This is a genomic window from Sphingopyxis sp., from assembly GCF_016704835.1.
Taxonomy (GTDB): domain Bacteria; phylum Pseudomonadota; class Alphaproteobacteria; order Sphingomonadales; family Sphingomonadaceae; genus Sphingopyxis.
Window position 1 is genome coordinate 605,001 of the sequence record NZ_JADIZJ010000001.1, and the last position, 57,671, is coordinate 662,671.

The following is a 57,671-nucleotide window of genomic DNA, read 5'->3' on the forward strand; positions in this document are numbered from 1 at the left end:
GCGGCCATGTTCGCTATATCGACGCGGTTTTGGGCGACTATCGCGTCCGCCCGCGATCGGCGTCGGCGAGCCTGCTGCGGAACATCCGTGGTAACATTCGGGTCTATGACAAGGTCATCGCCGCGATGCCGGGGAGCCACGAAGCCGCAGTTGCCGACGCCGTGCGGCACGGTGAGTTGGAGCGGCTCGACGTCGAAGAAGCCTTCGCGGCTGTCATTGCCGGCAATGTACGGCCCGGACTGATGAAATTGCGCGCCCGGCGCCAGTATCTGAACAACCCATTGTGGTCCGCTGCCTTCGCTCTATGGAGTGTCTTTCCCTGGCTCGCGCCGCCGATGCTGGCCTGGCGCCAGCGGCGCCATCAGGGATCGAGCCGCCGCCGCCCGGTGCGCGCAGCGGCACAGGGACAGGTACAGCGCGCTTGAGCAATTTTGACGGTCAGGATGGAATCGTCGACCGGGCGAAGTTCGGCGATCGCGTCCGCTCGGCGGTGATCTGGCGCTCGGGTAGCCAGATTCTCGCGCAGATCATCACCTGGTCGGCGACGCTGATGGTGATTCGCCTGCTCGACCCGGCCGACTACGGGCTGTTTGCGATGACGCAGGTCGTCATTGCCTTCCTCGCCTTCCTCAACGGCTGGGGATTCGCGAGCGCGCTGGTCCAGTCCGATACGGTCGATCCGTTCCGGCTCCGACAGGCGTTCGGGCTACTGTTGCTGCTCAATGGGCTGCTCGCCGCCATCCAGTTCTTTGGCGCGCCGATCGCAGCGGCCTATTATGGCCAGCCGATCGTCGCCGACCTGCTCCGCGTCCAGGCCCTGATATTCCTTGCCACCCCCTTTATTGCGTTGCCCGAGGTGATAATGAGCCGCGCGCTCGATTTTCGGCGGCAGGCGCTGGTCAATCTGCTCGCGGCGCTGGCGGGGGCGAGCACCGCGCTGGCGTGTGCGCTCGCCGGCTATGGGGTATGGACGCTCGTTTACGCACCGATCGCCCTGTTCTGGACGCGCGCAATCGGGCTGACGGTCGTCGCGAGGCTGCTGGTGTGGCCCAGTTTCAACTTCAAAGGCTGCGGCCAGATCATTGGCTTCGGGTCGGCGGTGTTGTTCAGCCAGCTGTTCTGGCTGATGCAAAGCCAGTCCGACATCTTCATCGCTGGTGGGCGCTTCGAACCGCATGCGCTCGGGCTGTATGCCGAGGCGCTGTTCCTGGCGCAGATCTTTATGGCAAAGTTCGTACCGCCGCTGAACGAGGTTGCCTTTCCCGCTTATGCGAGAATCAAGCACGACAGGAACGCGGTGCGGTGGAGCTTTCTGAAGACGGTGCGCTTGTTAATGCTCGTCGCAGCACCCTTTTATTGCGGGCTAGCGGTGACCGCGGCGCCGATGGTCGAGACAGTGTTCGGGGCAAAATGGCTGGGCATGGTCCCCTATATTCAGATCATCGCGCTCGGGCTGATGCTGATGACGGTACAGATCCTTTTTGCGCCGCTGACCAATGCGCTCGGCAAACCCTCGCTGTCGATGTTCACGGCGCTCAGCGGCGCGATCCTGTTTCCGGTCGCCTTTCTGATCGGCGCCCAATGGGGGCTGATCGGCATGGCGTGGGCGTGGCTGATCGCCGCACCGCTATTGCTGCTCGTCACCGCACGATTCTCGGCGCCGCTGATCGGGGTGTCGCTGTGGGAAATTGGGCGCGCGATGTTACCAGGGCTCGCGCCGGCGCTCGTGATGGCGGTGGCCGTCGGCCTGACCGGGGAAGCGATCGAACCGCTAAGGCTGGCCGCGCCGATACGGCTCGCCGTGCTCGCTGCGCTGGGTGTCGCACTTTATGGCGCGCTGCTCTGGCTGCTCGAACGCGAGGCGATCGCCGAAGTCTTGCGGCTGATTCTCCGCCGCCAGCCACCCGTCGCCGATGCCGCCGATCAGGACGCGATATAGTCGCGCATCGCCGCGGCCTCGGCCTCGATGCGGTCGATGCGATATTTGACGAGGTCACCGATCGACACAAAGCCGACGAGTCGCCCGCCGTCGACGACGGGCAAGTGGCGGATCCGGCGCTGGGTCATTTGCGACAGTGCCCCCATCACCGCCGTCCCCGGATCGCAGGTGACGGGCGATTTCGTCATCACTTCGTCGAGCTTGCGATCGAGCGCCTCGGGGCCATAGGACGACATCAACCGGACCAGATCGCGTTCGGAAAAAATGCCGACGATCGCCTCCCCCTCCATCACCGGCACCGCGCCGATGCGGTGCTGGGCGAGCAGGTCGAGCACCGCGCGCACCGTGTCTTCCTTGCGCGCCGAAATTACGGGGCTCGTGTGCCCGTGGAGGATCGCTCCGATCGTCATGCCTTGCCGCTCCCCATGTCGATTCTTTGGATACCAAGTCTATCATGATTCGCGGCAAAGCTGAAACATCTGACCGTATTCCATTCGCGCTTGGCCTTGGTCCCGGCTTGGTTCATGGAGGCGCCATGGTCAAACCCTCCCCGCTCGACAAGGACGCGACGTCGGAAATCGCCTGGGCACGCTATCGCCGCCTGATGCGCGGCATGGCGCTGGTGTCGCTGCTCGCCGTAGTCGGCGCGCTCGGCTGGCTGCGTTTCAGCATGGGCGAGGCGCTGACCATCCATATGATTATCGCGACCGCCGCCGGAGTCGGCCTGTCGGTCCTGCTTGGCACCGCGCTGATGGGGCTCGTCTTTCTGTCGAGCGGCAGCGGGCATGACGAGGCCATCGAAGATCCTTTCGAAAACGATCCGGATATGAATCATGACCGATAATATTCCGTCCGATTCGCTGCGCGACCCGATTCTGCGCATCGTCCCCGCCCCCGCCGACATCAACAGCAATGGCCATATCTTTGGCGGCTGGGTCTTGAGCCAGATGGATATCGCCGGCGGCATCGTCGCCGCGCGCGTCGCGCAGGGGCCAACCGCGACGGTGGCGATCGAGGCGATGGAGTTCATCGCGCCGATCCTGCTGCGCGACATCATCTCGGTCTATGCTCATCTCGAACGGCGCGGGCGCACCTCGATGGGCATCCGCATCGAAGTCATCGCGACGCGCGGGCGCGAGCAGGAAGAGGTCAAGGTCACCGGCGGACTGTTCACCTTTGTTGCGCTCGACGAAAATCACCGACCGCGGGCATTGCCGCCGGGCTGATCTTTACCGCCGGCGCCGCGAATCAGTCGTCCTTCAGTTTCTGACGAAAGCTCTGCGCCAGGCTGTCGTTGGCGGGCACGCGCACTCGCCAGACCCAGCTGCTGCCGCGCCGTTCCCAATCTTCGGGCGCCGGGTCGATGGCAAAGGGAATCAGCATCTCGACCTCGGCGTCGAACGGCCGCGCGTTGGTCAGCGTGACCTGCCAAGTTTGATAGGCATCCTTGGCGCCGCGCTCTTGGACCACGGCGCGAAATTGCACCGCCGGGCTTTGGCCAATGTCGTAATCGACCCGCTCATCCTTCGCCTTGTCACCGATCGCTGCCTCGCCGACGAGCAAGCGCTGGCCGCCGATCGTTTCGAACACCGCCGCCGTCCCGGCGGGCAGCGCGAGCCCCAGCCCGTCGGCTTCGCGGTTCTGGACGCGCAGCCGCATCATCAGCGGTTGCGGTTGGTTGTTCTGGTAAAGCGTGGCCGCATAAAGCTGTTCGACCGCGACCTTGTCCTTCGCGAGCAAGGCGACCTGTTTCTGCCCCTTCGCCGACACATCGACGCGAAACGGGACGCGGTAGAATTTGAGGTCGCCCAGATCCTCGGCGGGCGGCGGCGGTGGCGGCGCGATCGCCGGCGCGGGGGCAGGCAAATACATCAGCCCTTCGCGTCGATCGATACGACTGCCGGTCACCACCACATCCTCTGCGGCGTCCATGCGAAATTCCTCTTCGAACTCGATGATCGGCGGCAATTCCCACAACGGATGGGAGCTGGTGATATCCATTGGCCAGCAGCGCAATATCAGCGGCCCCGGGGTGCTGCGCGGCAGCGGCGGGCTGTGAACCTTGTTCAGCCGCCCCGCGATGACATTGAGCTGGGCGCCGGGAAAGCTGGTGACGCCGCCATTGGCGACGGTGATCCAGCCGGTCAGTCCCAGCGTCTTGCCGTCCGATCCGCGGTCGGCGACATAATTGGCGGCCCAGTCGAAGCCTTCGGCGAGATATAGCAGCTGCAACGTCAGCGTCCGCGCCGCCTTGCTATCAACCAAGATCGACAGCGTCGGCTTTGCAGACAGATCCTTGGGCACGCGCGGGTAGAGCATCCGTTCGGGAAGGCCCGAGCACGCCAGCGCCTCGAAGCCTCCTGCGGCATTTTGCAGGATCACGCCGCCGTTCGGGCCAGCCTGGATCACCGCCTGCTGCTCGACAACCTTGCCAGTCGCGCGGTTGGTGCGGCGCAGCGTCACGCTGCGTTTCAGATATGCATCCACGAGTCCCGCGGGTGTCAGCAGCCGTGCGTCGCGGTTCTTTTCTGTCACCCCGTCGGGCAGGCCGCTGACCACTGCGGTTTCGGGCAGCAATCCTTCGGCGACGCCTTCGAACCGCAACACCGATGTGCCGGCGGGCAGCGCGACGGTGCGCGTTTCGGTAATGAAGGCGAAACCCTGAGGCCAATTCGGATTGATCGCTCCGCCACCGCGATTCGGGGCACGATAGACAGTGACCGCGGCTTCGTCGATGTTTGCCGACACGACGATCGCTGGTTCGGCCTGCGCACGCGCCGACACCGGCGCCAGCAGCGCCGCGATCCATGCTAGCAGGAACGCACCCCGCATCGTGTGCGCCTTAGTAGCGCGTATCGAAGGCGATAGTAACGTCGGTCTTGCCATTGGCGGGCACCGGAACCCGCCATTCGACGCGGTCGGCGGAAATGCGCTCGCCCTTCAGGCTCTCCTCGCTGATCCGCACGTCGCCATACAGCCCGTCCTGCGCCAGCAACACCGTCACCGGCCCCGGCCGCGCGTTGGTGACGGTATATTTCATTTTGGTCATCCAGCGCGAATCGCCCTTGCGAGTGCGCGACACCACGGTCGGCTGGACCTTGACGTCAAAAGCGTCGCCGGTGCGCAGCGACATCGCCGATCCCATCGGGGTGTGGCCGATGCTGTTTTCGCCGATGAACTGCGGGTCGCCGCGCGCATCGCGCATATAGACGCGGATCGTCCCGGCGGGCAGCTGGTCGCCCAGCCCGCCCTGCCGCGAGGTTGAAAATCGCAGCACGCTGGCGGTGCTCACTGCTTCGGTGCTGCTCCCCAGCCAGCGATTGACATATTCATAGGTCGATTGTGCGGGCGCGCGCTTCACGTCGAGGAAGCTCACCTGCTTTTGCTGCGCGTTGGCGATCGTCGTGCGCTCGGCCAGCGGATAGAGATAATAGTCACCGAGCCGTTCGCGATCGTTGCTTTCGGTCCCCGCGCTGTCCATCGCGCCGGTCATCTGGCGAAAGCCGCCGCCCCCGCCCGGATTGCCCGCAACGAGCAACGTGCGCGCATTGGCAAAGGTCGTCCCGGTGCTGTTGGTCAGCGTCACCCACCCCTGAATGTCCATCGACCCCTTTGCCGCATCGAACAGCGCGACATAATCGGCAGTCCAGCCCAGATTGGGGGTGAGGTACGACAGGCGCGTCGGGACCATCCCGGCGCTGGCGGCATCGACCGTCACCGACAACGTCGGTCGCGCGCGCAAATTGGGCGGCAAGCGATCGAACACCGCGCGCACCGGCAGGCCGTCGTCGCGCAGCACCTCGATCCGTTCACCGATCTGCAGCACGATACCGCCGTTCGCGGCGAGCACTTTGGCGCGCTCGGTGCGTTCGGCGCCGGTCGCGGGATTGGTGCGCACCAGCGTGATCGACTGGCCGACCGCCTTGTCCATCAACTTGTCGGGGGTGAGCAGGTCGAAATCGAAATTCTGCTCGACGATGGCGATGCCGGGACCCGACAGCGTCACCGTTTCGGGACGGATGCGCGCCGACACGTCGGGAAATTCGATGCGATTGCGCCCGGCGACGACGCTGAGCTGGCGCTCGTCCTGCACCAGCGACTGGCCATTGTTATAAATGGTGACGGCGACATCGCCTTGCGCGTTGCCTGGCATCCCATCCTGCGCCGCCGCCGGGAGGCCCGCCAATGCGCCAGCGACGACCACTGCACCGCAAGTCCTTGCCAAAGCGCGCATTAAAAAGCCTCCCCGCAGATGTGACTACGAGGAGGCTATGTCATGCGCCGGTCAATGACCAGCGCGAAGATGTACTGTTACTCGGCGGCTTCGACCCCGGGGCTGCGCGTCGCCAGGGTGCGGCGAGTACGGCGCGGCTTGGCGGCGGGGGCAGCCTCGCCGCCATCGGCCTCCGCGTCGGTTTCGACGCTGCGTTCGGGGCGACCGATGGCCGGGGGTAGCACCGCGGTGTCGATGCCGGCGTTGCCGCCATCGTCGTTGCTGTCGGCCTCTGCCGCGCGCGGGCGGCGCGGGCTGCGGCGGTTGGCGCGCGGTGCGGGCACTTCTTCTGCGACGGTTTCGACGCTGTCAGTTTCGGTGTCGACGCCATCGCCATTGCGAACATCGCTGCGTCCCTCGTCGCGATCACGGCGCGGGCGGTCCTGCGACTGGCGATTGCCACGATTATCGTCGCCTTGGTCGCTGCGCGTGTCGCGGTTGCCGCGCGCTTCGCGCTGGCTGCGCTCGGGACGGTCGTTGCGATCACTGCGCTCGTTGCGGTCGCCACGATCACTACGTTCGCCACGATCACTCCGCTCGCCGCGGTTGTCGTCGCCATTGTCGTCGCGGTCGGCGTCCATATCCAAATCGCTATCGTCATGGCCGTCGAAATCTTCGACGCCGCGAATTTCGCGCTGGCGATCCTGCCCGCGATCCTGGCCGTTCTGTGCGTTCTTTTCTTCCTGGCGGATGCGGAAATCGCTCACGACGCGGAAATAATGATCGGCGAACTGGAGGTAATATTCGGTCTGCACCCGGTCACCGGCCAACTGCGCATCGCGCGCCAGGTTGCGGTATTTCTCGATCATCTGGGCGCCGTTGCCGCGCGCCCGGCTGTCGATGCGGTTCGCCTGATCGACGCCACCGCGGCCGCCCGATTGCGGACGATTGTTATTGCTGTTGTTGTTATTGTTGCGGCCGCGACGGCGACCGCTTTGCCGGTTGTTCATGTTCAACTGAGACATCCTGTCGAAAAGCTAATAAGCTATGCCAACCCCTTTTGGCCGACCGCGCATCTTGCGCGTCGTGCCCGCGCTCCTTGCGCGGTTCTTGCCCTTTACCGCTCGTATGGACCGAAGCCCGGTACGAACATCGTAAGTGGGAAGCAGATCCTCCGGACCAGTATCGATGCTGGTGCATCGCCAAAGGTACCCCAGTCGGGTCTGTGACTGGCCCCTAACCCGCTTTGCGGCGAAAACCAAGCTAAATTTGCGGGGCGGGTCGGAGGCGCGTCAGTAAAAGCGCTCGGTCGCGCCCACCGAGATCCTGGCGACAAGTGACGCGGAAACCCGCCGTTTCGGCGAGTTGCCGCGCCGAGGTATGTTGGGTCGCGCCGATTTCAAGGATCGCGACGCCGCCGGGGGTGAGCAGGCGCGGCAGATTGGGGATGATGCGACGATAGTCGTCGAGCCCATCGGGACCGGCGAACAACGCGCCAGCGGGTTCGTGGTCGGCTACATCGGGCATCAGCGGCTCTTCGTCACCGATATAGGGCGGATTGCACAGGATGATGTCGAACAGACCGTCGATGCCGTCGGCCCAGTCGCCCAACTGGAAAGCAGCGCGACCCGCCATGCCCAGTTCCTCGGCGTTATCGCGCGCATAGGCCAGCGCCTGTTCGGACACATCGACACCCAGCCCCGTCGCCGCCGGAAACTCGCTGAGCACCGCGAGCAACAAGGTTCCCGGCCCGGTGCCAAGGTCCAACACGCGCGACGGCCACCCCGCTCCCCGCTCCCGCGCGAAGTCGAGGGATGCCTCAACGAGCGTTTCACTGTCGGGACGCGGGATCAGCACCCCCGGCCCGACCGAGACCCGCAGCGTCCAGAAATCGCGATAGCCGACGATATAGGCGATCGGTTCGTGCGCCATGCGGCGGGCGATCAAATGGGTGTAGAGTTCGGGAATCGCGAAGCGCCCCGGATCGAGCAGCACCGCCTGCCGCTCCACCCCAAGGGCATGCGCCATCAGCAGCTCGGCGTCGAGCCGCGGCGTGTCGCTGACGCCCGTCAGCAGGTTCGTGGCGGTGCGGAGCGATTCGGCTACCCCCGAAAACGTCACAGGCTCAGTCACCCAGGCCCGCCAGTCGCTGCGCCTGATCCTCGGCGATCAGCGCGTCGATCAGCTCGTCCATCTGCCCCTCGATGATTTCGGGCAGGCGGTGGAGGGTCAGATTGATGCGGTGGTCGGTGACGCGCCCTTGCGGGAAATTATAGGTGCGGATGCGTTCAGAGCGGTCCCCCGACCCGACCATCGATTTGCGCGCCGACGCCTCTGCATCGTGGATCTTCGCGCGCTCCAGATCATAGAGCCGCGCGCGCAGCACCTGCATCGCCTTCGCGCGGTTCTTGTGCTGGCTGCGCTGGTCCTGCTGGATGACGACGAGGCCGCTGGGGATATGAGTGATGCGGATCGCGCTGTCGGTGGTATTGACGTGCTGGCCGCCCGCGCCGGACGCGCGGTAGATGTCGATCTTGAGGTCGCTGTCGTTGATCGCGACGTCGACCTCCTCAGCCTCGGGCAGCACGGCGACGGTTGCGGCGCTGGTGTGGATGCGCCCCTGGCTTTCGGTCGCGGGGACGCGCTGGACGCGGTGCACGCCGCTTTCGAACTTGAGGCGCGCGAACACCCCCTGCCCCGACACCGACGCGACAACTTCCTTATAGCCGCCCATTTCGGCCTCGTTCGCCGAGATGATCTCGACCTTCCACCCCTGCCCATCGGCGAAGCGGCTATACATGCGCAGCAGGTCGCCCGCGAACAGCGCCGCTTCGTCGCCGCCGGTCCCGGCGCGAATTTCGAGCATCGCGGCGCGCGCATCGGCGACATCCTTGGGTAGCAGCTGGAGTGCCAAGTCATGTTCAGCGGCGGGCAGCGCATTCTCGACCGCCGCGATTTCCTCGGCCGCCATCGCCTTCATCTCGGGGTCGGCGAGCATTTCGTTCAGCGCGGTCAGTTCGCCGCGCAACCGCACGACTTCGCGCGCCGCGGTGGCGACGGGTTCGAGTTCGGAAAACTCCTTCGACGCCGCAACAAAGTCGGCGGGCGCCATATCGCCGGTCGCCATGCGTGCCTGAAGCGCAGCATGGCGTTCGATGATGGCGTCGATCTGACGTTCGGATACGTTGGTCATCTATTCTATCGTTTCAATTCTTCGTCATCCCAGGCATGATCCGGGATCCAAGGCCGCCGGTGCCGCATGGACCCCGGATCAAGTCCGGGATGACGATCGTTGTCCAGTCAGGCGTTGTGATAGCCCAAGCCATCTAGAATTTTCTGAGCCTGCATAAGGACGTCGTTTTGCGTTGCCGACTGCGTGCGAATAACGGGCTGGTCGTCGACCCACCGCAGTGACATCAAAACGTGGGCGTTGATCTTTGTCGCTTTGTCATAGCGTTTTCGGGCCGAGCCCGTCGCCACCATGTCAGCAGAAAGGCCGTTCAGACGGAACGCGGCAATAATATTCTGCGCGGCTGGAATAGCGAGATCATCTTCGACGGCCATGATGACGTTCAAAAGATCGGCTTTCGGCTCATCCAACAACATCGCCAGCCGCTCGATCCCCGCGGCCCAGCCGACCGCCGCGGTCGGCGGGCCGCCGAGCGCTTCGATCAGCCCGTCGTAGCGGCCGCCGCCGAGCACAGTACCCTGCGCTCCCAGCCGATCGGTGACGAATTCGAACGCCGTGTGGCGGTAATAGTCAAGCCCTCGCACCAGCCGCGCATTGCGTTCCCACGCGACGCCTGCGGCGTCCAAACCCGACGTGACCGCGCCGAAGAAATTCTGCGCTTCGCCGGTCAGATACGCATCGATGTCGGGCGCGCTGTCGGCGATCGGGCGGTCGTTCGGATCCTTGCTGTCCAATATCCGCAGCGGATTCTTGTCGAGCCGCGCGAGGCTGTCTTCAGACAGATCGCTACGGTGCGCCTCGAAATGATCGACCAGCGCCGCGCGCCAGGCATCGCGGCTGGCCGCATCGCCGAGCGTGTTGAGCGTCAGGGTCACGCCTTCCGATATGCCCAATTCCTTGAGGAGCTGGTCAGCAAACACCAGCAGCTCAGCATCGGCGAGCGGGCTGTCGCTGCCCAGCACTTCGGCGTCGAGCTGGTGAAACTGGCGATAGCGCCCCTTTTGCGGGCGTTCGTAGCGGAACAACGGTCCATGCGTCGCGACCTTCAGCGGCGCGAACTGCTGCCAGCCGTTGGTGATATAGGCGCGCGCGATGCCTGCGGTGAATTCGGGGCGCAGCGTGATCGATTCGCCACCACGGTCCTCGAACGAATACATTTCCTTCGACACCACATCGGTCGTCTCACCCAGCGAGCGCGCGAACACCGCGGTCGGCTCGATCACCGGCACCTCGATGCGCTTGTAGCCATAGAGCCGGCGCACCCGTTCAAAGGCATCGACGACATGCGCAAAGCGGTCGGCGAAATCGCCGAGCATGTCCTGGGTGCCGCGCACAGCCTGCGGGGTCGGGATTTTGGCGGATTTGTCCTTGCTCATGGGCGCGGCGTCTAGTCGATTTTTGCGGAGGCGCAAAGGGAGACAAACCCCTCCCCTTCAGGGGCGGCGCAGCGAGACTTGGTTCGGCGACAGCCGGACCTTTGGTCGGGCTGGTTGGGGGCCATCGGCCTTGGCCCCACCTCACCGGCTCCCACCCCAAGCTCCCCCCTGAAGGGGAGGGGCTAAGTCTGGACCTCGCGCCCATTTCGCGGCAGAACTCACCGATGAAAAAACAAATGCTCGTCGCCGCCGCCCTGATCGCTATCAACCCTGCCGCTTTTGCCCAGACCGGCAACAGCCGCCCACAGCCGGTCGTCCAGCCACTGACCATCGCGCTGCCCGCCGACAAACCCTATCCGGGCACGATGCAGTTGAAGGTCGATGCGACCGACGTCGCGCGCGGCATCTTTCATGTCCATCAGACAGTCCCGGTCACCAAGCCTGGTAAGCTGACGTTGCTCTATCCCGAATGGCTGCCCGGCAAGCACGCGCCACGCGGCGCGATCGCCGAGCTGGCGGGGTTCAAGGCGAGCGCAGGGGGCAAGTTACTCAGCTGGACGCGCCAGCCGACCGATGTCTATGCGTTCGACATCGATGTTCCCGCAGGCGTCAAAAGCATCGACATCGTCTTTGATTTCCTGTCACCGACGCGCACGACAGAGGGTCGCGTCGTCGTCACCCCGGCAATGATGAACCTGCAATGGGAACAGGTCAGCCTGTACCCGGCGGGATATTTCACGCGGCAGATCCCGGTCCAATTGGAGGTCATGCTGCCAGACGGGTGGACCGGCGCCGCGGCGCTCGACGGGCTGAAGGTGTCGGGCAACCGCTACAGCTATGCCCCGACCAATTACGAGGTGCTGGTCGACAGCCCGATGTTTGCCGGCAAATATTTCCGCAAATGGGACCTGGGGCAGAATGTCACGCTGAACGTCGTCGCCGACGAGGCGAAGTATCTGGAGGCCAGTCCCGACCAGATAGCGCGTCACGCGGCGCTGGTGTCCGAAACGGTGGCGCTGTTCGGGGTCCGTCATTTCGACCGCTATGAATTTCTGCTCGCGCTGACCGACGAACTCGGCGGGATCGGGCTGGAGCATCATCGCAGCAGCGAAAACAGCCGCAATCGCGACTATTTCACCGAGTGGGACGAGAATGACAGCGAACGCGGGTTGCTTCCGCACGAGCTGGTCCACAGCTGGAACGGCAAATATCGCCGCCCCGACAAATTATGGACCGCCGATTACCGCACCCCGATGCAGGGCAATCTGCTGTGGGTTTACGAAGGCCAGACGAGCTATTGGGATCTGGTCCTTGCGGGTCGATCGGGGATGCAGTCGAAGGAGATGATCCTCGCCGAATGGGCGACCAACGCCGGTTTCTACAGCGCGCAGCCGGGGCGCGAATGGCGTGCGGTGGAGGATACGACGCTGGATCCGGTGATTGCGGCGCGCAAGCCGAAGTCCTTTGCGAGCTGGTCGCGGGGCGAAGATTATTACAATGAGGGTTCGCTGACCTGGCTCGAGGCCGACCTGCTGATCCGGCAAGCGACGAACGATGCCAAAAGCCTAGACGATTTCGCGCGTATCTTTTTCGGCGGCCGCGATGGCGATTGGGGGCAGGATACCTATGATTTCGACGATGTCGCCCAAGCGCTGAACGCGGTGCATCCGCATGACTGGGCGGGGTTCCTGCGCCAGCGGTTGCAAACGCCCGGACAGGGCGCCCCGGTGGCGGGCATCGAGCGCGCGGGATACCGGTTGGTGTGGCGCGACGCGCCGAACGTGTACGACCGCGATCGCATGGCGCAGGCCAAGAATTATGACCTGACTCATTCGCTTGGGATGACGATCGACAAGGATGGCGTCGCCAGCGCGATTCTATGGGATGGCCCGGCGTTCAAAGCCGATATCGTCAACGGCACCAAAATCGTCGCGGTGGATGGCGTAAGTTACAGCAAGGAACGGCTGGAGGCCGCGGTGCGCGCCGCGACCGATGGGAAGACCCCGGTGCGGCTGCTGGTCGAGCGCGGCGGACGGTATCGCCAGGCCGACCTTGCCTATCACGGCGGGCTGCGTTGGCCGCACGTCGAGAAAAGCGGCAGCGGGCCGGATTGGTTCGATCGTTTGTTGGCACCGAAACGGGTACTTTAACCCCCCTCCCGCAAGCGGGACGGGCAGCGAGACTTGCGGACCTGTCTGCTAGTCACAGCCGGGTGGGTCATGCAACCGTCGCTCGTTCGCTTCGCTCACGCCCACCCCTAGCCCCTCCCGCTTGCGGGAGGAGGCAGAAGCTCGCCCTCGACTTTTCGCGCCATCGGGCGCTAAAGGCGCCCGCGATTCTAAAAACAAAGGACTCCACTCTCCCATGCGCATCGACCTGATCCCCGCCGGCGACAGCCCACCCGACAGCCTGAATGTCCTGATCGAAGTTCCGATCGGCGGCGAGCCGGTGAAATATGAATTCGACAAGGCATCGGGCGCGCTGTTCGTCGACCGTTTCCTGCACACCCCGATGCGCTACCCCGCCAATTACGGCTTCGTGCCGCACACGCTTGGCGAAGACGGCGATCCGCTTGACGCACTGGTCGTCGCACGCTCGCCGATCGTCGCGGGCGCGGTGGTCAAGTGTCGCCCGATTGGCGTACTGTTGATGGAGGATGACGCCGGCGGCGACGAGAAATTGCTCTGCGTGCCCGTCAACAAGACCTTCCCTTATTATTCGGACGTCGCGAGCTACAAGGACATGCCGCCGATCGTGCTGCAGCAGATCGAGCATTTCTTCACCCATTACAAAGACCTTGAGCCCGGAAAATGGGCAAAGCTCAACGGTTGGGGCGATGTCGATGAAGCCAAGCGCATCATCGTCGAATGCATCGAGCGCGCAAAGAAGGTCGGGTACTGAACGAAATCGTCGCCCCCACGAACGCGGGGGCGACGCGTTTCATTTTCAAGCCGAGCCGGTAGCCTTCGGGGTTGCGGGGTCGGCGCCCCATTCGGTCCAGCTGCCGTCATAGACCGCCACGTCGTCCTTGCCGAGCAGATGCGCGCCAAAAGCTACAACGGTCGCGGTCATGCCGCTGCCGCAGGTGGTGACGAGCGGCTTGTCGAGGTCGACGCCGGCGGCGTCGAACGCGGCCTTCAGATCCTCGCCCTGTTTCCAGGTGCCGTCGGCGTTGAACAGCGCGCTGTGCGGCAGGCTGCGTGAATTCGGGATGTGCCCGGGGGCGAGGCCGGGGCGCGGGTCGCGTTCCTCGCCGGTGAAGCGCGCCGCAGGACGCGCATCGACGACCTGTTCGGCGCCGCTGTCGACGTTCGCCAGCATCTGATCCTTGGTCCGCACCGCTTTGGCATCGCGCCACACGGTGAAGTGGCGGTGGCGCAGCGTCTGCCTGCCCATTTCGAGCGCGCGGCCTTCGGCCTTCCATTTCGCAAGGCCGCCGTCGAGCAGCGCCACATCATGCGCGCCGAACAGTTTCAGGAGCCACCATGCACGCGCTGCGCTTTTCAGCGGGCTGTCGTCGTAGAGCACGATACGGCTGCCATCGCCAAGGCCCAGCGATTGCATGCGGCTGGCGAATTTTTCAGCCTGCGGCGCCATATTGTCGACGGCGCTCGACGGATCGGTCAACTCGGCGAGATCCATGAACACCGCGCCGGGGATATGGCCCGCCTCATATTCGGCGCGCGCGTCGCGCCCGGAGTCGCCCAAGAATTTCGTCGCGTCGACGACCCGCAGGTCTGACGCCCCCAGTTCGCGTTCCAGCCAGTCGGTTGAGACCAAGGCGTCCATGTCATGCTCCTGTTGCGACCGATCGGAACCTTTGATCCCTTTGCCGGCCATCCTGCGCTGCTCTTTCCGGGGAGGACAAGCCTATGCCCCGCCGTGTCCTTTTTCAAGCACGGTGGCGCTGTGCCTCAGCCAATGCTGCGCCGCAACAAAAATTCGGCGATTCGGATGCACGTGCGCGAAACTACTGAGCGCGTTTCACCGCCGTAGCCCGCACCCCCGGGCGATCGACCAGATAGGATGGACGGTCTAGCGGCAGCGGCGCGAGCTTGTCACTGCCGCCGCCGTCTTGCTCGCGGCCGAGCACGAAACTGCTGGCATTCTGGCCAAAGGCATCGCCCTCGCCGTCCCAATGATAGGTCACGTCAAATGCGATCACCGGGACCAGCATGGGCTTGCCGCCGATCAGCAGCGGCTCGATCGTCGCGCGCGGCAACATGACTTCGGTCGACAATTCTTCTCCCGCGCCGACGCCAAGCATCATGTCGTCGCGCAGCACGCTGCCGCCGGCGCCGTCGAAAAAGCGACCTAGCACCGACTCGGGCATCGCCGATCCCTGATTGAGCGCGATCCGGACCATCAGCCCGGTCGCAGGGAGCGTCCCCTGATTGACCAGATGGAGCGCAAAGCCGACCGCGACATGATCGGACGCAAAGCGGATGCTGCGGATATCGAGCGTCATGGCGACCAGCGCGCGCTGTTCCCCCGCAACGCGAGTGACGAGCGGCGATGCGCCGCGCGGTTCGGCCGGTGAGCGGGCGGGCACAGGGCGAGCGGGCGTAGGGCGCGGAGCGGGCGCCGGCGCAGCGCGCGGCGCCGACGGTGGGACGGTGGGACGCGGTGCCTCAGCCCCTGCATCGCCGGCCGGGCCCGCCAGCGCCGGACGGCGACGCCAATACCACAGTCCGGCGCCGAGCGCGGCAAGCACCGTTAAAATCCAGGCCCAGAGCGGCGTTCCCGAGGGCGCCTCACGGGGCGTCGCGGCGATCGGCGGGTCATCGCGTTCGGGTGCAGCGGCCCCGGTCGGCGGCGCAACCTGGGAAGTGGCCGTTTGCGGCGGTGGCAGCGCGATATCGGCCTGCCCCGCCGAATCGGGCGCGGCATCAGGGGTTGCGGGCGCCGTACGCGGCGAATCCGGTGCCGCAGTGTCGCGGCGGGTCAGGGTCGATGGGGGTGGCGCGGTTGTGGTTGTCGGCTGGGTCGGCGTCACGCGCGGCGGTACAGGCGACGGCGTCGGCGCGGATTGCTGCGCGCCGCGTCGTTCGTTCGGCGCGACCGGCGGCAGGCCATTATCGGCCGGACCCTGCACGCCGGGCGCGCGACCGTCGTCGGCGGGGGGAAGGCGGAAGATTGACGACGGCGCCGGGGTTGGCGTGTCCGCATCCTGCGCGCGCGCGGGCGCAGCACTCGCCAGCGCGAGCACCAGCGCAACCAGCGCCAATCGCGCTGTCCTGCTGCTTTGCCCCAAATTCTTGTCCGTCATTTCGATTTTGCGATCCCGAATTGTTCATTTTTGGCCGGCGCCGCTGAATTGGCGCTGAACCCGGCCAATTTCCCTCCAATTGGGAACATCCCATCGGTGACAATGGCCGCGCTGCGCCCTAGACGGTTTCCATGAGTGATTCCAGCCATCCGCCGCTCGCACCCAAACATCTTGGCCAATCGAGCAACCTACCTGCCGCGCCCGAAGCTGCACTCCTTGACTATGTTCCCAATCCGCGCGCCGGCGAGCTTTACCTTGTGCGCTTTGCGGCGCCCGAATTCACCTCGCTCTGTCCGGTCACCGGCCAGCCCGATTTTGCGCATCTCGTTATCGATTATGCCCCCAGCGATACGATCGTCGAATCGAAGAGTCTGAAACTGTTCCTCGGATCGTTCCGCAACCACGCAGGCTTTCACGAGGATTGCACCGTCGGCATCGGCCGCCGCCTGTTCGACGAAATGCAGCCCCAATGGCTACGCATCGGCGGCTATTGGTATCCGCGCGGCGGCATCCCGATCGATGTGTTCTGGCAATCGGGTCCGCCGCCCGCAAACCTGTGGCTACCCGATCAGGGCGTTGCGCCCTATCGCGGGCGGGGTTGAGATTTCATCTTTCCGTCACATATTGTTGACACTAGTGTCAACGATATGACCGCCGCTTCACTCCCGCACGACCATCCGATCGCCGTCGGTTCCGACCAGATCGATTTCATGGGGCACGTCAACAACGCCCATTATCTGAGCTGGGTGCAGGAAGCAGTGCTGTCGCACTGGCGCCATATCGCGCCGCCCGACGCGGTCGCGGCGCACCTGTGGGTCGCGCTGAAGCACGAGATCACCTATCGCCGCCCGGCCTTCCTCGACGATCAGGTCATCGCGACGGTGATCCTGGAAAAGGTCCAGGGCGCCCGCGCCTTTTACGAGACGATCATCAAGCGCGGCGAAGATGTGCTGGCCGAGGTCAAGTCGAGCTGGTGCTGCATCGACGCCGAAACATTGCGCCCCGCGCGGCTGGCGAGCGAAGTCGTCGCGCGTTTTTTCCCGGCTGAGAAAGTCTAAGCCGCTAATCTCAACGAGATCCGCGCAATTTAAGGGCTGACAGGCTTATCGTCGTTGCCGTCGATCACCAGCCAGATACCACCGGCGATGATCGCGAGTCCGAGCAGTATCGGAAGCCAGCTAGCGCCTTCGAGTTTATTCTCGCGTTCGACAGCGGATAACGCTCGGGCACCGTCGATGGCGGGCGCCGCCGAAGCCGCCACCGGCGAAAGGATCATCGACGTTGCGGCGATCGAGATCGCAGCCTTTTTCCAGAGGATCATGGCAAACTCCTAGTTGCAGACGATCTGAAACGCAGCTGAAAGGCAGTTTGTTCCGTTATCACTGAGAGTTGCGCTGACTCAGCGTCGGATAGAGTCAGGCTGCCGTGAAGCGGATCGGCAGGCGTTTCAGTCCGCCCACGAACACCGATTCGACCCGTGCCGGTTCGCCCGCAAGCTCGATACTCTTCAGCCGCGGAAGCAGTTCCTCCATCAAAATCCGCATTTCCATCCGCGCCAGATGCTGACCGAGGCAGACATGCGCGCCGAAACCGAATGCGATCTGCTGGTTCTTTTCGCGGTCGGGATTGAACGCAAAGGGATCGCCGAACACTTCCTCGTCGCGGTTGCCCGATACATAGTTGAGCATCAGCCAGTCGCCCGCGCGGATCGTCTGACCGCTGATCTCGACATCTTCCTTCGCGCTGCGCATGAAATGCTGGACCGGGGTGGTCCAGCGGATCGCCTCCTCAATCAGCCCCGCCTTGTCGGTTGCGGCGTCGCGGAAACGGTCGAACAGCGCAGCGTTTTTTGCGAGCTCCATCATCGCCCCCGCGGTCGAGGCGCTCGTCGTGTCGTGTCCTGCGGTCGCGACGATCATATAATAGCCCGACATTTCGCGGTCAGGGATCTGTTCGCCATTCATTGTCGCGTTGGCGATCACGGTCGCGATGTCCTCGCGCGGGTTGGCGCGGCGGTCGGCGGTGAGGGCGCCGAAATATTGGGTGAAGTCGGCGATGACATAGTCGAGCATCGCTATCGCCTGTTCGGCGCTGGTGATCGCCTCGCGGCTGCGGTTCAGTTCGGGATCGGTCGGCCCGAACAATTGCTGCGTCAGCATCAGCATCCGCGGTTCGTCCTCGGGCGGCACGCCCAAAATGTCCATGATGACGCGCAGAGGATAATGCGCCGCGACGTCGCGGGCAAAATCGCATGTCCCACCCTGCGCGAGCATCTGATCGACCGTCTCGCGCGCGATTTGCCGGATTCGGTCTTCGACGATCTTGAGGTTTTTCGGCATGAACCAGCTTTGGGTCAGCAGCCGGTATTTCATATGGTCAGGGGCGTCCATCTGGACCAGCGAGCGGATCAGATGGCCGTCGTTGTTTGGCGTCGCGGCGCGTGCCAGCGCTTCGCCATCGCGGTTGGTCAGTACCGTCGGGCGGATGCCGTTGGCGAACCGCTGCGGATCGCGGCTGATCGCCATGATGTCGGCGTGGCGGGTGACGAGCCAGAAGGGATCGTGATCATGATTCTCCGCCACCGCGAGCGGGGCGTTGGCGCGCGCCCAGGTCAGCTGCTCGTGCAGCGAATCCCATTGGCCGTATGCGACGGGGTCGACAACGGCGGCGGCTACCTCTCCAGGCAATATCGGTTTTGTCATGCAACCTATGCTGCAGCGATTCGCGGGAGGAGTCGAGTGCTTAGACGCCGAAGCGGCCGCTATGCGATTTGCGGCGCCCCCGCGGGCATCGCGGTCGCCCACTCAGCGCGCGCCTTGCGGATCATTGTTTTTAGCGCATCGGCATGCTGCCGCCACGCCAATGCAGAGTCTTCGCTCCACGCTGGTCCTGCCGCCAAGCCCAATTGCGCGACCGTCATGTCGATGAAGGCATCATATTCGGCAATCGGCAGCGCGCCATAGCTGCGGTGCGTGAACACCAGTTCGGCGACGAGCGGCCACACCCAGCCTTCGCCTTTGGCCAGCCCGAATATCATCTGGAGCGTCTCGTCGGTCATCCGCCGCGATGCGGCATCGACCGAAATGAAGCTCTCCCGCCGCTCGGGATGGGCGGCGAAGAATCGTTCGAACAGCGCATGGCGAATGTCGATGCCGGCATCGGCGACGGCGATCAGGCTCGCCTCCATCAGAGCCGCATCGGCGTCGCTCACTTGAACAGGCTGCCCAATATCCCGCGCATCAGCTGGCCGCCGAATTTGCCCGCGACCTGCCGCCCGATGCTGGTCGCCGCCGAACGCGCCGCCGACTGCACCATCTTTTCGGTCATCGACGGCTTGGCGGCTTCGCGCGCAGCCGCGGTTTCCAGCCGCAGCCGCTCGCGTTCTTCGGCCGCTTGCACCTTCGCCGCTTCCTTGGCGGCAATCGCCGCCTGCTTGTCGGCCTCGACCTGTGCCTTGGCCGCGATCGCGGCGGCCTGCGCCTGATCGGCTTTCATCGCGAGCAGTTCCTCGGCGCTCTCGCGGTCGACGGTGGTGTCATATTTGCCCTCGACCGGCGAGATCGACCTGATGATTGCGCGCTCCTTTGCGTCGAGCGGCCCGGCGCGCGAGCACGGCGGCTTGATCAAAGTGCGCTCGACCGGCGAGGGTGCGCCGTCGGGCATCAGCAACGACACCAGCGCCTCGCCGACTTTCAATTCGGTAATCTCGCGCGCGACATCGACCTTGGGATTGGGACGGAAGGTGTCGGCGGCGGCTTTCACCGCTTTCTGGTCGCGCGGCGTGAAGGCGCGCAGCGCGTGCTGGACGCGGTTGCCGAGCTGGCCCGCAACATCTTCGGGAATGTCGATCGGGTTCTGGGTAACGAAATAAACGCCGACGCCTTTCGATCGGATCAGCCGAACGACCTGCTCGATCTTTTCGGTCAGCGCGGGCGGCGCGTCATCAAACAGCAGATGCGCCTCGTCGAAAAAGAAGACGAGCTTGGGTTTGTCGGGGTCGCCAATCTCGGGCAGCGTTTCGAACATCTCGCTGAGCAGCCAGAGCAGGAAGGTCGCATAGAGCTTCGGGCTGGCCATCAACTTGTCGGCGGCGAGGATGTTGACATAGCCGCGGCCATTGTCGTCGCAGCGGATCATGTCCTGGATGTCGAGCGCGGGTTCGCCAAAGAAATGCGCGCCGCCCTGACTTTCCAGCGTCAGCAGCTGGCGCTGGATCGTGCCAACGGTCGCTTTCGACACATTGCCGTATTTGGTGGTGAGTTCGTCGGCATTCTCAGCGCACCACACCAGCATCGCCTGCAAATCGCCCAGATCGAGCAGCAGCAGATTCTGTTCGTCGGCAACCCGAAAGGCAATCGCAAGCACGCCCTCCTGCACCTCGTTGAGCCCCATCAGCCGCGCCAGCAGCAGCGGCCCCATTTCGGAAATGGTGGTGCGGATCGGATGCCCCTGTTCGCCGAACAAGTCCCAGAAGATGACGGGGTTGTCGCGGTACGCCCACTCGCTATCGCCGATCTCGGCGGCGCGCGCGGCGAAAATTTCGTGCATCTTCGACATCGGGCTGCCCGCCATCGCCATGCCGGCCAGGTCGCCCTTTACGTCGGCAACGAACACCGGAACGCCGACCGCTGAAAAGCCTTCGGCGAGTCCCTGCAAGGTCACTGTCTTGCCGGTGCCGGTCGCGCCCGCGATCAGCCCATGACGGTTGGCGCGTTTGAGCACCAGCGACTGGCGCGGCCCATTTTCTGCGCCGCCGCCCCCGAGCCCGATATAGATTTCGCTTGCCGTGCTGCCGTCGCTCACTGTGCTTTTCCTCCACTTGGGCCCCTTTCCAACGATCTAGTGCGGCGGGACGAGACAGGCAATCGGCAAACCTGGACGCGGCGGCGGTGGCCGGTTGGGGAAGGAACGGGAGAAAACTGCGCCACTTCACTCGCAAATGGCAACGAGCCACAGCTGTGCCGAGACCTTAAAGAGACAAAAGACATGGATGTGACCGCCGAAACCGATCCCTTGTCGCTTTAAAATCGCGGTGCGTGCCGGAGTTCCGCGAGAAGCATGTGGTGCGAAGCGACTGCGTCATCCGGCATCGTAGATGATGTCGAAATAAGCTAAGAAAGCGTTTGGAATAACGCTGGAGGGTGGCGGCTAAAGATCGAAGTCGCGCACTGCTCCTCCCTGTCGTGCAGCGACGGGGAGATGGCAGCGCGAAGCGCGGACGGAGGGGTTTTGGCACAAACGTCGCGGCCCCCTCACCTCATCGCTTCGCGAGCGGCCCCCCTCCCCACGGCTTCGGCACACGGAGGATCGGTAATGTTCCTCTCCCACTCCCGCAGCGCCATCCCCGCGCCAACCCATCACCCCATGATGAAGGCGTTCAATTTATTCCCGTCAGGATCGCGGAAATATCCCGCGTAAAACCCTTCGCCGCGCGGTCCCGGGGGGCCTTCGCAGGTGCCGCCGTTGGCGAGCGCGATGTCGTAGAGGCGCTGGACCTGATCCTTGTCCTTGGCCTCGAGCGCCACCATCACGCCGTTGCCCACCGTCGCTGTGTTGCCGTCAAATGGTTTGGTCAGCCCGATTCCCGCCGCGCCGCCCGGTTTGCCCCAGGCGATGAAACCATCGAATTCCATCATCCGCGGCGTGTCGAGCTCGGCGGCAATCGCGTCGTAAAAAACCGCCGCTTTGGCAAGGTCGTTCGTGCCCAGGGTCACATAGCCAATCATCATTATCCTCCCGACTCGATGTGGAAGGAACATAATAAGAACATGGCGAGTATCATGCAAATGAAAAGGGCGCCGGATCCGATGATCCGGCGCCCCTTCGCCTGGACCAAAGTGCGCTAGCTTATTTCACTCGCACGGCGATGAAAGCGGACGGGCCGCCACGGCGCAGAATTTCTAGCAGCACGGCGTCGCGCCCTGCCCGCTTGGCATCGGCAACCGCCTTCGCCAGCGCATCGCTGGTCGCAACCGGAGTGCGGTTAGCGCTGAGGATCACGTCGCCACGGCGCAGGCCCTTGCGGCCGGCATCGCTGTTCGCCGAAGCGGCGCCGATCACCAAACCCTTGGTTCCGGCATCGACCCCGACCGCGCGTGCAATGTCGGGGGTCACCACCTGCACCGACAGGCCGAGTTCGTCCTGGATGGCCTTGTCGGCAGCACCGGTCGGATCCTCGGGAACCGCCTGTTCCTCTTCGGGGTCAAAGTTGGTTCCGGCCAGCTCTTCCTCGGGCGGACGCGTGCCGACAAGGACGTTGAGCGTCAGCGGCTTGCCGTCGCGAATGATCTCGAGCGGGATGCGTGTGCCGGGTTTGGTGTTCGAGACGATGTAAGACAGCGTCTGCTGCGGCGTCACTTCGCGGCCATTAACCTTGGTCACCACGTCGCCGCGCTTGAGTCCGGCCTTTTCACCCGCCTGCGCGGGTTCGACGCGCTGGATGAACTCGCCGCGATCCTTGGGCAAGCCAAGCGCCGCCGCCAGATCCTCGTCAACCGGCGCGATGCCGATGCCGAGATAGCCGCGCTGGACTTTTTCACCGGCGCGCAGCGCGTTGATCACCGGGATCGCCGCTTCGGCGGGGATCGCGAAATTGACGCCGATGTTGGCGCCGACTGGCGAGATCAGCATGTTGTTGATGCCAACGACATTGCCCTGCAAATCGAACAGCGGTCCGCCCGAGTTGCCGCGGTTGATCGCGGTATCTGTCTGGATATAGCGGTCATAGGCGCCGCCCTGTCCAAGGTTGCGCTGCACCGCCGAGATGATACCCGCGGTCACCGTCGATCCAAGCCCGAGCGGGTTGCCGATCGCGACGACCCAGTCACCGACACGTCCGGTGCTCTTGTCGGCGAACTTCACGAACGGCAGCCCCGTCGCGTCGATCTTGAGCAACGCAAGGTCGGACGCGACGTCGCGGCCTATAATCGTCGCGCGATACTCTTTCTGGTTGGTCAGCGTGACCGTAACCTGATTGACCGCCTCGCCGCGCGGGCCGCCCGAAATCACGTGGTTGTTGGTGACGATATAGCCGTCGGTCGAGATCAGGAAGCCCGAGCCGCCACCCTGCTGTTCCTGGGTGATCGGCTCGCGCGTCCCGGCGAAGGGATTGATCCGGGTGCCGAGCGTAACCTCCTGCTTGGTCGAAATATTGACCACCGCGGGCTGCAGCTGTTCGACCAGATCGGCGAAGCTTTCGGGTGCGCCCGAGCGCGGCACGACTTTCGCGATTTCGCTCGATTCATTCTGCGCGACCTGTGCGCCGAGGGGGGATTGGGTGACCAGCGCCAGCGCGGTGCCACCCGCCAGCAAGGCCGAAGTGATGCCATAAACATAACGCACGATCGAAAATCCTCTTCTCATCCGAAAAATTCAATAACCCCGGCTGCGGCGGTCTGCGGCGCAGCGGCTGAACGCCAATTGAACATGAACGGGCGCTTTCGGTTCCATTCACCGTAGCGCCCGATCGCATCAACCGCCGCTGAAACGCTTCAGATATTCATTGTCGGGCGACATGATGATCGACGTCCCCCCCTGGTTATTCTCACCCAGGAAGGTCTGACGATAGCTTTGCATGGCGCGATAGAAATCGTAAAATTCGGGATCCTTGCCAAAGCTGGCGGCATAGATCCGCGCGGCTTCACCATCGGCGTTACCGCGGATGATTTGCGCTTCCTTTTGCCCTTCGGCGCGGATCGCGGTCGCTTCCTGCTGGCGCGCCGAACGCATGCGGTTATACGCCGCGATCAGCGTCGCGCCCTCGGGGAGATCGGCGCGCTTGATCCGGACATCGATAACCTCGGCGCCATATTTATTGGCCTCGCGATTCAGCGCGACTTGGATATTGTCCATCACCGCGCCGCGCTCGGGCGACAGCAGCGTCGCAAAGGTGCGCTTGCCCAGCTCGTTGCGCAGCGACGAACCCAGGATCGTCGCGAGCTGCTGCTGCAAGCGCTCCTCGGTGCGGATCGCGGTGTACATGCGCACCGGATTGGTGATGCGGAAGCGCGCAAAGGCGTCGACCTGCAGCCGCTGCTGGTCGGTCGACAGCACCTGCTGGCGCTCCATGTTCACGCCCATGATGCGCTTGTCGATATATTGGATGCCGTCGGTGAACGGCACGCGCAGGACGAGCCCAGCGCCCGAGCTGCCGAAATCTTCGTTCGGCTTATAACGGTTCACGGTACGCTCGATTTCACCGAAGCGCAGAATTAGCGCCTGCTTGTCCTCGGGGACGATCGCCAGCGATTGCGACAGGATGACGAGCAGCGCGACAACCCCCACGAGCAAACGGACGGGGTTCTGGAACAGCGAATTAAACATCATTCGCCTCCCTTCGTCGCCGCGGCGGGCGGTGTGGCCGGGATACGCTTTTGCACCTCGTTAAGCGGCAGATAGGGGGTCACCCCGCGCGCTTCGACGACAGTCTTGTCGACATTCGACAACACATTCTCCATCGTTTCATAATAAAGCCGCTTGCGGGTTACCCCCGGCGCCAGCCGATATTGCTCGTAAATCTGGTCGAACGCCGCGGTGTCGCCGCGAGCGCGTTCGAGCACCTGCTGTTGATAGGCGCGCGACAGGTTGATCGCCGATTCGCGCTCCTGCAGCGCCGCGGTGACTTCCTTGAACGCTTCGTCGACCTGGCTCGGCGGATCGGCCTGGCGGATCGCGATGCCCTGGATCGACACACCGGCGCGATACTGGTTGAGCAGTTCCTGCATGCGCTGCTGCACCTGCGCCTCGATCTCGACGCGGCCGGGGCCGATCGCATCCGTCAGGTTGAAATTGGCAACCGTCGCGCGCATCGAACTTTCGGCGACCTCGCGAATCGTGCCTTCGGGATCGGCGAGCTGGAAAAAGAACAACTCGGGGTCGCGCACCGACCAGCGCACTTCGTAAGCGAGATCGATCAGACTCTGGTCGCGGGTCAGGACGAAATTCTCGTCCGTCGCATTGGGAGAACCCACCGCCATGGTGCGGATCGCGCGAACGTCCTCCAGCCGAATGCGCTCGATCGGCGCCGGCCAGGTGAATTTCACCCCCGGACCAACCGTGCGGGAATAGCTGCCAAGCCGAGTAACGACGCCTTCCTTTTCGGGCGGCACGATGTGGAAGGACGAAAAGATCACCCAAAGCACCGCGGCGGCGAGCACGCCCCATTTCCAGAATTTCGCCGAATCGCCCAGGTTGAACTGGCCACCGCCGCCCGAGCCGCCGCCGCCAAAGCCGCCGCGCCCCTTGCGCAGCAGCTCGTCAAGCGCTGAGGGGCCGCGCGGCTTGCGGCCGCGATTGATGTCGATCGGATCGGGGGTGACCCACGGATTGCGCGGTCCGGGCTTTTTGCCGTCGCCAGACCCTTCGCCCCCACGGTCGCCATCGCCGTCCTTGGGACCATTGCCCCACGGGCTGTTCGCCATCAGGCTGATTGCCTCGAAAAATTGCCGCAATCCTCTCGGGCTGCGGCGTTCGATGTTGCCGTCGATTTTATCGTTCATAGGGCTTTTATAGGGTCGACGCGCGCGATTAACAGGGGGTGCGCGCGAAAATGGGTGGCAATTGATCGGCGCATGCCTATCTGCCGCGGACATGACCGATCAAAGCGCCGCCATCGCCCGCCTGACCACCGCCGCCACCGAACTGAGCGAGGGGCGGACATCGGGGCTGCGCTTGCTCGACGACAAAGGATTGCTGGCGGTGGTGCTCGACGTGTCGGGGCTGACGGTCGAGGATCGCAAACCGCTCGAAGACAAGCTGCGCGCCGGTCTGCTCAACGAAGCGGGGGTCAGCGAGGTCCGCATCGCGATGACCGCGGAGAAAAAGTCGATGACGATCATCGCGGTCGGTAGCGGCAAGGGCGGGGTCGGCAAATCGACTCTTGCCGCCAATCTGGCGGTCGCGCTGCAGCGGCGCGGGGTGAAAGTCGGGCTGGTCGACGCCGACATCTATGGCCCGTCGCAGCCGCGTCTGATGGACAGCGAAGGCGTCAAACCCGAATCGCGCGGATCGAAACTGATCCCCGTCCCCAACGCCTATGGCGTGCCGATGCTGTCGACGGGGCAGATCGCCGCGCCGGGGCAAGCGATCGCGTGGCGCGGGCCGATGGCAGGCAAGGCGCTCGAACAACTGGTCGACGCGAGCTGGGGCGATATCGACACGCTGATCGTCGATTTGCCGCCTGGCACCGGCGACGTCCAGCTGACGATGATCCAGAAACACAAACCTGCAGGCGCGGTGATCGTATCGACGCCGCAGGATCTGGCGCTAATGGACGCGACGCGCGCGATCAGCCTGTTCGAGCAGGCCGACGTGCCGATCATCGGGCTGGTCGAAAATATGGCGGGTTATGCCTGTCCGCATTGCGGCGAAGTCAGCGACCCGTTCGGCAGCGGCGGTGCCGAAGCCGCGGCAATGACGATGGGCTTCGACTTCCTCGGCCGCGTCCCGCTATCGATGGGCATCCGGCTGGCCAGCGACGGCGGCGTGCCGCCCGCCGCCGGAACCGACCCGGCGGGCGAGCCGTTCCATGCGATAGCGGCGAAGGTCGCGGACTGGCTGAGCACGCGCAAACCGAGGTAATAGACATGGCGATCAACGACGAGGGTGAAATTCGCGAATTGCTGGGACAGAAACGCCGCATCGCTGTGGTCGGCGCCTCGCCGAACCCGGCGCGCGCGTCGAACGGCGTCCTCGCCTTTCTGGTCGCGCAGGGTCATGACGTGATCGCGGTCAATCCGGGGCATGCCGGCACAACAATCCACGGCGCGCCCGTCGTCGCGACCCTCGCCGATGTCGAGCCGCCCGCCGAGATCGTCGATATTTTTCGCAATAGCGAGGATGCCGGGTCGGCGGTCGACGAGGCGATCGTCCATGGCGCCAAGGCGGTGTGGATGCAGCTGGGCGTGATCAATGACGCTGCAGCGAAGCGCGCCGATGTGGCGGGGCTGACGGCGGTCATGGACCGCTGTCCCAAGATCGAGATTCCGCGGTTGGGGTTGCTGCGGTGAAGGCGGCGCTCGCCCTGCTCGCCGCCACCGCACTGACCGGTTGCGCCTCGGCCCGGGTTCACGCCAACCCGCAAGACGCTTTCTTCGCAGCAATCACCGCCCATTGCGGCAAGGCGTATGCGGGCAGGATCGCAAGCGATCAGGAGGCCGATGCCGACATGCGCGGCACGGCGATGGTGATGCATGTCCGCAGCTGTACGCCCGACCGCATCGAAATCCCTTTTCATATCGAAGGGCTTGGCCCCGACGGCGGCTGGGACCGCTCGCGCACCTGGGTCATCACCCGGACCATGACAGGGCTGCGCCTCAAGCACGACCATCGCCACGCCGACGGCAGCAAGGATGAGCTGACGATGTATGGCGGCGACACCAAAGACGTCGGCACGTCGGCGCGCCAGACCTTTCCAGTCGATGCCGAATCGATCGCGCTGTTCACCCGTACCGGGCGCAGTGTGTCGAACACTAATATCTGGTCGGTCGAAACGACGCCCGATGGCTACACCTACGGCCTGAACCGCGAAGGGCGCGATTTCCGCGTGACCTTCGATTACCGCCAGCCGGTCTCTCCGCCGCCTGCGCCTTGGGGCTGGTAGGGGAGAATCGTCCCTGTCGCGCAGCGATCGGGAGGATCGCATTCGCTCAAAAGCCTTTGCCCTCGCGACTCGCCCCGCTTATCAGCGTCGGCGATGGTGGGCATTCGCGACACGGTAGGGAAAAACAAATCGCGGCTGCCGCGGGTCAGCCGCCGCCAGATGCTGGTCGGCGCGACCGCGGCGGGCGGGCTGGCCATCGCATGGAGCCTGTGGCCGCGTGCCTATCAGCCGAACCTGACCGCGGCGCCCGACGAGCATGTCTTCAACGCGTTCCTCAAAATCGGCGACGATGGGCATATCAGTGCGGTCGTCCCCCAATGCGAGATGGGCCAGGGCGTCACCACGCTGCTGCCGCAGATCATGGCCGATGAGCTCGGCGCCGACTGGCGGACAATCGCGGTCGAAACCGCACCGATCAGCCCGCTTTATACCAACACATTGCTGGTCGATGAGGATAGCGCGGTTTTTACCCCGCGCGCCGGGGTGCCCGATTTCGTGTCCGACGTGCGCGGCTGGGTGCGGCGCGAATGGGCAGTGCGGAACGCGGTGATGCTGACCGCGAACAGCTCGTCGGTGCGGATGTTCGAGGCGCCGTGCCGCGCCGCGGCGGCGCAGGCGCGGGCGCTGTTGATGATGGCGGCGGCGGCGCGCTGGGACGCCGATTGGGAAGACTGCGATACGCAGGACGGCTTCGTCCTATTGGGCAAGAGGAAGCTGCGCTTTGGTGAGCTTGCTGCCGCGGCGGCATTGCTCGAACCGCCCGCCGAACCCGTCTATCGCGCCAGCAGCGGCGATCCCCTTTATGGCAAAGAGCTGACGCGGCTCGACCTGCCCGCGAAGATCGACGGCTCGGCCAATTATGCGGGGGACATTCGCCTTCCCGACATGGTTTTCGCGGCAATCCGGCAGGGGCCGCTCGGCGCGACGCGACTGAAAAGCATCGACCGCAAGCAAGGCATGGCGTCGCCGGGTCTGCTCCACGTCGTCACCCACGAACGCTGGGTCGCGGCGGTGGCGCGCAACTGGTGGGCAGCGAATCGCGCGCTCGACCGCTTTGCCCCGGTGTTCGAAACCGCGGGAACACCGATCTCGACCGACCGGATAGACGCGGCGCTGAAACAGGCGCTGAAGGACGGCGGCTACCGTGTATCGCACAAGGGCGACGTCGCCGAGGCGATGACCGGGCGGACCAAAGTCGCGGTCGAATATGCAGTCGCGCCCGCACTTCATGCGCCAATCGAAACGCGCAGTGCTACCGCTGCCCCCGACGGCGCCAGGTTGCGCGTCTGGGTCGCGACGCAGGCGCCCGCCCAATGCCGCGACGCCATCGCACGGGCGACAGGGCTGGCCATGGGTGATGTCATCTTGTTCCCGATGATGGCGGGCGGATCGTTCGACGCCTGCCTCGACCATAGCGCCGCGGTGCAGGCGGCGATCATCGCGCGACAAGTCGGCCGCCCGGTCCAACTCGCCTGGTCGCGCGCCGAAGAGATCATGCGCCTGCCGCCGCGCGCGCCGGCGCGGGCGCGGCTGAGCGCGACGCTGAACGCGGCCGGCGGAATTGACGCGCTGGTGAGCCGGATCGCGGTGCCGCCGACCAATCACGAAGTCCGCGCGCGGCTGTTCGACAATATTCCCGCCGACGTCGCGCAGCGCGCCGCGGCGGGCAGCGCCGACGCCGCCGCGGTCGAGGGCGCGGCGAGCAGCTATGCGATTCCACACCACGCGGTCGATCATTGCCCCGCCGACATCGGCCTGCCCACCGGGCGGTGGCGCGGCAATGCTGACAGCTATACCGCCTTTTTCACCGAATCCTTCATTGACGAAATGGCGGCGCGCGCCGGGACCGACGGCTTATCCTATCGTATCGCGATGCTCGGCGACGCGCCGCTGCTCGCGCGCTGCCTGCTCACAGCGACCAGCCTTGGCGGCTGGGAAGGCGGCGTGTCGGGGACCGCGCAGGGGCTAGCGTGCCACAGCATGCGCGGCAGCCATATCGCGCTGATGGCGACGGCGCGGCAGAGCGACAAGGGGTTGCAGGTCGAACAGCTGGTTGCCGTCGTCGACGCCGGGCGTCTCGTCAATCCGTCGATCGCGCGGCAGCAGATCGAGGGCGGGCTGGTCTTTGGCCTCGCCGCCGCGATCGGCGCGACGACCGACTATGAAGGCGGTGTCGCGACGGCGCGCAAGCTGGCGCAGCTGGGCCTGCCGCGCCTGTCGCAGACCCCTCAAATCCTCGTCGAATTGGTCGACAGCGACCGCGAGCCTGGCGGCTTGGGCGAAATCGCAGTGCCCGTCGTCGCGCCCGCGATAGCCAATGCGATGTTCGCGGCGACCGGCCGCCGCATCCGCCGCCTGCCGCTTTCAGCGCACCCTCTATGACCCTGCCCCCCGCTCATCCGCCCGTCGTCTCTCCGCGCATCGGCGTGTTGCTCGTCAATCTGGGCACCCCCGACGCGCCCGATGCGCCGTCGGTGCGGCGCTATCTGGCCGAATTTCTATCTGACCGCCGGGTCGTCGAGATCCCGCAAATCTTGTGGCAGCCGATCCTCCGCGGCATCATCCTGACCACGCGGCCCAAAAAATCGGCGCATGCTTATGCGAAGGTGTGGACTGAAAACGGGTCGCCGCTCGCCGCAATCAGCCGCGCGCAAAGCGAAGCGTTGCAACTGTTGTTTGGCGATGCGGTGCAGGTCGCTTATGCGATGCGGTACGGCAAACCCGCAATCGGTCCGGCGATCGACGCTCTGATGGCGACGGGGTGCCAGCGCATTCTGATCGCGCCGATGTATCCGCAATATTGCGCGGCAACGACCGCGACCGTGGTCGATGCGGTCGGTGAGCATTTGAAGACGCTGCGGTGGCAGCCAGCGGTGCGCTTTCTACCGCCCTATCATGACGATGCCGCCTATATCTGCGCGCTGAAGGCGTCGGTCGAGGCGGGGCTGGCCGCGCTCGACTTCACCCCCGACGTCCTACTCGCGAGCTTCCACGGCATGCCCGAACGGACGCTGCATCTGGGCGATCCCTACCATTGCCAGTGCCGCAAGACCGCTCGACTGCTGTCCAAAGCGCTCGGCCGCCCCGTCGAGGTCGCCTTCCAGTCGCGCTTCGGCCGCGCCAAGTGGCTCGAACCCGCGACCGACACGCAGCTCGAATCATTCGGCAAAGCGGGCCAGAGCGTTGCCATATTCGCCCCCGGCTTTTCCGCCGATTGCCTCGAAACACTCGAAGAGCTGGCCATCCGCGGCAAGGAACAATTCGAGGCCACCGGCGGCAGGCGCTTCACCTATCTGCCTTGCCTGAATGCCGAAGCCCCCGGCATGGCGATGATCGAGACGCTCGTGCGCCGCGAACTCGCAGGCTGGCTATAGTTACCAAGTGTTTAGGTCCATGCGCTAGATTGCTCCGACGCGGCACCGAAACGGTCCGGTCGTGGCAATTTGGAGATACGCAATGAACCAGGTCCAATCGGCAGCGCTGACGCTCGCCGGGATCACGCTGGCCTTTGTGGCGCTCGTCTTTGCCATATGGTGGCTGCGCCGTCCGCGCACCGCACCTGCCGTGCCGCGCGTCCCGCGTGCTCCAGGTGCAAGCCGGATCCCCAAACTGTTGCGCAAGGCGAAGGTCGAGGTCGACCCGATCGAAATCTCGGCATCGCGGCTCGCCCGGGTCAGCGGGAAGGCGCCGCTCGAACCCCAGGCGCCGACCGACTATGATTATCGGCAAATCCCCGTCTCCGATGGCGAAGACGATGCGGTCGAGGCGACGCTCGAAGCGCTGGCGGCCGAGGTCGAGGGCGAAGCGCATCGGATCGGGAACGCCGAAATCGAAACCGAAGCCGTCACGTTGCGCCTCGTGCCGCAGATCCCGCTGCGCGATGCAATTTCGACCAACAGCTGGCTCGGCGGGCGTCCACGCTTACCCGAAGGGATGGATTGGCCGGAGATCGACGGCGAGCCCGCCGACTTCCTCGCCCAGATCGACTGCGCCAGCCTGCCGCCCGCACTGTGGGGCGGACTGGGTCCGCGCGACGGCGCTCTTGCCTTTTTTATTCATCGCCGCGGCTATCATATGCAGGTGCTGCATGTGCGCGATACCGATGTCGCAGTGTCGCCACCGCTGGCGCTCGACGATCCCGACGGATGGTTCGGCCCGCACGGCGGCCTGCGCTTCGGCGACCTCGAATCCTTTGCCGTGCGCGCCTTTCCCGAATGGCCGGTCGATCTGGTCGCAGTACGCCCCGGCGACGGCGATCCGCGGGTCGAGGCCGATCCCAGCGAAACTGGCGCGATGCTGTACAACCGCAGCTATGACATCGCCGATCCGGCCTTCCATCCGTTCGACTGGGGCAGCATGACCGCGATGGTCGCGATCCTCGAAATGCGGCTCGACCGGTTGATGACCGACGCTGTGCCGTCGCCGGGGGCAAGCGCTGAGGACATTGTGACCTTGGAGCAGCGCGCCGAGATCAATCGCGAAGCGCGCGTCCGCGCCGCGGAGATTGTCGCCATCGTCCACGAAAGCGCCGCGAAAGAAGCTTTTTCGACAAGCGACGCCAGCGCGGTGATGGCGGCGCTGCACGCGGTCCATTGGGCCAAGGCGGTGCACCGGATCGACCCCGAAACCGGCGCAGACGCGTACGACACCATCACTTTGCCGCTGACCACGCACCGCGCCGACGCCAATTTGTGGGTGCATGATTATCAGACGATCCTGTTTGATCGCGCCAAACACGCCTGGTGCGCCAACCCGGACAGCCTTTCGGCGCCGATGCGCGCCTTTTTCGAGCCCTATTGGCGCGACCTGGCTGCGCGCGAAATGGCGGCAATCGGGCATGAACCCTTCCGCTATGTCCATGATTATGACGAGGATCGTGACGCCGTCTTGCTCGATCTGCCGACCAGCGGGTTGATGAGCCGGATATTCGGCGACTGCGACAATCTGGTCGTCACGATCGACAAGGCCGACTTGGCAGTGGGTAACTTTACCAAGCTGCGGGTGCAGGTGAGCAACTAAGGTCAGACCCGGGCCGCCGTCAATGCCGCCGAATAGCTTTGCAATTGACGTTCCGGTAAACTTGCGGCGGCCGCGTGCGCGCCCTAATCATGATGCCATAAGCTCGATGGGAGAGTAGATTATATGGCACGCGTAGCAATCGTCACCGGCGGCAGCCGGGGCATCGGCGAGGCAATCAGCCTCAAATTGCAGGAACAGGGCGTCACCGTCATCGCGAACTATGGGGGCAATGACGAAAAGGCGAAGGCCTTTACCGAACGCACCGGCATCGCCGCAATGAAATGGGACGTCGGCGACCATCAGGCGTGCCTCGATAGCTGCGCGCGCATCGCCGAAAAATTTGGCCCCGTCGACATCGTCGTCAACAACGCCGGCATCACCCGCGACGGCACCCTCGCCCGAATGAGCTATACCGACTGGGACGACGTGATGCGCGTCAATCTCGGCGGCTGCTTCAACATGGCCAAGGCGTGCTTTCCAGGCATGGTCGAACGCGGCTGGGGCCGCATCGTCAATATCGGGTCGATCAACGGCCAGGCAGGGCAATATGGCCAGGTCAATTATGCCGCCGCCAAATCGGGCATCCACGGCTTTACCAAGGCGCTGGCGCAGGAAGGCGCCAAGAAGGGCGTCACCGTCAACGCGATCGCGCCAGGCTATATCGACACCGACATGGTCGCCGCGGTGCCGCCGCAGGTGCTGGAAAAGATCGTTGCCAAGATCCCGGTCGGCCGGCTGGGCCAGGCCGATGAAATCGCGCGCGGGGTAGCGTTCCTGTGCAGCGAAGATGCGGGATTCGTGACCGGATCGACGATGTCGATCAACGGCGGGCAGCATATGTACTGACCGGCCGAGGTCGCCAGCGAAGCCATTGGCGCCAGCGAACGGCGAACTGGCAACCGGTGGCGAAGCCGCGGTCCGGCACGGCCAGCGGTGCGGCGATCAGCAAGATCGTCGAACCTGTCTGACGGCGGGCGGCGGCTTTGCCGTCGCCGCTTGAGGCGCTACACCGACGATATGACCGACGCGTCCCTAACCGCTGCCCAGCGCGACCTTTCGCAAGCCTACGCCGGCGGCGCCCCCGGTGTCCTCGTCTCGGGCCTCGTCTGGCTGATCGCCGGAATCATTTGGCAGCTGCACGGCATCAGCGCCGCCTTTGCCGCGCTGTTCTTCGGCGGCATGGCGATCCACCCGCTGGGCGTCCTGATCGAACGTATCGCCTTGCGCGCCCCCAAGGCGACAGTCGGCAAGCCGCTCGAAACGCTCGCGAGCGAAGCGACGATCCCGCTTTTCGCCGGGATGATGATCGCGTGGGTGATGCTGGTCCGCGCACCCGACCTCGCCATCCCCACCTTCGCCGCCATCGTCGGCGCGCGCTATTTCCTGTTTCGGACGCTATATGGTGAGGTCGGCTATTGGGGGCTCGGCGGCGTGATCCTGCTCGTGGCCGGTCTGGCGCTTTTCGGCCTCAAGACCCCTCCCAATCTAGGCTTCGTCGTCGGCGCGATCGAATTCGTGGCAGCCGCATGGATCCTGCAACGCTGGCGCGCTCGCCGTTGAGCGCGCCGCTCCATCCTCCGGTCAAACGCTCGGTGACGATCGCGGGCCATCCGACCTCGATCAGCCTCGAGCCGATGTTCTGGGACGCGCTCGAGGCCGAAGCCGCCCGCCAGGCGCTCCCCGTCAACGCGCTCGTCGCGCGGATCGACGTCGAACGGATGGAAGCGGGCGACCCGCCGAACCTGACCTCGGCGATCCGGCAATGGTTGTGGCGGGGACGCGCCGCCGACTAGATCGCCGCGCAAACCGCAGTCCCAAACGCCGCACCCTTGTCGGGGGCATGATGCAGGAACAGCGAGGGTTCGATCAGTTCGAGCTCCATGATGTGGAGCTTGCCCGCAGCGTCGCCGACCATGTCGACGCGCGCGTAATCCGGCGATGCCGGCGCCGCGGCCAGCGCCGCCGCCGCCAGAGCGCGCGCGGCATCGCTTGCTTCCCATACCGTCTCGCGTCCGCCAAATTGTTCCTGGACGCGAAAGTCACCCGACGCCGGGCGCTTGACGATTGCGTGGCTCAATTGTCCGGCGAAGAAGAACAGCGAAAATTCGCCCTCGGTCAGGATGCCCGGCATGAGCGGCTGGACAAGGCGGCGTTGACCTAAGGCGTCAGCAGGGATCGCATCGCCCGCCGCAATGCGGTGGGTGCCGTCGGCGCCGCCCGAGATCGCCGGTTTGATCACGACTTCTTCGGCGCCGAGTTGCAACCGCGCGGCGGCAAGGCTGGAATCGTCGAGCGCGGCGACCTCGACCGTCGGCACCACCGCGACGCCCTTTGCGCCAAGTTCGCCCAAATACGCCTTGTCACTGTTCCAGCGCAGCACCGGCACCGGATTGGCGACCGGCAACGCTTCGGTCTCCAGCCGGTCCAGCAGCGCGTACCAGGCCGCGACATCGCGCTGATACCCCCAGGCAAAGAGCGGCAGAATCAGGTCATAGCCCGACAAATCGCCGGGGTCGGTCCATACCCGCTGCTCGACGACCAGCCCGGCGCCGCTCAGCGCCGCCGCCTTGCGCGTGAAGGCGGGGTGCCAGTTTTCGTAATAATCGGGCGCTGGGACAAGGATAGCGACGCGGGGTTGGAAAGGCATGGACTTCGATCGCTTTCTCAATCTGCGTCATTGCGAGGAGCGAAGCGACGAAGCAATCTCCAGTTTTCGACCTCGCATAACATCGAGGGCTGGAGATTGCTTCGCTTCGCTCCCGATGACGAGGCTATGGGGCGCGATGTTTACCGACCCAAGAGCCCGCGCGCCTGTCCCGCAATATGCGAGAGCATCGCACCGTTCGGGTTCGGGATCGTCCGTGCCCGCTCGACCGTTGCCCGGAATTGCGCCACCCGCGGGGCATGGTCGGCGAGCCATTTGGTCACCGCGGTATCGAGATCGCCTTTCGGCAGCTGCGCCAGGAAAGTCAGCCGCATCTGCTGGAAATCGCGCGCCAAGCTGTTGACCAGCAGGCGTTCCCACGGATCGCCGGGGCTCATATGCGCCGCTAGCGTCTGTGCCCAGTCCAGCCCGAGCGCTTCGCCCAGATGGGTGAATGCACTGGTTACCGCAACCTCGTCGTCGCCGCGTCGCTCCGCGAGGTCGACGATGCCGATCGCGCCGTCGGTCTTGAACAGCCGTACGACCGCCGCGGTCAGCGCCTCGGGCGCGCCGGCCTCGAGCAGTTGCTGGGTGAGCATATCCCACTGGCGCTTGACCGACGGGCTGAGCAGCCCGTCAACGCTGGCGTTCAGGCGATCGACCCCGGGTTCGAGCCGCGCGACCACTGGTCCCGCCTGCGCCAGCGCTTGCGTCACGCGCAGCAAATCGGCCATTTGCGAGGTCATTGCCGATGCCGCCTGGCTGAACAGCGACAGACGCACGCTTTCGTCGATCTTTGCCGCGTCGAGCGCGTCCCAGAGAGCGGGCAGGTCGAGCAGGCGCTCGACCGCGACGAACGCCGCGGCGATGTCTCCCAGCGCGCAGCCCTCTTCTTCGACGAGTTCGAACGGATGGACGATGCCCATGCGGTTGATGATGCGGTTGGCGAGCTTGGTCGCGATGATTTCGCGGCGCAGCTGGTGATCAGCAATCGCCGCGGCGAAATCGCGCTGCATTTCGGTCGGGAACGCTGCCGCAAGATCACTCGCCAGTGCCGGATCGTCGGGCAGACTGCTGATTTCGATCGCCTCTTGCAAGGCCAGCTTGGCGGTCGACAGCAGCACCGCGAGTTCGGGGCGGGTCAGACCCCGCCCTTCGGCGGCGCGACGGAGCAATTCATCGTTTGCCGCCAGCCCTTCGACCTTGCGGTCAAGGCGGCCCGACGCCTCGAACGTCTCCATCAGCCGGACGTAGGAGGCGACCGCCGCCGACCCGCCCTTTTCGGCAATCGACAGCGCCAGCGCCTGGAGACGGTTATCCTCGAGCACCAGTTCGGCCACATCGTCGGTCATCCGCACCAGCAGCGCGTCACGCGCGTCCTGCGCCAGTCGCCCTTCGGTCATCTCGCGGTTGAGCGCGATCTTGATGTTTACCTCGTTATCCGAGCAATCAACGCCGGCGCTGTTGTCGATGAAGTCGGTGTTGATCCGCCCGCCCTTCGCCGAAAAGGCGATGCGAGCCGCTTGCGTCGTGCCGAGGTTCGCGCCCTCGCCCACCGCGCGCACGCGCAGATCCTCGGCATCGACGCGCAGCGCGTCATTGGCGGGATCACCGACCTCGGCATTATTCTGGCTCGCGGCCTTCACATAGGTGCCGATGCCGCCGAACCACAGCAGGTCGGCGGGCGCCTTGAGGATCGCCGAGATCAGCGATCCGGGGTCGATTTCGGACACTGTCAGCCCGAGCAGCGTCTGGATTTCGGGGCTGAGCGGGATGCTTTTCTGGCTGCGCGGAAAAATGCCCCCGCCTTTCGAGATCAGTTTGGCATTGTAATCGGCCCAGCTCGACCGGGGCAGCTTGAACATCCGCTCGCGCTCCTTCCAGCTTTTCGCCGGATCGGGATTGGGGTCGAGGAAGATGTGGCGATGGTCGAACGCCGCAACCAGCTGGATCGCCTTCGACAGCAGCATGCCGTTGCCGAACACATCGCCCGACATGTCACCGCAGCCGACCACACGGATCGTCTCGGTCTGCACATCGACGCCCATTTCGGCGAAGTGGCGCTGCACCGAGAGCCACGCGCCCTTGGCGGTGATCCCCATTGCCTTGTGGTCATAGCCGTTCGACCCGCCGCTCGCGAACGCGTCGCCGAGCCAGAAGTCGCGCTCCATCGCGAGCGCGTTGGCGACGTCGGAGAAGGTCGCGGTGCCCTTGTCGGCGGCGACGACGAAATAGGGATCATCACCGTCGTGGATCACGACGCCCTTGGGGTGCACGACCTTGCCGGCGACCAGATTGTCGGTGATCGATAGCAAGGCGCGGATAAAGATGCGGTAGCATTCGGTACCCTCGGCGAACCACGCGTCGCGGTCGAGCGACTGGTCGGGGAGCGCCTTGGGATAGAAGCCGCCCTTCGCACCGGTCGGCACGATGACGGCGTTCTTGACGCGCTGCGCCTTCATCAGCCCGAGGATCTCGGTGCGGAAGTCGTCGCGGCGATCGGACCAGCGCAGCCCGCCGCGCGCGACCGGACCGGCGCGCAGGTGGATGCCCTCGACCCGCGGCGAATAGACCCACACTTCGCGCCAGGGCAACGGTTTGGGCAGGCCGGGGACAAGGCTCGAATCGATCTTGAACGCCAGCGCTTCCTCCGCCGCCGGGGCAAAGGCGTTGGTACGCAATGTCGCGCCGATCACGGCATGAAACAGGCGGAGGATGCGGTCCTCGTCGATCGATTTGATGTCGGCAAAGCCCGCGAGAATATCGGTTTCCAGTGCCTCGGCGCGCGCTACATCGCGCGCCTTGGGATCGTGGAGCGCGGAGAAACGCTCGATCAGCGCCGCGGTGAGAGCAGGGGCATGACGCAGCGCGCTGACCACCGTATCCATGCCATAGGCCGACCCGCCCTGACGCAGATAGCGGAACCAGGCGCGCAACCACACGATCGCGCGCGGATCGGTCTGGTTGGTGAGTACCAACTCATTGAAGGCGTCATTTTCAGCCCGGCCGCCAAGCACCGCGGCAATCGCGCCTTCGAGCACTTCGGCATAGGGCAGCAGGGCGAGTTCATCGACAGTCGCGGGCAATCGCAGCGTGAAATCATGGATCACGATCGGTGGCTCTTCGTCAGCGTCCGTCCCAGGCGCGCGGCTTTGGCCAAGCGCGGTCGGGATTTCCTCGAGCACCTCGAATCCGAAATGTTCGAGCGCGGGAACGACGTCGGACAGCGCGAGCGGGCCGACCGCGCTATAAACCTTCAGCCGCAGCCGGTCGTCGCCGTCGAGCGTCTTGCGCGCGAGCCGGACGCTGCGCGGATTGTCGGCGTCGAGATCGCGCAGGCGCAGGATGTCGCGCGCCGCTTCGGCGGGATTATAGAGGTTGCGGTAATTGGGCGGGAAGGTTGGGGCGAAGCGCGCCGCCAGCGCCGCGGCGCGGCCGGGGTCCCCGCGCTTCGCCAACGCCGCCTCGACCTCGGGCTGCCAGCCGCGCACCATCTGTTCGAGCTGGGTATTGAGCGCGTCTGTGTCGGGTACGACGCCGCCGCTGCGCAGATCGAGCGTGTAGCGCAGCAACGCCGCGCCGCCATCTTCGAGCACCATCGTCCAGCCGATCACACCGGCTTTCGCCTCGCGCACCAGCATTGCCTCGACCGCGATGCGGCGGCCGGTCGACACCTCGTCGCGCGGCAGCCAGACGAACACAAACAGGTGGCGGCCGAGCGCGCTGCGCACCGTTACCAGCTTGGGCCGCGGCCGGTCTGTGATCGACATCGAGGTCAGCACCAGCTCTTCGAGCGAGGCGGCATCGAAGGCGATCAGCAGATCGTGCGGCAGCGCGGTCAACGCATGCGCCAGCGCTTTGCCGGCATGGCCCGACGGGTCGAAGCCGAATTTGCTCATCAGCGCGTCGAGCTGCGCGCGCAGCACGGGCACCTTATCGGGACGCGCCGACAGCGCTGCGCTGGTCCACAGCCCCGCGTGGATCGACAGGCGATCGACCTTCTTGCCCTTCATTTCAGGCACGATAACGAGGTCGAGCAGCACCCGGCGATGGACCGCGGACAAACGGTTCGACTTGATCAACAGCGGCGCCTGGCCGCGATCATCGAACCAGGCAAACGCCGCATCGAGCGCGGCGGGCGACAGCAGTTGGCTCTCGCTGCTCTCACTCACCCCCAAGGGATCCTGAACCTTGCCGTCGCGGGTGCGCCATTCATGGCCAAGCTGGGTCATTGCCCCGCCTTCGAACCAGCGAAGCAGTTCGGCGGCCTCGCCCTCGACGCGCATCGCGGCATCGGCGAGCATCGCGGCGCGCATCGCGCGCCAGTCGCGCACCGCAGCGCGCACATCGCGCAGCGCACCCTCGATCGCGTCGAGCAGCCGCCGCCGCGCCCGCGCATCGCCGCGTTCGAGTTCCATATAAATTACCGACTCGCGCGCTGGCCCCTCGCCCGCTTCGAGCAAATGCCCCTTGGCATCGCGCGTCACCGCGACGACGGGGTGGAGGATGCGGTGGACGGCGAGTCCCTGCGCGGCGACGATCTGCGACGTCGAATCGACGAGGAACGGCATGTCGTCGTTGACGATGACGAGCCGCATGCGGCGGTCGGTGCCGTCGGCGGCCATCGGTTCGAGCAGCAAAGACGGGGTTTCGGCGGCGCGGTCGAGCGACGCGCGCCCCGCAAACTGGCTGGCGTCAGCAAGCGCGGCCTTGTCCATATCGTCACCTTCGCCGGGCAACGCGCTGCCGTGCAGCGCGGCCAGATAGGCGGCGGCAATTTTGGGGGGGACTTTGGCGGTGGGGGCGGTTGGCGTGTCCGTTTCCGGCGTGGCGGACGAAATTTGAGGCATAAAGTGCAGCATCCCGAACCAAAAGATGGGGATCCCTGCCGACGATCGGCGGGGGCCCGTTCGCTCCGCACCCTATGCGCCTGTGGCGCGCGCGGCTCAAGACCTCGTTCGCGCGTCGGCGTTAAATTATTTCAACTTTCGGATCGACTGTTGCGTGTACGCACTCAGCCGCCCGTGATCGGTACCGCTTTGCGCGCAAGCTTGGCGATCAGTGCGGGATCATCCGCCGCCTTGGCGACGATACCAATGTGTCCGCCCGGCATCGCGCGCGCGATCAGCACGACAAATTCGGCGTCACCCGCGTCATGTTCGAGGATGATCGCCGGATGCGCGGTGCGCAGCGCGTCGAGCTTGTCGTCCACCTTTGCAGCGACTTCGCGCTCGGGCTTGCGGCGTGCGCGCGCATCCTTGATCAAGCCTTTGAGCCCGCCTGGATAGCGGTCGAGATAGGCAGCGAGTTCGCCGCGCCCGACGCCTTCGTCCTTGGCATGGCCAAGCACACAGGCATATTCGGCGAGGCGGGTCTTGTCGTAGGTTGCCCCGAAAACCAGCTTCACGACCGGCGTCATCGGCGCGCGGTCCTGCACTGCCAGCCCGGCGTCGTCGAGCAAAGCGGCAAAGGCTTCGGGCTGCTGCTCGGCGACGAGCGCAAAATCCCATGCCTTGGCGACCGCCTGATACAGCGCCCCGCGGCTGCGGCTGTCGGCGGCAATCGCGCGCTCGGCGGTTTCGCGCGCCAGCGCCAGCCAGTCGGCGAGTTGGGCGTCGGCGCCTGGGTCGATGTTGTTCATCGGCTCGTCGTCAGGGTCGACATCCGCCTCGAATGGCACGTCGCTGCTGTCGACCAACGCGCCAAAGCCGGGAGTCGCATCGCCATCGACATCGTCGTCGAGATGTTCGCTATCGGGACCGTCGGCCCACACCGGCACCGGCGCGGTCAACGGCGCCGCGCTGCGCAGCGCCTGTTCGACCGACAACTGCAATTCGGCGGCCTGGTCGGCGGGCGCCGCTTCCTTCCAGTTGATCACCCCCATGATAAAATCGATCGTATCGTCGTCGGACGAGAAGGGGAGCAGGATGCCGCGGTACATGATGGTGACGCCGCGATCGTTGACGAATTCGGCTTCGAACCCGATCGGCGCGCGGTTGGCGATGATCTGGAGATAATGGTCGGTCAGCCGCGACAGGAGCGAACGCCCCGGAATCTGGCTGATGTAATGGACATCCTCGTCGATCTGCGACTCGGCGCGCAGCCGGTCACCGACAAAGGCGATGCCGGGATTCTCGACCCCGGCGGTAAAGTCGAGCAGCACGGCGTTCGAACCGAAGTCGGCGCCCTCCAGGTCGAGATCCTCGACCGAGGGATAAGCGCGGTCGGCGAGCAGTGATGCCCAGTAATTATAGGCGCGCACCTGCATCCGCCGTTCGTCGACACCGACCGACGCGGGCGGATCGATCGCCCCGTCATCCTGGTCGTGGCTGCCCGAAAGCAGTCCGCGCATGCTGTCCATCATTTATCCCCAGCCAAATACATCGGGGGATGTCATGCACCAGAAGTGGTAAAAGCCGCGTAAACGATAGCAAAGATGCAGTCTGGTACTGGCGCCGTTGCGATGGGTTTCACCTGCCGGATACCAAGAGTTCCGGCCGCCGTGCGATCATCGTCGCGCGGCGGCCGGTCCGGGGGGAGAGCCCGTTATGTACCAATTAGTATATAATCTGCAGGCACAGCGTCAAGCGTCTTTGTGTACCGCTTAGTAAATTTCTTTAATTAGCGCCCCGGCCATAGCTTCAAACCAGTTTCGACCAGCCGTTTGAGTTCAGCACGCGTTGCGCCGGAGCCTGCCTGCACCGCCATACCCTGGTTCATCGCGGTCAAAAATGCCGCAAGTCCGCCCGGATCGACGTCGTCAGGAAAATCGCCCTCATCCTTCGCCCGCGTAAAGCGCTCGAGCATGGCGCGCTTCGCGGTGGCGCTGCGCGGATGCATTCAGCTTCGGCGCCGCAAGCGACCGAATTGATCACCCCCAGGCAGCCGTTGGGATTTTCAGGACAGGTATACATATCGAGCGCGCCGTACATCAGCCGCTCTGCCACCCCGCGCGCGGTCGGCGCATCGAGCGCGGCGCGCATATAATCGGTCTTTTCGCGCTCATACAGGTCGAGCGCCTTGTTAAACAGCGCCTCCTTGTTACCGAACGCGGCATAAAGGCTGGGCTTGGTGATCCCCATCGCTTCGGTGAGGTCGGCCATCGACGCGCCCTCATAGCCTTTCGACCAAAACACGCGCAGCGCCGCCGCGAGCGCCGCATCGACGCAGAATTCGCGCGGACGGCCTTTCGGGACGGTGGCGGCATCGATTTCCATAACGGCTGGTATATAAGTGAGGCGCCGAATAATGTCCAGCGGCGCCTGGCGTGGATGCTGGCGACCTAGGGTAAAGGCTCTCCTGGCCGTGCAACGAACGAAAAAAGGGAGAGCAGCGACGCCCTCCCCTTTTCCTCATTGGCCTTGGGTCACTTCAGTTTGAAACGCACTCCGACGCGGAAGGTGCGGCCCAGCAGGTCCGAATAGGTGCTGTTCGCGGCCAGGCCGGTTTCGGGCAGCAGCAGCGGGTTGGCATCGAACAAGTTGGTGACGTTGAAGAAAAATTCTGCTTCCGACGCGTTCCAGGCGGGGATTTTCTGGGTCAGGTTGAGATCGACGTAGAAAGTCCCTTTGACGTGGTTGTTGTCATAGGTCGGAAACTGGCTGGTCGAGGTTGGGCACCCTGATGTGCATTCGATCGCGTTCGCGAGATATTTGCCCGAACTGACGCCGCGACCGGTGACTGTGCCCGAGAACGTCGGAGTGGAGTAGTTCACATTCGCACGGAAAATCCACTTGGGTGTGCTCGCCTGACCGCCATTTGCTCCAACGGTGTTCAGCGGTGTCGTTCCGGCGATGCCCGTGTCTGCGATGTTCTCGATATAGCGCGTCGCGGTGCCCTTCAGCGTGATCGCCCCGTTTTCGCCGACCGGTAAGCGATAGGCGGCGTCGAAGTCGATACCGCGCACCAGCCGACTTACATAGTTGAACGGCTGGGTGCGGATCAGCAGATAGGGCACTGTGGGGGTCGAGCGCACCGGATCGGTGGTGATCGCGTCGCAGAATGCCAGCACCCCTTCGTTACAGCGGTTGACCACTTCCTGCGCGCTGATCGAGTCGATCGCGTCCTGCAGATCGATACGGAAATAATCGACCGATGCGCTGAAGCCCGGGAGGAAACGCGGAGTGACCACGCCGCCGATATTCCATGAATCGGCCTTTTCCGGCTCCAGGGCTGGGTTGCCCGTCGTGAGACCCGAATAGGGGAAGAATTGCGGGCCGTTGGCGAGGTCGGGGGTGAAGGCGGGGTTGCGCACCGAATCGCTGTTCGCGGTGCCGGCCTGGAACAACTCGTTCAGGTTCGGCGCGCGAATGTCGCGCGAGCGTGTCACGCGGAACCGGATGTCCTCGATCGGCGCCCATGTCGCGCCGAGCTTCCACGTCGTGACATAGCCCGACGTCGAATAGTCGGTCGCGCGCACCGCGCCGTTGAATTCGAGACCGAAGCCCAGCGGGATCAACGTCTCGAGATAGGCTTCCTTCACGTTGTAGCTGCCCCTGAACGGCAGATAGTTGCCGACCGACCAACGGTTGGACGTCGTGCCGTTGGGATTGATGGTCGGCTGGAATTCCGCCGGTACCGTGCCGCGGATCTTCTCTTCGCGATATTCGCCGCCGAGCGCGATGCTGACGTCGCCGGCCCATGTCGCGAAGGGCGTCAGCGACAGGTTGGCACCGGTGACATATTGTTCGAGTACCTGTTTGCGGAACGGATCGCCGAGCACATAGTCGATCGCTGCGGGATCGGCGACGCCGATGCCAAGGCGATTGAGCGGGACGCAGGCCGCATCGTTGTTCGTGGTGCTCGCATCGACGTTGATCAGGCACTGGATCGAACCGGCGGCGTAGCCGCCCGCATTGCCCGCCGGTGCAAAGGCAGCATTCGTCGCATTCGCCATATTCGCGACATTCATGATGTTGCGCAACTGTTCGCGCACGTCGGACCGGCCGTATTGCCCGTAGATATCCCAGCGCGCCTCTTTGCCGAACGCGTCGAACTGACCTTCGGCGCCGATGACATAGCGCTGGACCTGACGCTTGTTGTTGATGCCGCGGAACGGCAGGTCGGCCGCTGTGGTGGTGACGCTGACGCTGGTAACGCCCGCCAAACGCGCGGCGCCGAGCGTCTGGAGCGCGAACGCGTTACACGTGATCGGGGTCGGCACCACCGTGCAACCGGTCGTGTTGAGCGTCGCCGAACCGAGGTTAGGACCGGCGTTGAAGAACACTTCCTGCTTGTTGAACGAGCCTTCAGCGAACAGCGTCACGTTGTCCGAGACGTCGAAGCTCGCGCGGCCATAGAAGCCGTAGCGGTCATCCTTGGGCGCCAGGCCGATGCGACGCCCCGAATCGTTCACGCGCCAGTCGCCTCCGACGGTGCGGGTTACGGCGGCAGCGCCGCCGAGTGCGGGTGAGTTGAACGAGCCATATTGGAATGGGATGACCTGGCCATTTTGGCCGAAATAGAGGCCGCGCAGCGAGTTGGCGACCGTTCCGGCCGAACCCGTGATGAAACCCCCTGGCGCTTGGTTCGTTTGCCCGGCATTCTCGCGGAAGGTGATGAAGGCAGGCTGGCCGTTGGTTGCCGTATAGGCAGGGTTTGAAAAGGCCAGATAGCCCTTGTGATTCCAGGGTCGGTCGTTCGGATCGACTTCGTAGATACCGTCCTGATGGGCGATCTCGGCGTTGAAAACGACATGACCGCGGCCGTCGGCGAACGAGGTGCCGCCCGCTATGCTGCCCGAATAATGGAAGCCATCGCCGACATCGGTGATACCGATGTCGCCGGTGATGCGCAGCCCCTCCATCTTCTTGTTGAGGATGAAGTTGACCACACCGGTCACCGCGTCCGACCCATAGGCCGATGATGCACCACCAGTGACCAACTCTACGCGTTCGATCAGCGCCTGCGGAATCGTGTTGATATCCACCCAGCCGAAGATCGTCGATCCGACTGAACGGCGACCGTCAACCAAAACGAGCACGCGGCTTTCACCCAAGTTGCGCAGGTTGAGCGCGTTGATGCCCGCCGAACCGTTGGAGATATTCAGCCGCGAGTTGGCCGGCTTGGTTGAGCCGGCGAGTTGCGGCAACTGGTTGACGAAGTCGGCGATGTTGTTCGACGGCGAGGTGTTCTGAATGTCCTCCTGCGTCATCACGATCACCGGCGTGGGGGACTGAAAACCATCGCGGGCGATGCGCGAACCGGTAACAATAATCTGGTCGTCGGGTCCCGCCTCGCTCACACTCGTCGTAGCGGCTTCCTCCTGCGCCAGCGCCGGCACGCTGTGAACGAGCGCCAGTGCGGTCATGGCCGCGCCGAAGCGGCTGTTGCGGCCCAACGACCGGCGATTTCGTCCAAAATTGCGCATGTTAACCGTCCCCTTAATTGCCCAAAGGCGCGCCGCACATCGTTCGATGCGCATCCGGTGCCGATGCACCAGGCTGGCTCGCCCCCACTATGTCCTACCTGACCGCCCGGCGGCTATTGCGTACCGCCATTTTATGTTTTTGTGGCTTTCGACCGTTGCGGCCCGACTGTCGCTGCGCTTGCGGCGCGCAAACAGTCAGTTCCGTGGCGGGGAGGTTACAGGGTGGTTACGGGCGGTCAACCGCTTCGCGCTGACCCTGACGATATGGACCTATAGCCGCAGGGCATGGCATTTGCTCAGCCTTGGCGCAGCTGCGGATAGCTTGCAGTTATAGGCGGCGGCCCGCTTGCTATGGGATACCGACGCCATGCTGCGATAGGCTCATGCTTCGTCATCCGTATAACGTATCGGGGAAGTTTTGTTGATCCAGCGCCGCGCGTTCCTGCTGGCTTCGGCCGCGCTTGTCGCGATGCCGGGCAGCCTTTTGGCGAAACCCCGGGTCAAGGGCGGTACACGGACGGTCAATCTGGCTGGCGCAAGAGCGCCGATCGAGATCATCGAAGACGAACTGGGCGTGCCGCATGTGCGCGCGGCTTCAAAGCACGATGCGTTTTTCGGGCAAGGCTATCTGGTCGCGCGTGACCGCCTGTTCGCGATGGACATCGACTATCGCCGCGACATGGGGCGCATGGCCGAAGCTTTTGGACCGCGCTTTGTTGCGGCGGACAAGGCAGCGCGGCTGTTTCACTTTCGCGGCGATATCGACGCCGAGCTCGCGGCGATCCCGCCCGACGTGCTGGAATGCGCGCGCGGCTATGTCGCCGGAGTGAACGCGCGGATCGACGAACTGGCGGCCGATCCGACGCAGCTGCCGCTGGAATATGGCATTATGGGGATCAGCCCGCTCCGCTGGAACATCCCCGATCTGGTGCGCCGCCGCGGCCTCGGCATGGGCGACGCCGACGACGAGGTGCGCCGCGCGCAGCTGCAGGCGCGCGGCCTGCTCGATGCCGAACAGCTGGCAGCGCCGCTGCGCCCCGCCTGGTCGTTTACCGTCCCCGAAGGGCTCGACGTCGCCGCGGTCAGCGAAGCCGATCTGGGCATATTGGACCCCGCCGCTCGTCCGGTGCCATTCGATGCGATCCAGGAGGTGTCGATCAGCCCCGAGCCCGAGGGCGACCGTTTCGCGCTGGGCAGCAATGCGTGGACCATTTCGCCATCGCGCAGTGCGACCGGGCGGCCGATCCTTGCCAATGATCCGCACCTCGGCATCGGCGGCGCCAGCCCGCGCCACATGATCCATATGACGGCGCCCGGACTCGACGTCATCGGCGCCGGCGCGCCGGGACTGCCGGGGATCATGCAGGGGCATACCGACCGTTTTGCCTTTGGCCGCACCAATTTCCACATCGATCAGACCGACCTGTTCATCCTGCGCACCAAGGCGGGTGACGCCAACCAATATTGGCACAAGGGCAAGTGGCGCGCGTTAGAGACGTTCGAGGACGAGATCATCGTCAAGGGCGGGCCGCCCGAACGTGTGACGCTGCGCTATGCTGATGGCCGCCCGATCGTGTCGGAGGACGCGGCGCGCAGCCGCGCCGTCGCACTGGCTACAGTCAGCATGCTGCCGGGCGCCAATATGCGCTTCGCGATCATCGCGATCAATCTGGCCACCGACTGGGCGTCGCTGCAACAGGCCTTCAAGCTGCATGTGTCGCCGACCAATCTTCATTACGCCGACATTGACGGCAATACCGGCTGGCAGACGATCGGCTTTACCCCGCGGCGTCCGAAGCATGACGGGCTGTTCCCGGCGCCGGGCGACGGAGATTTCGACTGGACCGGCCTGCTCCCCATAAAAGATATGCCACACGTCTATAACCCCCCCGAAGGCTGGTTCGCGTCGGCAAATCAGATGAACCTGCCGGCGGGCTATCCCTATCGCGAGCGGATCATCAGCTTCAACTGGAGCGATCCCTATCGCTACGACCGCTGCGCCGAGGTGCTGCGCAGCCAGCCGAAGCACCGGATCGAAGACAGCATCGCGCTGCAACACGACGTCCAGTCGCTGCCGGCGCGGGCCTTGTTGAAGCTGCTTCCCGCGTCTCTTTCCGCCGAAGCGGCTCCGGCCGCGGCCATGCTGCGACGCTGGGATTGCGGGATCGAGGCCGACAGCGCGGCGGCGCTGCTGTTCGAGATGGTGATGGTGGCGTTGTCGGCGGACTTCCGCGACCGGGTGGTCCCGGCGGCGGCGAAGGATCTGATCCCGACGGTCAACCTGTCCGAAATGTTGCGCATTCTTGGCGCGCCCGACCAGCGGCTGGGCGATGATCCTGCCGCAGCGCGCGATGCATTGATCGACCGCGCGTTGGTGGCGGGGTGGACCAAGGCGGTCGAACTGGGCGGCGTCGATCCGGCCAAATGGCAGTGGGGCGACCTGCACCGGGTGACGATTGCGCATCCGTTGGCGTCGTCGATACCGGCGATTGCCGCCGCCTTTCCCAAGATTGAGGGTGGCCGCTCGGGGGGCGATGGCACCACCCCGATGGCGCGCGGCTTCAATTCGCGGCGCGGTTTCAACGTGTCGCATGGCGCCAGCTATTTGTTCGTCGCCGATGTCGGTGCGTGGGACAACAGCCGTTTCCTGCTGCTGCCCGGCCAGTCCGCCGATCCGCGCTCACCGCGCTATCGCGACTTTTATCCCAAGTGGCTGGCGGGGGCGATGCAGCCGCTCTGGTTCAGCAAGGCGGCGGTGGACCGGCATGCGGCGGGGCGGTTGGTGCTGGCGCCTGCGACGGATTGATGGCGTCGCGGGCGCGGTGCATCGTTTCCGTCCACACCCTCTTCCGTTCGCATCGAGCGAAGTCGAGATGCCCCTCGAACCAGCGCCGTCCCGACGGGTGTCTCAACTTCGCTCGACACGAACGGAACAAGCCAAGCGCCTCGCGTTTATAGCGCCTCGGCAATCGCTACCAGCGCGCGGTCTACCGCGGCGGTGGCCTGGCTGTCGGTATCCGCGGGCATGTCGTTGGCCAGCACCGAAAAGATCAGCGTCCGCCCGCTGCGCGTCGTGAGATACCCCGACAATGCGCGCGATGCGTCGAGCGACCCGGTCTTGGCGAACAATTTACCCTCGAGCAGCGTGCCCTTGAAGCGGTTCTGCAACGTGCCGTCGCGCCCCGCAATCGGTAGCGTGCCGCGCCACGCCATGCTCCACGGCTGGCGGGCGATCCAGCTGAGCAGGCCGACGGCGGCGCGCGGTGAGATACGGTTGTAGCTCGACATGCCCGACCCGTCGGAAAAGTCGTAGCTGGTTTCAGCCACGCCCGCCTGCGTCATCAGCTGCCGCACCACCGCCTGCCCATCGGCGATCGAGCCGCTGCCTGCGTGCCGCGCGACGCGGCGCAGCATCAATTCGCTGTGGAGATTCTGGCTCTCCTTGTTGATCCGCACCATATTTTCGGCGAGCGGCGGCGCGGGCAGCTCGGCGAGCATCGCGGGTTCGGTCGGCAGGGTTGCGGGGGCGCCCTTGCGGTTCTCTGGGTCATCCGCGGCGGTCAGCGGCCGGTGGCGGACTCCAACCGCACCATCGACCTTCACCCCGCGCGCCTTCAGCAATTCGCCGAGGCGCCACGCGGCATAATGCGCCGGATCGTCGATGCCATAGCGCAAGGTCAGTGGCGCGACGTCGGCGCCGACCGTGCCGGTCAGACGAATCACGCGGCTGTTCGGCATGCGATCGGCCTCGATTGCTTCCTCCTTGCCCGCGGCGGTCGTGACCCGGTTTTCAATGCTGTAATAGCCCGATGTCTGGATCGTCGGTGCGGCCCCGAGGGCGCCCGGCGCCAGCTTCACCACCAGCTCGTTGTCATCAAGTGTCAGCGCCGAATTGCCGGTGCCATAACGCGAGACGATATTGTTCCAGCTCATCCCCGGGCTCCAGCGCTCGTCGGGGAGCCAGCGGTCGTCGCCGACGATGTTGCGGACGCGCCGCGTCTTGGCGGCGACCGCGTCGGCGAGCGTTTGCAGGCAGTCGGTCTTGCAGTCCTCGGCGCTCGAAAGGAGCGGATCGCCGCGGCCGTGGAGGATGACGTCGGTGGCACCGGCGGTGCTTGTTTCGAGCCGGACGCCGGTGCCTTTTGCCGCCTGTTGAAGCGCGGCCAGCTGGGCATAGCCGATCGCGGTGGTGAACATCTTGGTGTTCGACGCGGGGATGAAGCGCTGGTCGGGCGCGATCGAGACCAGGATTTCGCCTTCGAGCGTCGTAACGAGCACCCCGAACCGTGAGCCTGCCGGGGCTTCGGCCAGTTTCTGCTCGACGGTCGTTAACAGCGGCGCGGGCGCGGGATCGGCGGGCGCGCGGGCGTGGGCCGGGGCGAGGAGCAGCGTCAGCGTAAAGACCGAGGCGAGATGTTTGATCGAGGTTTTCATGATGTCTCCCGTGCATCCCATGCATTGATAAGCTGTTTGCCGACAGCGGGGCGGAGAGCCGCGATGCCGCTATCGAAATGGCGGGTCGGATGGACCCGGTTGGTAAGCAAGGCCCAGGCAAGGCCGCGATCGAAATCGATCCAGAGACCGGTGCCGGTGAACCCGGTATGCCCGATGGTATCGGGCGAGCAGGCGTCGCCGCCGTGCCAGCCGGCAAAGGCGCGCTCCCAGCCGCAGGTGCGGTGGCGTTCGTCCGCGGTGCGGATTTCGCCCATCATCGCGGGTGACAGGACTTCGCCCGTCATCAGCGCGCGCGCAAAACCCAGCACGCCGTCGACGGTCCCGAAAAGCCCGGCATGACCCGGCGCACCGCCGAGCGCGAAGGCATTTTCGTCATGCACCTCGCCCTTCATCACCCGCCCGCGCCAACTGCAATCCTCGGTCGCAACCGCCGGACCTGGGGGCGGACCGAAGCTCAGCCCTTCGCCGAGTGGCCAGTCCGACAGCGGTGCGCCGGTCAGGCGCTCGATCGCAATGCCGAGCAGGATGAAATTGATGTCCGAATAGACCGGTGGTCCGTGGCGCCATTCGCGCTGCAGCACGAGCGCGCGCAGCCGCGCGGGATCGTCGCCATAGCTATAGATCGGCTCGACCGCGGGCAGGAAGGTCCGATGCATCAGGCAGTCGCGAAAAGTCAGGCGGCGTTCGGCGGCGTTCGCGACATCATATTGGCGCAGATCGGGAATCGCGTCGGTCAGCGGCCGGTCGAGGCCGAGGCGGCCCTGCTGCGCCAGTTTGAGGATCATCGTGGTGGAGGCGATCACCTTGCTGAGCGAGGCGAGGTCGAACCAGTGGGTGCGGGTCAGCTCTTCGCGTTCGGGGACGAGCGCGGCCACGCCCGCGAAGCGCACCGCGCTCTCGCCATCGAGGCTGACCACGCCGAGTGCAGCGCCGGGGATGCGGCCGTTTTCGACCGCAGCCAGCGCGGGCGCGAACCCCGCTTCGCAAATCGCCTCGATTGTCATGGCGCGCCGCGCCCTTTCACTCGCGCGACCACCGGCAACAAGAAGATCGCCGCGAAGCTTAGCGCACCGGACAGCAGGAAAAAGCCGTCATAACCAATCTGCGTCTGCATCGACCCCGAAGCACCCGCGAGCAGGCGCGGGAGCAGGAAGGCGAAGCCCGACAGCAACGCATATTGCGCGCCTGGATATTTCGGGCTGACCAGCATCGAGAGATAGACGACGAAGACAGCGCCGGCGAACCCATTGCCGAACTGATCGACCGCGACCGAGGTATAAAGGACAAAGGCCGACGGTTCGTTGTGCCACAGCCACACATAGATCCAGTTGCCCGCCGCCGCGGTCACCGCGCCAATCGCAAGCGGCCACACCAGCGGCAGCCGCGTCGTCAGCCAGCCGCCGAGCGCGACCCCCACCATGCTGGCGGACAGCGCGACGACGCCGTCGGCGACACCTATTTGCTCGAGAGTATAACCCCTGTCATTCCACAGCGGATGGGACAGGGTCAGGGTGAGCACGTCGCCCATGCGATAGAGCGAAACAAAGGCGAGTACCGCCAGCACCGCAGTGCCATAGCGCCAGAAAAGCTCGACATAGGGTACGGCAAAGGTTGATATATTGGCGAGCGCGTCCGCAGGCAGTCGGCGAATGCGCGGCAGCGCGATGGCGAGTGCCGCAAAAGGGAGCAGCGCGACGGCGAGAACGATCGGGGTCACATTGGTCTTGGGCGAAAATCCCGCGCCCTGCACCGCCGACAGCAACACCCAGCCGATCGCCGTGGTGGCGAGCGCAACGGTCAGCAGGATCAGCAGGCTCGCGGCGATCCCCGCGACCAGCGCACGCGCGCGACCGCTGTCGCCGTCCTGTTCGGGCCGCATCGCGGCGAGAATGGGAAAGGGTGCGAAGGCGGCGACGGCGATGACCAGATAGGCCCAGGTCCAGTCGGCCCATGCCGCGACCAGTACGGCGCCGCTGCCCGCCGCGACCATCGCGCTGCGATAGCCCCACAGATTGGCGGCGACGATCGGCGCCTGTTCGGCCTGCGTCGGCGCCAGTTCGATGCGCCAGCCGTCGGCGGCAACCTCGAGCGTCGTGGTCCAGAAGGCGAGCAGGATCGCGAACAGCGCGGTCAGCGGCAGGCTTTCATCGCTGGAGGTGAAGGCCATCGCGACCATCGAGGTAAAAATGCCGAGCTGCGACAACATGATCCACCCGCGCCGTCGCCCCCAGAAGCGCGCAAAGCCCGGCACGTCGTATCGCTCGATCAGCGGCGCCCAGGCAAATTTGAAGGTCGGGAGCAAGGCGATCCAGGCGAAGAAACCGATGATCACAATATCGACGCCGTGCCGCGACAGGCGCAGCGTCAGCACCGCGTTGAACATGTAGAACGGCAACCCGGCGGCAAAGCCGAGCAGCAGATAGAGGCCGAGCAAGCGCCGCGGCGATGGCCGGGCAGGCAGCTCCCCCATCAGGACATTGGGCTCGATCGCGACCGCGCTCACACGGTCGCCTTGACGCCGTCCGCCTCAGGCTCGATCGCCTTCTCCCAGCGCGCGACGACCGTCGTGACGGTCAGGTTGGCGCTGGCGCTCGCCACCGTGCGGGTCATGTCGAGCAAGCGGTCAAACGGCAGGATGAAACCGACGATAAGCGCGGTCTGTTCGGGCGAAATTCCGACCGATGCGAGGACCGCGGCGAGCATGAACAGCGAGGCCGACGGGATCGGCGCGGTGCCGAACGCGGCGAGCGCGCCGGTCAGCATAATGATCGCCAGCATCGGCAGGTCGGGAGTTACACCCACGGCTTGCAGGCTGAAAATACTGAGCAGCCCGACATACATCGCGGTGCCGTCCTTGCCGATGCTGGCGCCGATCGGCAGCACAGTCTTGGCCACCCCGGGGGCGATCCGCAGGTCGTCGAGCGCGATGCGCAACGCGACGGGCAACGTCGCTGCCGACGATGCGGTCGAAAAGGCGATCGCCAGCGCGTCGATGATCGTCCGGTAGAATCGGCGGATCGGCTGCCGCGCGACAAAGGCGATGAGCGGCAGGTGGACGAGCAAGATCTGCAGAATGACCCCGGCCACGACCGCGACCGCCAGCCAGCCGATGTTGGCGAATACCGCGACACCATTGTCGGCCACCGCCTTGGCGATCAGCGCGAGGACGCCAAAAGGCGTCATCTCCATCACGATGCGCACCAGATGGAACAGCGCCTGTCCGGCCGATTGCAGCAAGTTGGCCATGGGGCGGCCTTGTTCGCCCGCCAGGATAACCCCGAAGCCGAGCATCATCGAAAAGAAGATAATTGCCAGCATATCGCCGTCGACCAGCGCCTGGACGATATTGACCGGGACGATACCCATCAGCTGATCGTGGAGCGATTTGGCCTCACCCAACGCGTGCGGGGCGGCCGTTCCAAGCGCGGCGCCATTGCCAGGTTCGAGCAGCAGACCGACCGCCATGCCGATCGACACCGCGCAGAAAGTGGTTGCCGCAAACAGCCCGACCGTGCGCGCCCCGACCGATCCCAGCTTGCGCGGGTCGGCGAGCGCGGTCACCCCCGACGCGATGCTGATGAACACGATGGGGACAACCAGCATGCGAATCAGCCGAACGAACAATTCGCCGATGAAGGCAATGGCGGACGTCGCCGCGGGCCAGAACAGGCCCAGCAGCACGCCGATCAGCATGGCGCCCAGGACCCGCTGCCACAACGGCACTGCAAACCAGCCGCGAAAAAATGCTGTCATCGGCCCATTTGCCCCGTTCGTATCAAATCCCGCCCCAAAATCCGGGCTGCGGCGGCGAGAGCACGCCCCTTGCGCCGCTTACCCCGCCCGCGCGATCCTCGGCAAGCCAGAGCGGTCCGTCAAGGTCGGCGAAGGCACTGTTCGCGGCAATCGCCCACGCTGGGGCGATCGACAGCGATGAACAGATCATGCAGCCGGTCATCACGCCCAACCCACGCGCGCGCGCCGCCTCCGCCAGTTCGAGCGCTGCAGTCAGCCCGCCGCTCTTGTCGAGCTTGATATTCACGACCCCATAGCCGTCGGGCAAGGCGCCCAGATCGGCGGCGACATGCACCGATTCATCGGCAGCAATCGGGATCGCCGAGCGGAAGCTGACGAGATCGTCATCGGCGTCGGCGGGCAGCGGCTGTTCGAGCAGGTCAACGCGAAGGTCGGTCATCAACCCCTGCAGATCGCGCACTTCGTCGATCGTCCAGCTTTCGTTGGGATCGACGATCATCCGCGGGTGCGGCGCCGCGACGCGAACCGCGGCGAGCAACGTAGCGGGGTCGCTGCGGTCGACCTTGACCTTGAGCAGCGGCGCGTCGGCGAGCGCGGCGGCCGCGCGCGCCATATTGTCAGCGGTGTCGAGGCTGATCGTCATCGCGGTGACGATCGGGCGCAGCGGCCGCCCCAGATCGAGCGCCGACGCGAAATCGCTCCCCGCCAATTTTAATTCGAGATCCCACAGCGCGCAATCGATCGCGTTGCGCGCCGCAGAGGCGGGCATGCACTGGAGCAGATCTTGCCGGCCCAGTCCCTGTTCGAGCGCGCCGCGCATGGCCTCGATCGCCGCGATTGCGCTGTCGATACTCTCGCCATAGCGGGGATAGGGAACGCCTTCACCACGACCTGTCATGCCGCCCTGTCCAATGGTCACGGTGACAACCTCGGCGGTAGTCTTGACCCCGCGCGAGATACGAAAGGGCGCGTGCAGCGGGAACGTCTCGGCAAAGACGGTCAGGGTGCGGGGCATCGCCGACCGGTCAGGCGGTTACGGCGACGGCAGGCGAATGGACGTCGCCGCCCAGCAGCCGGTCGAGAATTTTTGCCACCCCAAATCGATAGGGATCGCTGGTCGGCAGACCGAATTCGGCCTCGGTCGCTGCGCACAGCGCGCGTGCTTCATCCTCGGCCATCGCCGAAGTGTTGAGCGCGATCCCGACGAAGCGCACATCGGCATTGGTCAGCCGCGCCGCGCGCAGGTTGGCATCGAGCGTTTCAGCAATCCCGGGCAACTGATAATGCGGCAGGCCGCGCATATGCGGCCGTACCGGATCGTGGCACAGGACGAGCGCGTCGGGCTGCGCGCCGTGCAGCAGACCCATCGAGACCCCAGCGAACGACGGGTGATAGAGCGAGCCCTGACCTTCGATCAGATCCCAGCCGCCATCGCCGCGCGCGGGCGACACCTGTTCGATCGCGCCCGAAATGAAGTCAGCAACCACGGCATCAAGCGGGACGCCGTCCCCGGCGATCAGGATACCGGTCTGGCCGGTGGCGCGGAAGTCGGCGGCGACGCCGCGTTTTTCCAGCGCGCTGGCGAGGCAGAGCGTTGTGTACATCTTGCCGACCGAACAATCGGTGCCGACGGTCAGCAACCGATTGCCCGCGCGCTTCTTGCCGTTGCCGATCGGAATATCGGGCCGTGGGTCGCGCACATCGTGAAGCTGGCGGCCCATCCGCGCGGCGGCGGCGATCAGGCGCGGCTCGGCGTTCAGCCGGTGGTGCAACCCCGACGCCACGTCGAGTCCGGCCTCCATCGCCGCCAGCGCGTCGAGGACCAGATCCTCGCCCAGCTTGCCGCCGGCATTGGCGATCCCCAGCACCAACGTCCGCGCCCCAGCCGCATGCGCGGCAGCGAAATCCATCCGCGGCAGGTCGAGGGTCAGCGGGCAATCATCGTGGCGATATTCGCCGACGCAGATATCGGGCCGGAACACGGCGAGCCCCCGCGAGGTTTTGATATCGGCCGGGTCGCCGGAATGGCCAAGGTAGAGAAGATAGGGCGTTTCAATCATGGCTCGGGGCAACCTGCGGGACGATGACGGCGCCGACTTTAACCCCACCCGTCGCCCGGCCCCAATATCCAGCGCCCCATATCCTATAGCTTGACGCTATAGTCCCTCGATCACGGTTGCGAGCACCATCAGGAAGTCCGCCGCCGTTCGCGACAGGGGTCGATTCTGTAAATAGACCGCGTTGATGTCGAACGTGATCGCAGGCTGCAACGGTCGGCTGGCGAGGCCGGGTGGGAGCGCGGCGTGCGCGGTGAAATTGTCGACGATCGCCATGCCGACTCCCGCGCTCACCAGCGCTGCCGCGACATAATAGGTGCGCGCTGAGACCACCTCGTCGAGTTCGACCTCGAGTCGACTGAGCTCGCTCGACAGCATCCGGCCAATGGGCCCGCTCTGCACCGGGCTGATGAATTTTTGCCCGCGCAGCTCGTCGAGATGCAGGCGCGGCGGCGCGGCGGGCATATCCTCTTCGCGGTAGATCACCACCAGCTCGCCCTCACCGATCACCTGATGCGCGACCGGAGCCGACAGCGGCACTTCGAAACTAATCGCGATGTCGGTTTCATGCTCGTAAAGCTTGCGTACCATTTCGTCGTGGTGGAGCGTCTGCAGGTCGAACATGATATCTTCATGATCGGCCAAAAATCGCGCCACCGCCGCAGGAATCGCGCCCAGGCCCAGCGAGGGAAGCGCCGAGATCCGCAGCAAGCCACCGCGCCCGTGGCGCAAATTCTGGCAGGCTTGGCGCAGCGACCGCACCCGATCCTGAATGTCGGATACTTCGGCGAACAGCGTGTGGGCGTCCTGCGTCGGGATCAGCCGGCCCTTCGCGCGCTCGAACAGGGTCAGTCCGATCGAGCGTTCGGCGTGGCGCAGCACCTTCGTCACCGACGGCTGCGACACGTTGAGCGATCGCGCGGCGGCGCTGACCGTGCCATGCAGGAAAACCGCATGAAAAATCTCGATCTGGCGCAGGTTCATCCGGTCTTCGTCCCAAGTTGCGGTTATCGAGCCGATGTTTGCCCATCACTCAGGCGAACATTGGCGCCGGTTTGCTCTTATGCCATTGGGTTATAGGCGCTGCAACACCCCTTGCTGGACGCGCAATGCTGTTCGGGACATGCTCGGTGTCGGAACACGCCGATTGGCACCGCGCGGTCAAAGCCATTCGCCACCATCCCCCGAAAGGATCAGCTGATGCCCTCACCGCCTGCTTCGCGCTCGGCTTGCCGCACGATCGGCTTGTTTTCCATCGCCGCAACGCTGCTTTACGCGTCCGGCGCGGCGGCGCGGACGGACGAGGTAGTCGACGTGATCATCCGCGGCGGTACGATCTACGACGGGGGCGAGGGCAAGCCGTTCGTGGGCGATGTCGCGATCCGGGGTGACAAAATTGTCCATGTCGGCCGCCCCGGAACCCATTCGGCGGCGCGCGTCATCGACGCCAAAGGCATGATCGTCGCGCCCGGCTTCATCGATCCGCACACCCATGCCGACAGCTTCTTGCGCTCCCCCGACAAAGCGGTGAGGATCAACGCTGCCTGGCTGCACCAAGGGGTGAGCACCGTGATGATTGGGGTCGATGGCAACGGCACGCCCGACGTCGCGGCAGATAGCAGCAAGCTGGCGGCGTCGGGGATCGGCACCAATATCGTGCCCTTCGTGGGTTTTGGCCCGGTGCGGCAACGGGTACTGGATCAGGATGCGCGCCCGCCGACTCCAGGAGAGCTTGACGCAATGAAGGCGCTGGTGGCCAAAGGCATGTGCGAAGGCGCCGTCGGGCTG

47 protein-coding genes and 1 pseudogene (2 of these 48 cut by a window edge) are annotated in these 57,671 nt (G+C 64.9%); 19 read left to right on the forward strand and 29 right to left on the reverse strand.

Annotated features, from left to right (window positions below):
- Together IPF76_RS03070 and IPF76_RS03075 are read left to right on the forward strand one after the other, a co-directional pair.
- On the forward strand, positions 1-425 hold the 3' portion of the coding sequence (locus IPF76_RS03070) for a glycosyltransferase family A protein (protein ID WP_293839474.1). 592 nt of this gene lie to the left of the window's left edge; 425 of the gene's 1,017 nt are visible here — the last part of the coding sequence; its start codon lies beyond the left edge, outside the window; it ends in the stop codon at positions 423-425.
- Positions 422-1,939, forward strand: a complete 1,518-nt coding sequence (locus IPF76_RS03075; RefSeq protein WP_293839477.1) for a lipopolysaccharide biosynthesis protein — start codon at positions 422-424, stop codon at positions 1,937-1,939. Before IPF76_RS03070 ends, IPF76_RS03075 begins: the two co-directional genes overlap by 4 nt.
- On the opposite strand, the gene IPF76_RS03080 is transcribed toward IPF76_RS03075, so the two are convergent.
- Entirely contained in the window at positions 1,924-2,349 is a 426-nt protein-coding gene (locus IPF76_RS03080) for a CBS domain-containing protein (RefSeq protein WP_293839480.1), read from the reverse strand. The two genes, IPF76_RS03075 and IPF76_RS03080, sit on opposite strands and share 16 nt — an antisense overlap.
- A gap of 125 nt (positions 2,350-2,474) precedes the next feature.
- Between IPF76_RS03080 and IPF76_RS03085 the strand changes: the two genes are divergently transcribed.
- On the forward strand, positions 2,475-2,783 hold the full coding sequence (locus IPF76_RS03085; RefSeq protein WP_293839483.1) for a hypothetical protein: 309 nt from the start codon (positions 2,475-2,477) through the stop codon (positions 2,781-2,783).
- Complete coding sequence (locus tag IPF76_RS03090) at positions 2,773-3,165, forward strand: acyl-CoA thioesterase (protein ID WP_293839486.1); 393 nt, start codon at positions 2,773-2,775, stop codon at positions 3,163-3,165. Before IPF76_RS03085 ends, IPF76_RS03090 begins: the two co-directional genes overlap by 11 nt.
- A 22-nt stretch (positions 3,166-3,187) precedes the next feature.
- On the opposite strand, the gene IPF76_RS03095 is transcribed toward IPF76_RS03090, so the two are convergent.
- From IPF76_RS03095 to hisS, 6 genes are all read right to left on the reverse strand, one after another.
- Positions 3,188-4,771: a hypothetical protein gene (locus tag IPF76_RS03095; RefSeq protein ID WP_293839489.1), complete on the reverse strand. Its 1,584-nt coding sequence runs from the start codon at positions 4,769-4,771 to the stop codon at positions 3,188-3,190.
- A 10-nt stretch (positions 4,772-4,781) separates the two neighbouring features.
- Complete coding sequence (locus IPF76_RS03100) at positions 4,782-6,092, reverse strand: DUF4139 domain-containing protein (protein ID WP_293841884.1); 1,311 nt, start codon at positions 6,090-6,092, stop codon at positions 4,782-4,784.
- 158 nt (positions 6,093-6,250) lie between these two features.
- Complete coding sequence (locus tag IPF76_RS03105; RefSeq protein WP_366499288.1) at positions 6,251-7,162, reverse strand: DUF4167 domain-containing protein; 912 nt, start codon at positions 7,160-7,162, stop codon at positions 6,251-6,253.
- Positions 7,163-7,415: 253 nt separating this feature from the next.
- The gene (gene prmC / locus IPF76_RS03110) at positions 7,416-8,285 is read right to left on the reverse strand and encodes a peptide chain release factor N(5)-glutamine methyltransferase (protein WP_293839494.1); all 870 of its coding nucleotides are present in this window, start codon (positions 8,283-8,285) and stop codon (positions 7,416-7,418) included.
- Positions 8,278-9,345 (reverse strand): peptide chain release factor 1, encoded by a 1,068-nt coding sequence (gene prfA, locus IPF76_RS03115; RefSeq protein ID WP_293839497.1) that lies wholly within the window; start codon positions 9,343-9,345, stop codon positions 8,278-8,280. Before prfA ends, prmC begins: the two co-directional genes overlap by 8 nt.
- A 107-nt stretch (positions 9,346-9,452) precedes the next feature.
- Positions 9,453-10,718: a histidine--tRNA ligase gene (hisS, locus tag IPF76_RS03120; protein WP_293839500.1), complete on the reverse strand. Its 1,266-nt coding sequence runs from the start codon at positions 10,716-10,718 to the stop codon at positions 9,453-9,455.
- A gap of 224 nt (positions 10,719-10,942) precedes the next feature.
- On the opposite strand from hisS, the gene IPF76_RS03125 reads away from it, so the two are divergent.
- Positions 10,943-12,868 carry a peptidase M61 gene (locus tag IPF76_RS03125; RefSeq protein WP_293839503.1) on the forward strand — a complete coding sequence of 642 codons (1,926 nt, stop codon included), beginning with the start codon at positions 10,943-10,945 and terminating at the stop codon, positions 12,866-12,868.
- 214 nt (positions 12,869-13,082) lie between these two features.
- Complete coding sequence (ppa, locus tag IPF76_RS03130; RefSeq protein WP_293839506.1) at positions 13,083-13,619, forward strand: inorganic diphosphatase; 537 nt, start codon at positions 13,083-13,085, stop codon at positions 13,617-13,619.
- A gap of 45 nt (positions 13,620-13,664) precedes the next feature.
- On the opposite strand, the gene sseA is transcribed toward ppa, so the two are convergent.
- Together sseA and IPF76_RS03140 are read right to left on the reverse strand one after the other, a co-directional pair.
- Positions 13,665-14,507 carry a 3-mercaptopyruvate sulfurtransferase gene (gene sseA / locus IPF76_RS03135; protein ID WP_293839509.1) on the reverse strand — a complete coding sequence of 281 codons (843 nt, stop codon included), beginning with the start codon at positions 14,505-14,507 and terminating at the stop codon, positions 13,665-13,667.
- Between the two features lie 181 nt (positions 14,508-14,688).
- Positions 14,689-15,987 (reverse strand): hypothetical protein, encoded by a 1,299-nt coding sequence (locus IPF76_RS03140; RefSeq protein WP_293839512.1) that lies wholly within the window; start codon positions 15,985-15,987, stop codon positions 14,689-14,691.
- 131 nt (positions 15,988-16,118) lie between these two features.
- Here IPF76_RS03140 and queF point away from each other — a divergent pair, with 131 nt between their 5' ends.
- Positions 16,119-16,589: a preQ(1) synthase gene (gene queF, locus IPF76_RS03145; protein WP_293839515.1), complete on the forward strand. Its 471-nt coding sequence runs from the start codon at positions 16,119-16,121 to the stop codon at positions 16,587-16,589.
- Between the two features lie 45 nt (positions 16,590-16,634).
- A complete protein-coding gene (locus IPF76_RS03150) occupies positions 16,635-17,045 on the forward strand; it encodes a thioesterase family protein (protein WP_293839518.1) in 411 nt (136 codons plus the stop codon).
- 29 nt (positions 17,046-17,074) lie between these two features.
- On the opposite strand, the gene IPF76_RS03155 is transcribed toward IPF76_RS03150, so the two are convergent.
- The 8 genes from IPF76_RS03155 to IPF76_RS03190 form a co-directional block, all read right to left on the reverse strand.
- The gene (locus IPF76_RS03155; RefSeq protein WP_293839521.1) at positions 17,075-17,308 is read right to left on the reverse strand and encodes a hypothetical protein; all 234 of its coding nucleotides are present in this window, start codon (positions 17,306-17,308) and stop codon (positions 17,075-17,077) included.
- Positions 17,309-17,402: 94 nt separating this feature from the next.
- Positions 17,403-18,689, reverse strand: a complete 1,287-nt coding sequence (locus IPF76_RS03160) for a cytochrome P450 (RefSeq protein ID WP_293839524.1) — start codon at positions 18,687-18,689, stop codon at positions 17,403-17,405.
- Between the two features lie 59 nt (positions 18,690-18,748).
- Positions 18,749-19,198, reverse strand: a complete 450-nt coding sequence (locus IPF76_RS03165) for a hypothetical protein (protein ID WP_293839527.1) — start codon at positions 19,196-19,198, stop codon at positions 18,749-18,751.
- A complete protein-coding gene (locus IPF76_RS03170) occupies positions 19,195-20,763 on the reverse strand; it encodes a helicase HerA-like domain-containing protein (protein WP_293841887.1) in 1,569 nt (522 codons plus the stop codon). The genes IPF76_RS03165 and IPF76_RS03170 overlap by 4 nt, the downstream gene beginning before the upstream one ends.
- A gap of 581 nt (positions 20,764-21,344) precedes the next feature.
- The gene (locus IPF76_RS03175; RefSeq protein WP_293841890.1) at positions 21,345-21,713 is read right to left on the reverse strand and encodes a VOC family protein; all 369 of its coding nucleotides are present in this window, start codon (positions 21,711-21,713) and stop codon (positions 21,345-21,347) included.
- 121 nt (positions 21,714-21,834) lie between these two features.
- Positions 21,835-23,328, reverse strand: coding sequence for a trypsin-like peptidase domain-containing protein (locus IPF76_RS03180; protein ID WP_293839530.1), 1,494 nt, complete (start codon positions 23,326-23,328; stop codon positions 21,835-21,837).
- A 129-nt stretch (positions 23,329-23,457) separates the two neighbouring features.
- Positions 23,458-24,309 (reverse strand): protease modulator HflC, encoded by an 852-nt coding sequence (locus IPF76_RS03185; protein WP_293841893.1) that lies wholly within the window; start codon positions 24,307-24,309, stop codon positions 23,458-23,460.
- Complete coding sequence (locus IPF76_RS03190; protein ID WP_293839533.1) at positions 24,309-25,484, reverse strand: protease modulator HflK; 1,176 nt, start codon at positions 25,482-25,484, stop codon at positions 24,309-24,311. The genes IPF76_RS03185 and IPF76_RS03190 overlap by 1 nt, the downstream gene beginning before the upstream one ends.
- Before the next feature lie 91 nt (positions 25,485-25,575).
- Between IPF76_RS03190 and IPF76_RS03195 the strand changes: the two genes are divergently transcribed.
- The 9 genes from IPF76_RS03195 (at position 25,576) to IPF76_RS03235 (ending at position 34,398) form a co-directional block, all read left to right on the forward strand.
- Positions 25,576-26,565 (forward strand): Mrp/NBP35 family ATP-binding protein, encoded by a 990-nt coding sequence (locus IPF76_RS03195; RefSeq protein ID WP_293839536.1) that lies wholly within the window; start codon positions 25,576-25,578, stop codon positions 26,563-26,565.
- A 5-nt stretch (positions 26,566-26,570) separates the two neighbouring features.
- Positions 26,571-26,993 carry a CoA-binding protein gene (locus tag IPF76_RS03200; protein WP_293839539.1) on the forward strand — a complete coding sequence of 141 codons (423 nt, stop codon included), beginning with the start codon at positions 26,571-26,573 and terminating at the stop codon, positions 26,991-26,993.
- Positions 26,990-27,586: a hypothetical protein gene (locus IPF76_RS03205; RefSeq protein WP_293839542.1), complete on the forward strand. Its 597-nt coding sequence runs from the start codon at positions 26,990-26,992 to the stop codon at positions 27,584-27,586. The genes IPF76_RS03200 and IPF76_RS03205 overlap by 4 nt, the downstream gene beginning before the upstream one ends.
- Positions 27,587-27,679: 93 nt before the next feature.
- Positions 27,680-29,968: a molybdopterin cofactor-binding domain-containing protein gene (locus tag IPF76_RS03210; protein WP_293839544.1), complete on the forward strand. Its 2,289-nt coding sequence runs from the start codon at positions 27,680-27,682 to the stop codon at positions 29,966-29,968.
- Entirely contained in the window at positions 29,965-30,960 is a 996-nt protein-coding gene (gene hemH / locus IPF76_RS03215; RefSeq protein WP_293839547.1) for a ferrochelatase, read from the forward strand. Before IPF76_RS03210 ends, hemH begins: the two co-directional genes overlap by 4 nt.
- A gap of 82 nt (positions 30,961-31,042) precedes the next feature.
- Positions 31,043-32,605: a DUF1963 domain-containing protein gene (locus IPF76_RS03220; protein ID WP_293839550.1), complete on the forward strand. Its 1,563-nt coding sequence runs from the start codon at positions 31,043-31,045 to the stop codon at positions 32,603-32,605.
- A gap of 123 nt (positions 32,606-32,728) precedes the next feature.
- Entirely contained in the window at positions 32,729-33,451 is a 723-nt protein-coding gene (gene phbB / locus IPF76_RS03225; RefSeq protein WP_293839553.1) for an acetoacetyl-CoA reductase, read from the forward strand.
- Positions 33,452-33,622: 171 nt separating this feature from the next.
- Positions 33,623-34,165, forward strand: a complete 543-nt coding sequence (locus IPF76_RS03230; RefSeq protein WP_293839556.1) for a hypothetical protein — start codon at positions 33,623-33,625, stop codon at positions 34,163-34,165.
- Positions 34,132-34,398, forward strand: a complete 267-nt coding sequence (locus IPF76_RS03235) for a ribbon-helix-helix domain-containing protein (RefSeq protein WP_293839559.1) — start codon at positions 34,132-34,134, stop codon at positions 34,396-34,398. The genes IPF76_RS03230 and IPF76_RS03235 overlap by 34 nt, the downstream gene beginning before the upstream one ends.
- Here IPF76_RS03235 and IPF76_RS03240 read toward each other — a convergent pair.
- The 5 genes and pseudogenes from IPF76_RS03240 to IPF76_RS03260 form a co-directional block, all read right to left on the reverse strand.
- Positions 34,395-35,252, reverse strand: a complete 858-nt coding sequence (locus IPF76_RS03240) for a hypothetical protein (protein ID WP_293839562.1) — start codon at positions 35,250-35,252, stop codon at positions 34,395-34,397. The genes IPF76_RS03235 and IPF76_RS03240 overlap by 4 nt on opposite strands.
- A gap of 140 nt (positions 35,253-35,392) precedes the next feature.
- Positions 35,393-40,099, reverse strand: a complete 4,707-nt coding sequence (locus tag IPF76_RS03245) for an NAD-glutamate dehydrogenase domain-containing protein (protein ID WP_293839565.1) — start codon at positions 40,097-40,099, stop codon at positions 35,393-35,395.
- A 164-nt stretch (positions 40,100-40,263) separates the two neighbouring features.
- Positions 40,264-41,601: a hypothetical protein gene (locus IPF76_RS03250; RefSeq protein WP_293839568.1), complete on the reverse strand. Its 1,338-nt coding sequence runs from the start codon at positions 41,599-41,601 to the stop codon at positions 40,264-40,266.
- A 269-nt stretch (positions 41,602-41,870) separates the two neighbouring features.
- Positions 41,871-42,466, reverse strand: a pseudogene (locus IPF76_RS03255) (TetR/AcrR family transcriptional regulator).
- A 149-nt stretch (positions 42,467-42,615) separates the two neighbouring features.
- Entirely contained in the window at positions 42,616-45,618 is a 3,003-nt protein-coding gene (locus IPF76_RS03260; RefSeq protein ID WP_293839571.1) for a TonB-dependent receptor, read from the reverse strand.
- A 421-nt stretch (positions 45,619-46,039) separates the two neighbouring features.
- Here IPF76_RS03260 and IPF76_RS03265 point away from each other — a divergent pair, with 421 nt between their 5' ends.
- Positions 46,040-48,424 carry a penicillin acylase family protein gene (locus IPF76_RS03265; RefSeq protein WP_293839574.1) on the forward strand — a complete coding sequence of 795 codons (2,385 nt, stop codon included), beginning with the start codon at positions 46,040-46,042 and terminating at the stop codon, positions 48,422-48,424.
- 146 nt (positions 48,425-48,570) lie between these two features.
- Here IPF76_RS03265 and dacB read toward each other — a convergent pair whose 3' ends face one another.
- From dacB to IPF76_RS03300, 7 genes are all read right to left on the reverse strand, one after another.
- On the reverse strand, positions 48,571-50,052 hold the full coding sequence (gene dacB / locus IPF76_RS03270; RefSeq protein ID WP_293839577.1) for a D-alanyl-D-alanine carboxypeptidase/D-alanyl-D-alanine-endopeptidase: 1,482 nt from the start codon (positions 50,050-50,052) through the stop codon (positions 48,571-48,573).
- Positions 50,049-51,077 carry a serine hydrolase gene (locus tag IPF76_RS03275; protein WP_293839580.1) on the reverse strand — a complete coding sequence of 343 codons (1,029 nt, stop codon included), beginning with the start codon at positions 51,075-51,077 and terminating at the stop codon, positions 50,049-50,051. The genes dacB and IPF76_RS03275 overlap by 4 nt, the downstream gene beginning before the upstream one ends.
- Positions 51,074-52,576 carry a permease gene (locus tag IPF76_RS03280; RefSeq protein WP_293839583.1) on the reverse strand — a complete coding sequence of 501 codons (1,503 nt, stop codon included), beginning with the start codon at positions 52,574-52,576 and terminating at the stop codon, positions 51,074-51,076. The genes IPF76_RS03275 and IPF76_RS03280 overlap by 4 nt, the downstream gene beginning before the upstream one ends.
- Positions 52,573-53,826 (reverse strand): dicarboxylate/amino acid:cation symporter, encoded by a 1,254-nt coding sequence (locus IPF76_RS03285; RefSeq protein WP_293839586.1) that lies wholly within the window; start codon positions 53,824-53,826, stop codon positions 52,573-52,575. The genes IPF76_RS03280 and IPF76_RS03285 overlap by 4 nt, the downstream gene beginning before the upstream one ends.
- Before the next feature lie 22 nt (positions 53,827-53,848).
- The gene (gene dgcA, locus IPF76_RS03290; protein WP_293839588.1) at positions 53,849-54,841 is read right to left on the reverse strand and encodes an N-acetyl-D-Glu racemase DgcA; all 993 of its coding nucleotides are present in this window, start codon (positions 54,839-54,841) and stop codon (positions 53,849-53,851) included.
- Between the two features lie 10 nt (positions 54,842-54,851).
- Positions 54,852-55,886 carry an N-acetyltransferase DgcN gene (gene dgcN / locus IPF76_RS03295; RefSeq protein ID WP_293839591.1) on the reverse strand — a complete coding sequence of 345 codons (1,035 nt, stop codon included), beginning with the start codon at positions 55,884-55,886 and terminating at the stop codon, positions 54,852-54,854.
- Between the two features lie 96 nt (positions 55,887-55,982).
- Positions 55,983-56,867 (reverse strand): LysR family transcriptional regulator, encoded by an 885-nt coding sequence (locus tag IPF76_RS03300; protein WP_293839594.1) that lies wholly within the window; start codon positions 56,865-56,867, stop codon positions 55,983-55,985.
- Between the two features lie 216 nt (positions 56,868-57,083).
- On the opposite strand from IPF76_RS03300, the gene IPF76_RS03305 reads away from it, so the two are divergent.
- Positions 57,084-57,671 carry the beginning of an amidohydrolase family protein gene (locus IPF76_RS03305; RefSeq protein WP_293839597.1) on the forward strand. Its footprint extends 1,059 nt past the window's final position, so the window shows 588 of its 1,647 coding nt (coding positions 1-588); its start codon is at positions 57,084-57,086; its stop codon lies beyond the right edge, outside the window.

Coding starts and splice junctions, on each gene's coding strand:
- IPF76_RS03080 (WP_293839480.1), bottom strand. CDS start 2,349: ATGACGATCGGAGCGATCCTCCACGGGCACACGAGCCCCGTAATTTCG.
- IPF76_RS03085 (WP_293839483.1), top strand. CDS start 2,475: ATGGTCAAACCCTCCCCGCTCGACAAGGACGCGACGTCGGAAATCGCC.
- IPF76_RS03090 (WP_293839486.1), top strand. CDS start 2,773: ATGACCGATAATATTCCGTCCGATTCGCTGCGCGACCCGATTCTGCGC.
- IPF76_RS03095 (WP_293839489.1), bottom strand. CDS start 4,771: ATGCGGGGTGCGTTCCTGCTAGCATGGATCGCGGCGCTGCTGGCGCCG.
- IPF76_RS03100 (WP_293841884.1), bottom strand. CDS start 6,092: ATGCCAGGCAACGCGCAAGGCGATGTCGCCGTCACCATTTATAACAAT.
- IPF76_RS03105 (WP_366499288.1), bottom strand. CDS start 7,162: ATGAACAACCGGCAAAGCGGTCGCCGTCGCGGCCGCAACAATAACAAC.
- prfA (WP_293839497.1), bottom strand. CDS start 9,345: ATGACCAACGTATCCGAACGTCAGATCGACGCCATCATCGAACGCCAT.
- hisS (WP_293839500.1), bottom strand. CDS start 10,718: ATGAGCAAGGACAAATCCGCCAAAATCCCGACCCCGCAGGCTGTGCGC.
- IPF76_RS03125 (WP_293839503.1), top strand. CDS start 10,943: ATGAAAAAACAAATGCTCGTCGCCGCCGCCCTGATCGCTATCAACCCT.
- ppa (WP_293839506.1), top strand. CDS start 13,083: ATGCGCATCGACCTGATCCCCGCCGGCGACAGCCCACCCGACAGCCTG.
- sseA (WP_293839509.1), bottom strand. CDS start 14,507: ATGGACGCCTTGGTCTCAACCGACTGGCTGGAACGCGAACTGGGGGCG.
- IPF76_RS03140 (WP_293839512.1), bottom strand. CDS start 15,987: ATGACGGACAAGAATTTGGGGCAAAGCAGCAGGACAGCGCGATTGGCG.
- queF (WP_293839515.1), top strand. CDS start 16,119: ATGAGTGATTCCAGCCATCCGCCGCTCGCACCCAAACATCTTGGCCAA.
- IPF76_RS03150 (WP_293839518.1), top strand. CDS start 16,635: ATGACCGCCGCTTCACTCCCGCACGACCATCCGATCGCCGTCGGTTCC.
- IPF76_RS03155 (WP_293839521.1), bottom strand. CDS start 17,308: ATGATCCTCTGGAAAAAGGCTGCGATCTCGATCGCCGCAACGTCGATG.
- IPF76_RS03160 (WP_293839524.1), bottom strand. CDS start 18,689: ATGACAAAACCGATATTGCCTGGAGAGGTAGCCGCCGCCGTTGTCGAC.
- IPF76_RS03175 (WP_293841890.1), bottom strand. CDS start 21,713: ATGATTGGCTATGTGACCCTGGGCACGAACGACCTTGCCAAAGCGGCG.
- IPF76_RS03185 (WP_293841893.1), bottom strand. CDS start 24,309: ATGTTTAATTCGCTGTTCCAGAACCCCGTCCGTTTGCTCGTGGGGGTT.
- IPF76_RS03190 (WP_293839533.1), bottom strand. CDS start 25,484: ATGAACGATAAAATCGACGGCAACATCGAACGCCGCAGCCCGAGAGGA.
- IPF76_RS03195 (WP_293839536.1), top strand. CDS start 25,576: ATGACCGATCAAAGCGCCGCCATCGCCCGCCTGACCACCGCCGCCACC.
- IPF76_RS03200 (WP_293839539.1), top strand. CDS start 26,571: ATGGCGATCAACGACGAGGGTGAAATTCGCGAATTGCTGGGACAGAAA.
- IPF76_RS03210 (WP_293839544.1), top strand. CDS start 27,680: ATGGTGGGCATTCGCGACACGGTAGGGAAAAACAAATCGCGGCTGCCG.
- hemH (WP_293839547.1), top strand. CDS start 29,965: ATGACCCTGCCCCCCGCTCATCCGCCCGTCGTCTCTCCGCGCATCGGC.
- IPF76_RS03220 (WP_293839550.1), top strand. CDS start 31,043: ATGAACCAGGTCCAATCGGCAGCGCTGACGCTCGCCGGGATCACGCTG.
- phbB (WP_293839553.1), top strand. CDS start 32,729: ATGGCACGCGTAGCAATCGTCACCGGCGGCAGCCGGGGCATCGGCGAG.
- IPF76_RS03230 (WP_293839556.1), top strand. CDS start 33,623: ATGACCGACGCGTCCCTAACCGCTGCCCAGCGCGACCTTTCGCAAGCC.
- IPF76_RS03235 (WP_293839559.1), top strand. CDS start 34,132: ATGGATCCTGCAACGCTGGCGCGCTCGCCGTTGAGCGCGCCGCTCCAT.
- IPF76_RS03240 (WP_293839562.1), bottom strand. CDS start 35,252: ATGCCTTTCCAACCCCGCGTCGCTATCCTTGTCCCAGCGCCCGATTAT.
- IPF76_RS03245 (WP_293839565.1), bottom strand. CDS start 40,099: ATGCCTCAAATTTCGTCCGCCACGCCGGAAACGGACACGCCAACCGCC.
- IPF76_RS03250 (WP_293839568.1), bottom strand. CDS start 41,601: ATGCGCGGACTGCTTTCGGGCAGCCACGACCAGGATGACGGGGCGATC.
- IPF76_RS03260 (WP_293839571.1), bottom strand. CDS start 45,618: ATGCGCAATTTTGGACGAAATCGCCGGTCGTTGGGCCGCAACAGCCGC.
- dacB (WP_293839577.1), bottom strand. CDS start 50,052: ATGAAAACCTCGATCAAACATCTCGCCTCGGTCTTTACGCTGACGCTG.
- IPF76_RS03275 (WP_293839580.1), bottom strand. CDS start 51,077: ATGACAATCGAGGCGATTTGCGAAGCGGGGTTCGCGCCCGCGCTGGCT.
- IPF76_RS03285 (WP_293839586.1), bottom strand. CDS start 53,826: ATGACAGCATTTTTTCGCGGCTGGTTTGCAGTGCCGTTGTGGCAGCGG.
- dgcA (WP_293839588.1), bottom strand. CDS start 54,841: ATGCCCCGCACCCTGACCGTCTTTGCCGAGACGTTCCCGCTGCACGCG.
- dgcN (WP_293839591.1), bottom strand. CDS start 55,886: ATGATTGAAACGCCCTATCTTCTCTACCTTGGCCATTCCGGCGACCCG.
- IPF76_RS03300 (WP_293839594.1), bottom strand. CDS start 56,867: ATGAACCTGCGCCAGATCGAGATTTTTCATGCGGTTTTCCTGCATGGC.